This is a genomic window from uncultured Sphingopyxis sp., from assembly GCF_900078365.1.
Classification (GTDB): Bacteria; Pseudomonadota; Alphaproteobacteria; order Sphingomonadales; family Sphingomonadaceae; genus Sphingopyxis.
Genome location: NZ_LT598653.1, coordinates 2,725,133 through 2,782,803, shown reverse-complemented (window position 1 = coordinate 2,782,803; position 57,671 = coordinate 2,725,133). Strand labels below are relative to the sequence as shown.

38 protein-coding genes (2 of these 38 running past the window's edge) are annotated in these 57,671 nt (G+C 66.3%); 17 read left to right on the top strand and 21 right to left on the bottom strand.

The genetic code is table 11. The features are described from left to right. Positions 1-95, top strand: partial view of a haloalkane dehalogenase gene (locus tag QZL87_RS12850; protein ID WP_295319995.1) — the 3' portion only. 799 nt of this gene lie to the left of the window's left edge; 95 of the gene's 894 nt are visible here — the last part of the coding sequence; its start codon lies off the left edge, out of view; its stop codon occupies positions 93-95. On the opposite strand, the gene QZL87_RS12845 is transcribed toward QZL87_RS12850, so the two are convergent. Continuing rightward, on the bottom strand, positions 85-1,374 hold the full coding sequence (locus tag QZL87_RS12845; protein WP_295319993.1) for an adenylosuccinate synthase: 1,290 nt from the start codon (positions 1,372-1,374) through the stop codon (positions 85-87). The two genes, QZL87_RS12850 and QZL87_RS12845, sit on opposite strands and share 11 nt — an antisense overlap. 302 nt (positions 1,375-1,676) lie before the next feature. Here QZL87_RS12845 and QZL87_RS12840 point away from each other — a divergent pair, with 302 nt between their 5' ends. Continuing rightward, complete coding sequence (locus tag QZL87_RS12840; protein ID WP_295319991.1) at positions 1,677-2,054, top strand: DOPA 4,5-dioxygenase family protein; 378 nt, start codon at positions 1,677-1,679, stop codon at positions 2,052-2,054. A 127-nt stretch (positions 2,055-2,181) separates the two neighbouring features. Here the strand turns inward: QZL87_RS12840 and QZL87_RS12835 are convergent, their stop codons facing one another. The 3 genes from QZL87_RS12835 to QZL87_RS12825 form a co-directional block, all read right to left on the bottom strand. After that, positions 2,182-3,294 (bottom strand): ATP phosphoribosyltransferase regulatory subunit, encoded by a 1,113-nt coding sequence (locus tag QZL87_RS12835; protein WP_295319989.1) that lies wholly within the window; start codon positions 3,292-3,294, stop codon positions 2,182-2,184. 173 nt (positions 3,295-3,467) lie between these two features. After that, the gene (gene serA, locus QZL87_RS12830) at positions 3,468-5,054 is read right to left on the bottom strand and encodes a phosphoglycerate dehydrogenase (protein WP_295319987.1); all 1,587 of its coding nucleotides are present in this window, start codon (positions 5,052-5,054) and stop codon (positions 3,468-3,470) included. An 85-nt stretch (positions 5,055-5,139) separates the two neighbouring features. Continuing rightward, positions 5,140-6,267, bottom strand: coding sequence for a phosphoserine transaminase (locus tag QZL87_RS12825; protein ID WP_295326879.1), 1,128 nt, complete (start codon positions 6,265-6,267; stop codon positions 5,140-5,142). A 172-nt stretch (positions 6,268-6,439) separates the two neighbouring features. Here QZL87_RS12825 and QZL87_RS12820 point away from each other — a divergent pair, with 172 nt between their 5' ends. Further along, positions 6,440-7,141: an extensin family protein gene (locus QZL87_RS12820; RefSeq protein WP_295319984.1), complete on the top strand. Its 702-nt coding sequence runs from the start codon at positions 6,440-6,442 to the stop codon at positions 7,139-7,141. A 194-nt stretch (positions 7,142-7,335) separates the two neighbouring features. Continuing rightward, positions 7,336-8,211 carry an LOG family protein gene (locus QZL87_RS12815; protein WP_295319982.1) on the top strand — a complete coding sequence of 292 codons (876 nt, stop codon included), beginning with the start codon at positions 7,336-7,338 and terminating at the stop codon, positions 8,209-8,211. A gap of 226 nt (positions 8,212-8,437) precedes the next feature. Here QZL87_RS12815 and QZL87_RS12810 read toward each other — a convergent pair whose 3' ends face one another. Both QZL87_RS12810 and QZL87_RS12805 read right to left on the bottom strand, forming a co-directional pair. Then, entirely contained in the window at positions 8,438-8,866 is a 429-nt protein-coding gene (locus tag QZL87_RS12810; RefSeq protein WP_295319979.1) for a cytochrome c family protein, read from the bottom strand. Next, positions 8,866-9,519, bottom strand: a complete 654-nt coding sequence (locus QZL87_RS12805) for a cytochrome c family protein (protein ID WP_295319976.1) — start codon at positions 9,517-9,519, stop codon at positions 8,866-8,868. Before QZL87_RS12805 ends, QZL87_RS12810 begins: the two co-directional genes overlap by 1 nt. Positions 9,520-9,705: 186 nt before the next feature. On the opposite strand from QZL87_RS12805, the gene QZL87_RS12800 reads away from it, so the two are divergent. Then, a complete protein-coding gene (locus QZL87_RS12800) occupies positions 9,706-10,599 on the top strand; it encodes a prephenate dehydratase (RefSeq protein ID WP_295319974.1) in 894 nt (297 codons plus the stop codon). Between the two features lie 31 nt (positions 10,600-10,630). On the opposite strand, the gene QZL87_RS12795 is transcribed toward QZL87_RS12800, so the two are convergent. The 3 genes from QZL87_RS12795 to polA all read right to left on the bottom strand — a co-directional run bounded on the left by QZL87_RS12795 (position 10,631) and on the right by polA (position 14,731). Beyond that, a complete protein-coding gene (locus tag QZL87_RS12795; protein ID WP_295319972.1) occupies positions 10,631-11,305 on the bottom strand; it encodes a CDP-alcohol phosphatidyltransferase family protein in 675 nt (224 codons plus the stop codon). Positions 11,306-11,423: 118 nt separating this feature from the next. Beyond that, positions 11,424-11,924 (bottom strand): hypothetical protein, encoded by a 501-nt coding sequence (locus QZL87_RS12790; RefSeq protein ID WP_295319969.1) that lies wholly within the window; start codon positions 11,922-11,924, stop codon positions 11,424-11,426. Then, positions 11,921-14,731, bottom strand: coding sequence for a DNA polymerase I (polA, locus tag QZL87_RS12785; RefSeq protein ID WP_295319967.1), 2,811 nt, complete (start codon positions 14,729-14,731; stop codon positions 11,921-11,923). The genes QZL87_RS12790 and polA overlap by 4 nt, the downstream gene beginning before the upstream one ends. A 340-nt stretch (positions 14,732-15,071) precedes the next feature. Between polA and QZL87_RS12780 the strand changes: the two genes are divergently transcribed. The 5 genes from QZL87_RS12780 to ahpF all read left to right on the top strand — a co-directional run bounded on the left by QZL87_RS12780 (position 15,072) and on the right by ahpF (position 19,174). Continuing rightward, positions 15,072-15,500 carry a nuclear transport factor 2 family protein gene (locus tag QZL87_RS12780; protein WP_295319965.1) on the top strand — a complete coding sequence of 143 codons (429 nt, stop codon included), beginning with the start codon at positions 15,072-15,074 and terminating at the stop codon, positions 15,498-15,500. A 56-nt stretch (positions 15,501-15,556) separates the two neighbouring features. Beyond that, complete coding sequence (locus QZL87_RS12775) at positions 15,557-16,279, top strand: AraC family transcriptional regulator (RefSeq protein ID WP_295319962.1); 723 nt, start codon at positions 15,557-15,559, stop codon at positions 16,277-16,279. Positions 16,280-16,338: 59 nt separating this feature from the next. Further along, positions 16,339-16,614, top strand: coding sequence for a hypothetical protein (locus tag QZL87_RS12770; RefSeq protein ID WP_295319960.1), 276 nt, complete (start codon positions 16,339-16,341; stop codon positions 16,612-16,614). Between the two features lie 144 nt (positions 16,615-16,758). Next, the gene (ahpC, locus tag QZL87_RS12765; protein WP_295319958.1) at positions 16,759-17,322 is read left to right on the top strand and encodes an alkyl hydroperoxide reductase subunit C; all 564 of its coding nucleotides are present in this window, start codon (positions 16,759-16,761) and stop codon (positions 17,320-17,322) included. Positions 17,323-17,518: 196 nt separating this feature from the next. Beyond that, complete coding sequence (gene ahpF / locus QZL87_RS12760) at positions 17,519-19,174, top strand: alkyl hydroperoxide reductase subunit F (protein ID WP_295326877.1); 1,656 nt, start codon at positions 17,519-17,521, stop codon at positions 19,172-19,174. 136 nt (positions 19,175-19,310) lie between these two features. Here the strand turns inward: ahpF and QZL87_RS12755 are convergent, their stop codons facing one another. After that, entirely contained in the window at positions 19,311-19,796 is a 486-nt protein-coding gene (locus QZL87_RS12755; RefSeq protein ID WP_295319955.1) for a GFA family protein, read from the bottom strand. Positions 19,797-19,884: 88 nt separating this feature from the next. Continuing rightward, positions 19,885-20,088 (bottom strand): hypothetical protein, encoded by a 204-nt coding sequence (locus QZL87_RS12750; protein ID WP_295319953.1) that lies wholly within the window; start codon positions 20,086-20,088, stop codon positions 19,885-19,887. Between the two features lie 130 nt (positions 20,089-20,218). Between QZL87_RS12750 and QZL87_RS12745 the strand changes: the two genes are divergently transcribed. Further along, complete coding sequence (locus QZL87_RS12745) at positions 20,219-21,403, top strand: SGNH/GDSL hydrolase family protein (protein WP_295319950.1); 1,185 nt, start codon at positions 20,219-20,221, stop codon at positions 21,401-21,403. Between the two features lie 115 nt (positions 21,404-21,518). Further along, positions 21,519-23,609: a TonB-dependent receptor gene (locus QZL87_RS12740; protein ID WP_295319948.1), complete on the top strand. Its 2,091-nt coding sequence runs from the start codon at positions 21,519-21,521 to the stop codon at positions 23,607-23,609. 60 nt (positions 23,610-23,669) lie between these two features. On the opposite strand, the gene QZL87_RS12735 is transcribed toward QZL87_RS12740, so the two are convergent. Both QZL87_RS12735 and QZL87_RS12730 read right to left on the bottom strand, forming a co-directional pair. After that, entirely contained in the window at positions 23,670-24,452 is a 783-nt protein-coding gene (locus QZL87_RS12735) for a hypothetical protein (protein WP_295319945.1), read from the bottom strand. 42 nt (positions 24,453-24,494) lie between these two features. Beyond that, on the bottom strand, positions 24,495-25,907 hold the full coding sequence (locus QZL87_RS12730; protein WP_295319943.1) for a sulfotransferase: 1,413 nt from the start codon (positions 25,905-25,907) through the stop codon (positions 24,495-24,497). Positions 25,908-26,275: 368 nt separating this feature from the next. Between QZL87_RS12730 and QZL87_RS12725 the strand changes: the two genes are divergently transcribed. Both QZL87_RS12725 and QZL87_RS12720 read left to right on the top strand, forming a co-directional pair. Further along, positions 26,276-26,437, top strand: a complete 162-nt coding sequence (locus QZL87_RS12725) for a hypothetical protein (protein ID WP_295319941.1) — start codon at positions 26,276-26,278, stop codon at positions 26,435-26,437. After that, positions 26,419-42,018, top strand: coding sequence for an autotransporter-associated beta strand repeat-containing protein (locus QZL87_RS12720; RefSeq protein WP_295319939.1), 15,600 nt, complete (start codon positions 26,419-26,421; stop codon positions 42,016-42,018). The genes QZL87_RS12725 and QZL87_RS12720 overlap by 19 nt, the downstream gene beginning before the upstream one ends. A 7-nt stretch (positions 42,019-42,025) precedes the next feature. Here QZL87_RS12720 and guaA read toward each other — a convergent pair whose 3' ends face one another. After that, on the bottom strand, positions 42,026-43,612 hold the full coding sequence (gene guaA / locus QZL87_RS12715) for a glutamine-hydrolyzing GMP synthase (RefSeq protein WP_295319936.1): 1,587 nt from the start codon (positions 43,610-43,612) through the stop codon (positions 42,026-42,028). Between the two features lie 190 nt (positions 43,613-43,802). On the opposite strand from guaA, the gene QZL87_RS12710 reads away from it, so the two are divergent. Beyond that, complete coding sequence (locus QZL87_RS12710) at positions 43,803-46,316, top strand: ABC transporter ATP-binding protein (RefSeq protein WP_295319933.1); 2,514 nt, start codon at positions 43,803-43,805, stop codon at positions 46,314-46,316. A gap of 223 nt (positions 46,317-46,539) precedes the next feature. Here QZL87_RS12710 and QZL87_RS12705 read toward each other — a convergent pair whose 3' ends face one another. The 5 genes from QZL87_RS12705 to cobT form a co-directional block, all read right to left on the bottom strand. Continuing rightward, complete coding sequence (locus tag QZL87_RS12705) at positions 46,540-47,589, bottom strand: glycosyltransferase family 1 protein (protein WP_295319930.1); 1,050 nt, start codon at positions 47,587-47,589, stop codon at positions 46,540-46,542. After that, positions 47,586-48,458: a UDP-2,3-diacylglucosamine diphosphatase gene (locus QZL87_RS12700; protein ID WP_295319928.1), complete on the bottom strand. Its 873-nt coding sequence runs from the start codon at positions 48,456-48,458 to the stop codon at positions 47,586-47,588. The genes QZL87_RS12705 and QZL87_RS12700 overlap by 4 nt, the downstream gene beginning before the upstream one ends. Positions 48,459-48,713: 255 nt before the next feature. Then, positions 48,714-50,147: an aldehyde dehydrogenase family protein gene (locus QZL87_RS12695; RefSeq protein ID WP_295319926.1), complete on the bottom strand. Its 1,434-nt coding sequence runs from the start codon at positions 50,145-50,147 to the stop codon at positions 48,714-48,716. Positions 50,148-50,306: 159 nt separating this feature from the next. Next, positions 50,307-51,953, bottom strand: coding sequence for an acetolactate synthase large subunit (locus QZL87_RS12690; RefSeq protein ID WP_295319923.1), 1,647 nt, complete (start codon positions 51,951-51,953; stop codon positions 50,307-50,309). A gap of 173 nt (positions 51,954-52,126) precedes the next feature. Next, entirely contained in the window at positions 52,127-53,950 is a 1,824-nt protein-coding gene (gene cobT / locus QZL87_RS12685; RefSeq protein WP_295319921.1) for a cobaltochelatase subunit CobT, read from the bottom strand. Between the two features lie 233 nt (positions 53,951-54,183). On the opposite strand from cobT, the gene QZL87_RS12680 reads away from it, so the two are divergent. After that, a complete protein-coding gene (locus QZL87_RS12680; protein ID WP_295319919.1) occupies positions 54,184-55,380 on the top strand; it encodes an MFS transporter in 1,197 nt (398 codons plus the stop codon). After that, a complete protein-coding gene (locus tag QZL87_RS12675; protein ID WP_295319917.1) occupies positions 55,377-55,508 on the top strand; it encodes a hypothetical protein in 132 nt (43 codons plus the stop codon). The genes QZL87_RS12680 and QZL87_RS12675 overlap by 4 nt, the downstream gene beginning before the upstream one ends. 3 nt (positions 55,509-55,511) lie before the next feature. Here QZL87_RS12675 and QZL87_RS12670 read toward each other — a convergent pair whose 3' ends face one another. Both QZL87_RS12670 and cobS read right to left on the bottom strand, forming a co-directional pair. After that, positions 55,512-56,708 carry an alpha/beta hydrolase gene (locus QZL87_RS12670; RefSeq protein WP_295319915.1) on the bottom strand — a complete coding sequence of 399 codons (1,197 nt, stop codon included), beginning with the start codon at positions 56,706-56,708 and terminating at the stop codon, positions 55,512-55,514. Continuing rightward, on the bottom strand, positions 56,708-57,671 hold the 3' portion of the coding sequence (gene cobS / locus QZL87_RS12665) for a cobaltochelatase subunit CobS (RefSeq protein ID WP_295319913.1). It continues 26 nt past the right edge of the window; 964 of the gene's 990 nt are visible here — the last part of the coding sequence; its start codon lies off the right edge, out of view — the gene reads right to left on this strand; the stop codon is at positions 56,708-56,710. Before cobS ends, QZL87_RS12670 begins: the two co-directional genes overlap by 1 nt.

Genomic DNA, 57,671 nt, shown 5'->3' with positions numbered 1-57,671 from the left:
GCACGCTGACGGGCGGACATTTTGTGCAGGAGAATGACCCGGCGGGTTTCGTCGCGGCGATCCGCGACGTTGCGGCGGCGGGCCTTAATCGCTGAACGGATCGCGGATCAGGATCGTGTCCTCGCGCTCGGGGCTGGTCGACACGAGCGCGATCGGGGTTTCGATCAGCTCCTGCACGCGCTGGATATATTTGATCGCCTGCGCGGGCAGGTCGGCATAGCTGCGCGCGCCCGCGGTCGATTCGTGCCAGCCGTCCATTTCCTCGTAGATCGGCTCGACCTCGGCCTGATCGGCGGCGTGGCTCGGGAAATAGTCGAGGATTTTGCCGTTGAGGCGATAGCCGGTGCAGATGCGAACGCGATCGAAGCCGTCGAGCACATCGAGTTTGGTAATGCACAGGCCGGTAATGCCGTTCAGGCGCACCGAACGCTTGAGCGCGGCGCCGTCGAACCAGCCGCAGCGGCGCTTGCGACCGGTGACGGTGCCGAATTCATGCCCGCGCTCGCCGAGCCGCTGGCCGGTCTCATCCTCGAGCTCGGTCGGGAAGGGGCCGCTGCCGACGCGCGTCGTATAGGCCTTGGCGATGCCGAGCACGAAGCCGACCGCCGAGGGGCCGAGACCCGAGCCCGACGCCGCGGTGCCGCTGACCGTGTTCGAGCTGGTGACAAAGGGGTAGGTGCCGTGGTCGATGTCGAGCAGCACGCCCTGCGCGCCTTCGAACAGGATGCGCGCGCCGGCCTTGCGGACCTTCTTGAGCCGCTTCCAGACGGGCTGGGCATATTCGAGCACATAGTCGGCGATTTCGCGGAGGTCGGCGATCAGCCGCTCGCGGTCGATCGGCGGCTCGCCGAAACCGGCGCGCAGCGCGTCGTGATGCGCGGTCAGGCGGTCGAGCTGCGGTTCGAGCTTGTCGAGATGCGCGAGGTCGCAGACGCGGATCGCGCGGCGGCCGACCTTGTCCTCGTAAGCCGGGCCGATGCCGCGGCCGGTGGTGCCGATCTTGCCCGCGCCCGCGGCGGTTTCGCGCAGCGCGTCGAGGTCGCGGTGAAAAGGCAGGATCAGCGCGCAATTGTCAGCGATCGCGAAATTCTCGGGGTTGATGGCAACGCCTTGGCCGCGCAGCTTGGCGATCTCGTCGCGCAGCGCCCACGGGTCGAGCACGACGCCGTTGCCGATGATCGACAGCGTGCCCGTCACGATGCCCGAAGGGAGGAGCGACAGCTTGTAGACCTGCTCGCCGACGACGAGCGTATGGCCGGCATTGTGACCGCCCTGGAAGCGGACCACGGCGTCGGCGCGGCTGGCGAGCCAGTCGACGATCTTGCCCTTGCCCTCGTCGCCCCATTGCGACCCGATGACGGTAACATTTGCCATGATGCTGTCCTGCTGAGCGAGGCCCTTCCGGCCCGGCGCGGCCTTAGCGGATTTGGCTGCAGAGGCAAGGGCGGGCGTGAATTTGCGACATTGCCGTGTGGCACCGGCTATCCGGCAACGGCGTCGGCCGATGGCTGGTTGAAGCGATCGTTCCTGTTGTAAATCAACCCGGTCATCCTACATGAGGCCGGGCGACGCCGCTTGCCCCGGCGTGGCGACCCATTCGACCAGACCGATTAACGCGTTGCACGATTGAATGTCGTGCCGCTCCTTTTTTGCGAGCGAATTTGGAAGGATATTCTGTGACCGAACCCAACGCCCCCTACCACGCCCATATCTATTATGACCCCGCTGAACGCGCTGCGGCGTCCGCGCTGCGCGACGATTTGGGCAAGGATCCGGCAATTTTGTTCGTCAGTCCGATGGCGGATCGCCCGGTCGGCCCGCACTCGATCGCGCAATATGAGGTGCATTTTCTGGCGCGGTCGCAGGACGCCATTATCGCGGCGATCGAACCGACAGGGCTGCGCGCGCTGGTCCACCCGCTGACCGATGACGATCTCGCCGATCATACGACGTTGGCGCACTGGATCGGCGAACCGGTCGAACTCGATCTGACGGTGCTCGATCCGCCGGGGCATAACAAGGGTGTCGCGCGGTTCGGGGGGCGGGGTTTTTGATCCATTTCGAGATCCCGGCGAAGCCTGTCCTGAGCGCTTGCAAGGCAGTCGAAGGGGCCGGGATCTCGCCGGGGGTTCCAAAGGCGATGGTGAGATTCCGGCCTGCGCCGGAATGACGAAGCGAGGGCTAGGCCTCGATCGGCCCGTCGGGGCCGAGGCGCCAGCCGCAGCCGAGTGCCTTGGCGTCGTCGCCGTCGGATAGCGCCGCCACAGTCTGCCAATCGTCGGCGCGCAGGCTTGCGGCGAGCGCGGGGTCGTGGCCGAGCGGCAGGAAGATGCGGCGCTCGGCCTCATTTTCGGCGCCAAGCCCTGCGTCGATCAGCGGATCGGGATAGAGCGAGAAGCCGACCGCCGATTCTTCCTGTTCGCCGACGAGAATTGAATAGCCGCCGCCGCGGCCGACCGCGTCGCCTTGTCCGGGCACGAAAATCTGAAAGCCGAACCAGCTCTGATAGGCGAAACCGTGGCGCTCGGTCGGATCGAGCGTCAGCGTCACGCGGTCGCGGATCGGCGCGGCGATCGCTTCGAGCGCGTCGATGCGGGCGGTGAGGGTGCCGGTGGTGTCGAAGGCGCGGAGGTCGGCAATCGCTTGATCGAACGGTCCCGTGGCGCGCAGCAGTGGCAGATAGGCTTCGGCGCCGATCCGCGTCAGCGCGCCGGCGTCCTTGGCGTCGAGTTCGTCGCGGAGCTGCTGGAGGTCGGTATCGACCGGCAAAGGCCCGCCCGCAAGCAGGTCGACGACGTCGGGCAGGGTGAAATCGATCGTGACGGGGCCGATACCGGCGGCTTCGAGCGCGTCGATCGCGACGGTGACGATCTCGCGCGCCGCGGCGACGCTGTCGCTGCCGATCAGTTCGGCGCCGACCTGCAGCATTTCGCGCGCGGGGCGGAGCTGGCTGGCGCGCAGCTTCACGACCTGCCCGGCGTAGCAGAGGCGCAGCGGGCGTGGCGCCTTGGCGAGCAAGGAGGTCGCGATGCGGCCGACCTGCCGCGTGATGTCCGGGCGCAGCGCGAGCGTGCGCTGCGACACCGGGTCGGTGAAGCGCAGCAGGTCGCGCGCCTGCCGGTCTTCGTCGCCGCCGAGCGTCTCGCGAAACTCGGCGAGCGGCGGTGCGACGCGGCCATAGCCATGCGCGCGCATCGCATCGACGAGCGCGCGGGTGACGCGCGACGCGGCTTCCGCCTGGCGGGGGAGGCGATCGCGGAGGCCTTCGGGCAAAAGGGCAGGGGCCTTGGTCATGGGTGGCTCTCCTACGCGGTGATCGCGTATTGGGAAAGCCCCTCCCCTTCAGGGGAGGGGTTGGGGTGGGGGCCATCGGCCTTGCGCAAGGCCGATGGCCCCCACCCGCTGCGACTAGGCAGCAAGCTGCCAAGTCTCGCTGCCCTCCCCTGAAGGGGAGGGCGTGTTGTGGTTCAGAACTTCAGCCCCTTCACCGTCTTCACGCCGGGAAGCTGGCAGAGCTGCCACAGCAGCGGCTCGGGCATCGGCGAATCGAGCGACAGCAGCAGCACCGCTTCGCCGCCCGCGGCGCGGCGGCCGAGGTGGAAGGTGCCGATGTTCAGCCCCGCCTCGCCGAGCGCGGTGCCGATGCGGCCGATGAAGCCCGGCGCATCCTCGTTGACGATGTAGAGCATGTGGCCGTCGAGGTCGGCCTCGACCTGGATGCCGAACATTTCGACGAGGCGCGGTTCGTTGTTGCCGAACAGCGTGCCCGCGACCGAGCGGTCGCCCGCTTCGGTCGCGACGGTGACGCGGACGAGCGTATGATAATCGCCCTCGCGATCGTGGCGCACCTCGCGCACATCGAGACCGCGTTCGCGCGCGAGGTGCGGGGCGTTGACCATGTTCACGCTGTCCGAATAGCGGCGCATCAGGCCGGTCAGCACCGCGGCGGTGATCGGCTTGAGGTTCAACTCGGCGGCGGCGCCCTCGACCTCGATCGAGATATGCGTGAGATTGTCGTGCGCGAGCTGGCCGACAAGGCTGCCGAGCTTTTCGGCGAGGCTCATATAGGGACGCAGCTTCGGCGCTTCCTCGGCCGACAGGCTGGGGACGTTAAGCGCGTTGGTGATGCCGCCGGTGAGCAGATAGTCGCTGATCTGCTCGGCGACCTGGATCGCGACATTGACCTGCGCCTCGTCGGTCGATGCGCCGAGATGCGGGGTGCAGATGAAGTTCGGGGCGCTGAACAACGGATGATCCGCCGCCGGCGGCTCTTGTTGGAACACATCGAGCGCCGCGCCCGCGACATGACCCGATTCGAGTGCGTCCTTCAGCGCGGCTTCGTCGATCAGCCCGCCGCGCGCGCAGTTGATGATCCGCACGCCCTTCTTCGCCTTGGCGATATTCTCGGCCGACAGGATATTGCGCGTCTGGTCGGTCAGCGGGGTGTGCAGCGTGATGAAATCGGCCTTGGCGAGCAAGGTGTCGAGATCGGCCTTTTCGACGCCGAGCTCGATCGCGCGCTCGGGGGTCAGGAAGGGGTCGAAGGCGACGACCTTCATGCGCAGCCCCAGCGCGCGCTCGGCGACGATGCTGCCGATATTGCCGCACCCGATCAGGCCGAGCGTCTTCGAAGTGAGCTCGACGCCCATGAAGTCGTTCTTCGGCCATTTGCCCGCCTGCGTTCCCGTGTTCGCTTCGGGAATCTGGCGCGCGAGCGCGAACATCATCGCGATCGCATGTTCGGCGGTGGTGATGCTGTTGCCGAAGGGCGTGTTCATCACGATGACGCCCTTCTTCGACGCTTCCGGAATGTCGACATTGTCGACGCCGATCCCGGCGCGGCCGACGACCTTCAGCTTCGTCGCGGCGGCGAGGACGTCGGCGGTGACCCTGGTGGCCGAGCGGATCGCGAGGCCGTCATAATCGCCGATCATCGCGATCAGCTCGTCCTTGGTCTTGCCGGTGATCACGTCGACCTGGATGCCGCGTTCCTTGAAGATCGCTTCGGCTTTGGGGTCCATCTTGTCGGAAATCAGAACTTTGGGTGCGGTCATGTTTTGTCTCCGTCATCCCAGCGAAAGCTGGGATCGTTGGGAATGGGGATGATCGATAGCGGTCCCAGCTTTCGCTGGGACGACGTCAAGCGTTGAGCGAGGCGTAAGCCCAGTCGAGCCACGGGCCGAGGGCTTCGACATCGGCGGTGTCGACGGTCGCGCCGCACCAGATGCGCAGGCCCGGAGGCGCGTCGCGGTAACCCGCGATGTCATAGGCCGCGCCTTCCTTTTCGAGCAGCCCGGCGAATTTCTTGATGAAATCCGCGTCGGCGCCCGCGACCGACAGGCAGACCGAGGTCTTCGAGCGGCTGGCGGGGTCGGCGGCGAGATGGCTCAGCCACTCGCGTTCCGAAACGATCTTGTCGAGCGCCGCGGCGTTCGCATCGCTGCGTGCCTTGAGGCCGTCGAGACCACCAAGCGATTTCGCCCATTCGAGCGCGAAGATCGCATCCTCGACCGCGAGCATCGACGGGGTGTTGATCGTTTCGCCCTTGAACACGCCTTCGGCCAGCGCGCCCTTCGACATGAGGCGGAACACCTTCGGCAGCGGCCAGGCCGGGGTGTGGGTTTCGAGCCGTTCGACCGCGCGCGGGCCGAGGATCAGCACGCCATGGCCGCCTTCGCCACCGAGCACCTTCTGCCAGCTGAAGGTCGCGACGTCGATCTTGTCCCACGGCAGGTCGTAGGCGAACACGGCGCTGGTCGCGTCGGCGAAGCTGAGGCCGGTGCGGTCATCGGCGATCCAGTCGCCGTTCGGCACGCGGACGCCCGACGTGGTGCCGTTCCAGGTGAAGAGGATGTCGTTCGACCAGTCGACCTGCGTCAAGTCGGGAAGTTCACCGTAATCGGCGCGGATGACAGTCGGATCGAGCTTGAGCTGCTTCGCGGCATCGGTGACCCAACCTTCACCGAAGCTTTCCCAAGCCAGCGTGGTGACCGGGCGGGCGCCCAGCATCGTCCACATCGCCATTTCAAAGGCGCCGGTGTCGGAGCCCGGAACGATGCCGATGCGGTGCGTGTCGGGAAGCTGCAGCATCTCGCGCATCAGGTCGATGCAATATTGGAGGCGCGTCTTGCCGATCTTGGCGCGATGCGAGCGGCCCAGCGATTCGGTGTTCAGTTTTTCGGGGGACCAGACCGGCGGCTTGGCGCAGGGTCCGGAAGAAAAATAGGGGCGCGTCGGGCGCACCTGTGGCGTCGTCACTTCACTCATCATAGTCTCTCCTTGCAGAGAGCGCGCGCGGCGTTGGGACCGCGTGGCCCGGCGCCGCGTTTAGGGTCGGGCGCGCAACTGTCAAACAAATTGCACGGACCGCGCGAAATTTTCGACGAGTGGAGAAAATAGTATACAGCTTGTTAACCATTTCGTCGGTAATTTGACGCCCATGCCGATCCCGACTTTCCTGAAGCCCCGGATCCTGATCGCCGCCACCGCGGCGCTCGCGCTTTCCGCCTGTTTCGGAACGCCCGAGGCGATGAAGAACAGCGGCGGGAAACGGACGTCGGCGAGCAAGTCGAGCCGCCCGCAAGCCGTCGGCACCCCCTCCTTCACCAGCGCCGAGGCGCAGCAATGCGCCTTCGACCTCAAGCAGGCCGGTGTGCGGTTCACCCCGCTGCCGAACGAAGATCATGGCGGTGGCTGCACCTCGATCGATTCGGTCAAGCTGCTCGACGTCGGCGTGCCGGTGTCGGGGCTAGGCGCGATGACCTGTCCGCTCGCGAAGAATTTCGCCGCCTGGGCACAATATGCGGTGAAACCCGCGGCGCGGAAATATTTCGGCACCGAAGTCGTGAAGATCGAGACTTTCGGCACCTATAGCTGCCGCAACATCTATGGCGGCCGTTCGGGGCGGCTGTCGCAGCACGCCTATTCGAACGCGGTCGACGTGTCGGGCTTCATCCTCGCCGACGGCCGCCGCATCATGCTTGACGGGGGCTGGGACGGCGACAAGCCGTCGCAGGACTTTCTGCGCGCGCTGCACAAATCGGGCTGCCGCCGCTTCGGCACCGTGCTCGGTCCCGATTACAACGCCGCCCATTACAATCATTTTCACTTCGACATGAGCGGCAACGGCTACTGCCGGTGACCATTGATCCTCCCCGTCGCGCAGCGATGGGGAGGTGGCAGCGCGAAGCGCTGACGGAGGGGCGATAGCGCCGACGTTGCTGGCCCCTCCACCATTCGCTTCGCGAACGGTCCCCCTCCCCATGGCTTCGCCACAGGGAGGATCGGAAGGGCCCAGTCTTGGCAAAGTCACGCGGAGCGGCTAGCCGCTCGTTAATGGCAGAAGATAAACAACCCCATCGTTCGCGTTTCCACAAAGCCAAGGACGACGCGCAGTTCGCCAAACAGGCGACGACCACCCCGCAGACGGCGCACCCCGCATATAAACTCGCATTCCAGGACAAGGATTTCCTGCTGCGCGAGGATCTGCGCCCGGTTCGCTTCCAGCTCGAACTGCTCAAGCCCGAACTGCTGCTCGACGAAGCGGGGATCGAATCGACGCTGGTGATCTATGGTTCGGCGCGCATCCCCGAACCGTCGGAAGCCGACGCGCTCGAGACCGCGGCGACCGATGACGCGCAGCGCAACATCGCCCGCCGGCTGAAGGCGAAGGCGAAATATTATGACGAAGCGCGCGCTCTCGCGCGGCTCGCAAGCCAATATCCGTGCGACGATAAGGGTTGCCGCCATTTCGTCGTCTGTTCGGGTGGCGGGCCGTCGATCATGGAGGCGGCGAACCGCGGCGCCGCCGACGAAGGCCGCGAATCGATCGGGCTCAACATCGTGCTGCCGCACGAACAGGCGCCGAACCGCTTCGTCACCCCGTCGCTGAGCTTCCAGTTTCACTATTTCGCGCTGCGCAAGATGCACTTCCTGCTGCGCGCGCGCGCGGTCTGCGTCTTCCCAGGTGGCTTTGGCACGTTCGACGAGATGTTCGAGCTTTTGACGCTGATCCAGACGGGCAAGATCAAGCCGATCCCGATCGTGCTGTTCGGCAAGGAGTTCTGGCGCCGCGTGGTCAATTTCGAGGCGCTGGTCGAGGAAGGCGTGGTGAGCGCGCGCGACCTCGATCTCTTCCAGTTCGTCGAGACCGCGGACGAGGCGTGGAAGATCATCACCGACTTCTACGCGAACATCGAAGAGCATCATTGAGAGCAACGTCGCCCCCGCGCAGGCGGGGGCCGCTGGAGGTTTGGACTCCGATCATTCTTGTCTGAATCGTCATCCCGGCGAAGGCGGGGATCTCGCCGGTGCGTCAGATTGCAAGGTCGAGATCCCGGCCTTCGCCGGGATGACGAAGAAGAGACGGTGCTGCACGCTCCAATCCGGCGTTGCTGCGCAAGGCCGATAGCGGCCCCCGCCTTCGCGGGGGCGACGGTTATTTCTGTTCTTCCAGATACAGAATCAGCGCCTTGCGATCGGTCGCGTCGATCACCCCGGCAAAGGCCATGCGCGTGCCGGGGACGTCCTTCATCGGCGCTTTCAGATAGGCGTCGAGCGTCGCTTCGTTCCAGACGCCGCCCTTCGCCTTCATCGCGCCCGAATAGGAAAAATCGGGTTTCGACGCGACAGGCGCGCCGACGACGCCGTGCAGATTGGGACCGATGCCGTGGGAGCCGCCTTTTTCGACCGTGTGGCACGCGACACAGCGCCGGAAAACCTGTTCGCCCATCGCCGCGGTCGGTGCGACCGCAGGACCCGCCTCGGCGGCTTCGCTCGCCGCGGGCGCGCTATCGGCCGGGGGCTCGCTCTTGCCGCAACCGGCGAGGGCCAGTGCGCCCGCCAGCAGCACGGGCGCGAGGCGCATTATTTCTTGGCTTCGGCCGGGGCGGGCGCGGCGGCGTCGGAAGCCGGGGCGGCTTCGCCCTCGGCGGCCGGGGCAGCGGCCGCTTCGCCTTCCGCCGGAGCGGCGCCCGCTTCTTCCGCCGCGGGGGCGGCTTCGACGGGCGGCAGCGGCAGGTTCGAACCCTGGCTGTTCAGATAGACGATCAGGTTGGCGCGATCCTCGGGGTTGCTGAGGCCCGCGAACGACATCTTGGTGCCCGGGGCATATTTGCGCGGGCTCTTTACCCATTCGTCCATGCCGGCGAAGTCCCAGTTGCCCGGAACGCCCTTCAGCGCCGCCGAATAATCGAAGCCGGGGACATGGCCGTGCGGCTTGCCGAGCGCGCCCCACAGATTCGGGCCGATGCCGTTGGCGCCGCCCGAATTGATCGTGTGGCACGCGGCGCATTTCGCGAACACCGCTTCGCCCTTCGCCGGGTCGGCGGCGGCGAGCAGGTTGGCGAGCGGCACGGCCGATTCGCCGCCACCGGCGCCGGCCTCGGCATCTTCGATCGGGTAACCGGGCTTTTCGGGGGCGTGGCTGGCGAACAGCATCTGCGACCCGATCGTCAGGCCCAGTGCGCAAATGCCGGCGAACAGCACCCAGCCGGCAATAGTATTGTTGCGATCGTCCATGCTCTAGCAGCCCCGTTAGCTGGCGCCCGCTTGCGGGGCGCATCTTTGATTTGGAGGCTCCCTTACTGGCGCGGCGACGGCGGCGCAAGGGGATGAAATCGCCCGAAGAGCCGAAGGCCGAAGGTCCGGTTGCGTGTGGCGGGCGGGGCGGCTATGCGCCGCGGCTCCACCCTGGGAAGGCAATCGATGGGCAGCTATTCGGCTTCGGCGCAGCATCTGGTCGACGAAATGCGGGCGGTGGCGCTCGCCGAGCCCGCGCGCGGGCTGGCGTTTCAGGGCGCGCCGGGCGCGAACAGCGACCTCGCCGCGCGCGAATATGACCCGAACTCGCTGCCGATGCCCTGCTATGCGTTCGAGGATGCGATCGATGCGGTGCGCGAAGGCCGCGTCGACCGCGCGATCATTCCGATCGAGAACAGCCTGCACGGCCGCGTCGCGGACATTCATTTCCTGCTGCCCGAATCGGGCCTGTCGATCGTCGGCGAGCATTTCCTGCCGATCCGCTACGGCCTGATGAGCCGCGATCTCGGCCCCGTGACGCGCGCGATGAGCCACGAACAGGCGCTCGGGCAATGCCGCCATTGGCTCCGCGCCAACCATATCGCGCCCGTCGCGCACAGCGACACCGCGGGCGCCGCGGCGTGGGTCGCCGACAGCGACGAGGTCGGCCTCGCCGCGCTCGCGCCGCCGCACGCGGCCGCGCTTTACGGCCTGACGCTGCATGGCACCGGGATGGAAGACGCCGACCACAACACGACGCGCTTCGTCGTGCTGGCGCGCGAGCCGCTGACCGATTTCGCGGGGATCGAGGGGCCGCTGATGACGACCTTCATGTTCGAGGTGAAAAATATCCCCGCCGCGCTTTACAAGGCACTTGGCGGCTTCGCGACCAATGGCGTCAACATGACCAAGCTCGAAAGCTATCAGACCGGCGACAGTTTCGCGGCGACGCAATTCTATTGCGACATCGTCGGGGCGCCGGGCGACGAGCGGGTCGACCGCGCGCTCGAGGAACTCGATTTCCAGACCAAGTCGCTGCGCCTGCTCGGCACCTATGCTCAGGCGCGCGAGCGGCGCTGAGCGTTGGCGGCACCGGCCCGCTTCCTCGATCTCAGTTGCCCCGGCGGCGGAGCATTCGGGCGGTCGCCGACGTCTGGACGATGAAGAGCGTGACGAGGACGCTCGCGACGACGAGCGCGAACAGGTCGAAGGGCGAGAAATTGGTGCCGGGGATGTCGCTGGCGCCGACGACCGGCATCAGCGCGGTCATCGCCATCAGCATCAGCCGCAGTTCGGTCGGCCCGCCCGCCATATAGGACAGGCGGAATTCGCCGAGGATCTTCGCCGAAATGAAGGTGTGGATCGACAGCAGGAAATAGCCGATCACCCCCATAAGTGCGACGTCGAGCCGCATATAGGGGCTCATGCCGATCGCGCTGATCATCAGCAAGGTTGCAATCGCATCGACGCTGTGATCGACGAAATAACCGTAATTGGGCCGCTCGATCCCGCGCCAGCGCGCGAGGCTGCCGTCGAGCGAATCGCCGAACCAGTTGACGATATAGCCGGCGAGCGACAGGCCGAGCCATTCGCTGTCGAACCAGCTGAGCAGATAGCCCGCCGCAACAAGCACCGCGCCCGCGAAACCCAGGGTGGTGAGCTGATCAGGCGTGACCCATGCCGGAAGGCGCGCGCACAGCCAGTTGAGCAGACGCCGCTCGCTGCGCGCGAGGATGTTCTGCTGGATGCGGACCGGCGCCTTCGCGACGGGTTCGAACTTGCTCATGTGGACCCTTTGTTCCGGCCGTCACAAAAGTGCCGGCCGCATGTCATCGGTCCGTCATAGAGGCAAAGTCGGGCGGGCGAAAGGGCGAGGCCGTCGATGCGACGTTCGCTCGCGCCGGTCAGTCGCGCCAGGGGCCGATTTCGCCGACCTCGCCGATCGTGCGGAAACGCACCGCGCCATCGACCCACGCCACTTCCCACATCGGGGCGGGGCGGGCCCATTCGCCGATCACGAACAGCGGCAGCCGGTTCGCCTTCACGAAGGCCAGATCGTCGACGGTGGGGCCGGGGACGACGGTTTCGGACCGCTGGTGCAAGCGGACGACGGCGAGCGTGCCGTCGGGCGGTGCGGGAAGCGACTGGCGCACCGGGAAGCCCATGCTCGCCGCTATGACCGGGTAGCCCTTGTCGTCGCGGCGGATCAGCAGGATCTTGTCGGCCGTCGCATAGGGGCCCTCAACCGGCCGCCCGGCGACCTTGCGTCCCGCGATCGCCGCGAATTGGCGCAAGTCGCTGTCGGCGATCGACGATGGGCGCGCGGGCGTCGAGGTGGCGTCCTCGGGAGATACGACGGCGGGCTCGGCGGCGAGCGCCGTGACGAACAGCAGCGCGCCGATCAATGCGCTTCGCCCCAGCTCTTGCCCGTGCCGATCTCGACCTCGAGAGGGACCAAGAGTTCGAGCACCGGCCCGGCGGCGCCCGACATCACCGCGCGGATGACGTCGCTCGCGGCCGCCGCCTTGTCCTCGGGCGCTTCGAACACCAGTTCGTCGTGGACTTGGAGCAGCATCCTGACGTCGGAAAGCCCCGCATCGGCCAAGGCTTTCGGCATGCGCGCCATCGCCCGCTTGATCAGGTCGGCGCTGGTGCCCTGGATCGGCGCGTTGATCGCGGCGCGCTCGCTGCCCGCGCGTTCGTTCTGGTTCGCCGCCTTGATGCGCGGGAACCAGGTCTTCCGGCCGTACAGCGTTTCGGTATAGCCGCGCTCGCGCGCGCGCTCGAGCGTGTCGGTAATATAGTCCGAGATGCCGGGGAAGCGTTCGAAATAGCGCGCGATCAGCGCCTGTGCCTCGTCGGGGGTGATTTCGAGCCGGCCGGCGAGGCCCCAACGCGAAATGCCGTAGAGGATCGCGAAGTTGATCGTCTTCGCCTTGGCGCGGGTGTCGCGGTTGACCTCGCCGAACAATTCGATCGCCGTCGCGGCGTGAATATCCTGTCCCTTCGCGAACGCTTCCTTGAGTTCGGGCACGTCGGCCATGTGCGCCGCAAGCCTGAGCTCGATCTGGCTATAGTCGGCGGCCATCAGCACATGGCCCGGCGCGGCGATGAAGGCGTCGCGGATCTGGCGGCCGACCTCGGTGCGGATCGGGATATTCTGCAAATTCGGGTCGGTCGACGACAACCGGCCGGTCTGCGCGCCGACGAGACTGTAGCTCGTGTGGACGCGGCCGGTCACCGCGTTGATCTGTTGTTGCAGCGCGTCGGTATAGGTCGACTTCAATTTCGCGAGCTGGCGCCATTCCAATATCTTGCGCGCGATCGGCACGCCGTCGCGCTCGAGCCGTTCGAGCTCGTTCTGGTCGGTCGACCAGTCGCCCGACTTGCCCTTGCGCCCGCCTTTCAGCCCCAGCTTGTCGAAAAGAATCTCGCCAAGCTGCTTGGGGCTGCCGATCGCGAAGGGCTGGCCCGCCAGCTCGTGAATCTCGGCCTCGATGCGGAGCATCTCGTTCGCGAACTCGCCCGACAGGCGCGCGAGATAGTCGCGGTTCACCATGATGCCGGCGCGCTCCATCCCCTCGACGACGGCGGCGAGCGGGCGGTCGACCATCTCGTAGATGCGCGTGCCGCCCTCGATGGGGAGGCGCAGCTTGAGCAGCTTCCACAGCCGCCACGCGACCTCGGCATCCTCGGCCGCATATTGGGTCGCGCGGTCGAGCGGCACCTCGGCGAAGCTGATCTGCGACTTGCCCGTACCGCAGACTTCCTTGAACGACAGGCAGACATGGTCGAGGTGCAGTTTCGCCAGTTCGTCGAGCCCGTGCTGATGCTTGCCCGCGTCGAGCGCGAAGCTCATCACCAAAGTATCGTCATAGGGCGCGATGGTCAGCCCATGCTGCGCGAGCACGCCGATGTCATATTTGAGGTTGTGCCCGACCTTGAGCACGGCCTCGTCGGCGAAGAGCGCATGAAGACGGCCGATCGCGTCGGCGAGCGGCACCTGATCGGGCTTTTCGGCGAACATGTCGGTGCCGCCGTGGCCGAGCGGGATGTAGCAAGCGCGCCCCGGCGCGGTCGCCATGCTGACGCCGACGAGGGTGCCGGTGACGCTGTCGAGGCTCGCGGTTTCGGTGTCGATCGCGACGACATGCGCGGCGCGCGCTTCGTCGATCCAGCGGTCGAGCGCCTCGATCGTCGTCACCGTCTCGTACAGCGCGCGGTCGATCGCCGGCATCGATGGGAGAGCAGGGGTCGATGGCCCGGCCGCGGGCGTCGCCGGTGCGGCGCTCGCGCGCGGCAGGGTCGGGGGCCCGCCGGGCGTGCCGCCGAGATCGAGCTTCGCCGACAGCGAGCGGAAACCATGCTCGTCGAGGAAGCTCTTGAGCGGCAGCGGCGGGATCGCGCCGAGCTTGAACGCATCGAGCGGGTCGGGGAGCGGGCAGTCGCGCTTCAGGTCGACCAGGATGCGCGACAGTTCGGCGAGTCCGCGATGCTCGATCAGATTGTCGCGCAGCTTCGACGCCTTCATCGTTGCCGCGCCGTCGAGCGCGGCGGTGAGATTGCCATATTCCTGGATCAGCTTGGTCGCGGTCTTGGGCCCCACGCCGCGCACGCCGGGAACATTGTCGACGCTGTCGCCCATCAGCGCGAGCACGTCGCCGACCAGATCGGGCGTGACGCCGAACTTCTCGTTCACCGCTTCCAAACCCATGCGGACATTCTTCATCGTGTCGAGCATATCGACCTGCGGGCCGCCCTCGGGCTCGCGGATCAGCTGCATCAGGTCCTTGTCGGACGACACGATCGTGACGTCCCAGCCCTCACGCACCGCCGCTTCGGCATAGGAGGCGATCAGATCGTCGGCCTCGAAACCCTCCATCTCGATGCACGGCAGCGAAAAGGCGCGCGTCGCGTCGCGGATCAGCGGGAATTGCGGGACGAGGTCTTCGGGCGGCTCGGGCCGGTTCGCCTTATACTGGTCGTAAATCTCGTTGCGGAACGACTGGCTCGAATGATCGAGGATGACGGCAAGGTGCGTCGGCCCGTCGGCGTCGTGCAGATCCTTCGCGAGCTTCCAGAGCATCGTCGTATAGCCATAGACCGCGCCGACGGGCACACCCTTGGGGTTCGTCAGCGGCGGCAGGCGGTGATAGGCGCGGAAGATGTAGCTGGAGCCATCGACCAGATAGAGATGATTCTTCTCGGACATGGCGGGCGGTGTAGCAGGGGGATGCGGGGCGGCCTAGCTATGTCCGTGCGAGAGGTTGCAGTTGCGGACGGCTGCTTTGGGGTGGTAGCGGACGTTGCCTATAACCGTCGCCCCCGCGAAGGCGGGGGCCGCCAGCGGCCTTAATCAGCGGCGCCCGCGTAAACCGACAGCGGCCCCCGCCTTCGCGGGGGCGACGGCTAGTTTCGGTCGAAACATGGCATTGCTCCGAATCCGAAGCGTCTCCTCAGCCGATTATCGGGCAATTTCGCAATGCACGTTCGTTCAACGCGACCCAGGCGGAGACTACTATTTCCATATGCGGCACAATGGGAGAAAAAGCATGGCTACCGCAGAGATCGCGCCCCCGCCGTCGATCGAGGCGCTGTTCGACCGCTATCATGTCGGCTGGGAAACGAAGGATCCCGACCTGATCGCCGCGCTCCATTCGGAGGACACGATCTTCGCGCTGCGCGACGGCACCGAGCCCGTGACGGGGCGTGAACGTCTGCGCGAGCATTGCCGGCAATTGTTCGCGACCTTCGATTTTTCGATGGAGATGGGGCGTCGCCTCTTTGGCGCGGATCATTGGGTGTTCGAATGGACGATGCTGCTGTCGCTGCGCGAGCCCGGCGGCGCGCCGTTCACCGCGCGCGTCGGGATGCTCGACGTCGTCACGGTGAACGAAGCGGGCGAAGTGATGCGCAAGGACGTCTATCCGAACGGGCGCGAGATGCACGCTGCCTTCGTACGCGCGGGAATCGACCGCTAGTATCGGCATCGGGCCGGCGCTTGCGCCGGGCGCCGGAGCCGCGGATAATCGCCGCGATGCCCGACACGCTTTCGCCTTTCCGCAACTCGCTGCTCCCGGTCGGCGTGCGGTCGCTTGCACCGCACGCCAATCCGGTCACTTGCGTGCTCGCGGGGCGCGGCGGCAGCCTGCGGCTCGAACAGGGCGGCGCGCGCGTCGAGGGCGAGATATTGCTCGTCCGCCCCGGCATCGTCCACGCGGTCACGCTGCCCGAACGCGGCGCCGATGTTCTTTACCTGAGTGGCTTGGTCTTTCCTTTTGAAGCTCCCTTGGCGCGGCCGCTGACAGGCGGTCTCGCCCATCTTGCACAGGACGCGTTTGGCGGTGCGGCGGGCGCGATCGACGCGCTACGGGCGCGTCTTGCGGCGCGCGCCGCCATGCCGCCCACGATCATAGCTGCCGTCGAGGCGATCTACGCCGATCCGATGCGCCGCATGCCGCAGACCGAGCTGGCGCGCCGTTTGAGCCTCGAACGTACGCGGGCGCTGCGCTGTTTCAAAGCGGCGACCGGACAGGCCTTTCGTGAATTCAAGCTCTGGTTCGCGCTGCAATATGCCGCCGAGCAGATGCGCGATGGCGCGCTGGTGCGCACCGCGGCGATGGACGCCGGGTTCGCCGATACCGCGCATCTCTCACGCGCCTTCCGCCGCCTTTTCGGGCTGACGCCGAGCGCGGCGATCGCAGGTCTCGGTCTGACGCCGCCCGCCCGAGGGGCGCTTCGCATCGCGACGCTTATGTGATAGCCTCCGTCCAACGCTGCGTAACAACCATGAGGTTGATAATGGCAGACGATTGGCGAGTGGATGACCTGGCGCTGTGCATCAGCCGGCACGAGCGTTACCCGCCCGAGGTTCGCCCGGGCGCCGTCTTCACCGTGCGCACCGTGTGGACCGACATGCCCGACCTTGTCGGCGGGCAAACGGGAACCGCGCTGAAGTTTCGCGATGTCCCCGACCTCGGCCCGCGCGCCGCCTATTGCGCGCGCCGTTTTCGCAAGATCACGCCGGACGCCCCCGACGATTTCGATGCCGAGGTGATCGAACTGCTTGCCGCTGCGAAGCAGGTCTGCCGCTGATCGCAGTTTTTCGTCAAATTCGGCTTTTGATCGACTGAGTCGATAAGTGTGCCCGGAAAATTGGGGTTGAGTGCGCGCGCCACACGGCATAGCTGCGCCCTGCAAGTCATTTTGCAGTGCAGCAACAAAGGAAACACTTCTCCCATGGGTATCATCGGAAGCTCGATCAAGCCGTTCAACGCCACCTCGTACCATCAGGGCAAGTTCGTCCCCGTGACGGACGCCGATACCAAGGGCAAGTGGGCGGTTTTCTTCTTTTATCCGGCCGACTTCACCTTCGTCTGCCCGACCGAGCTCGAAGACCTCGCCGACCAGTATGAAACGCTGAAGGGCCTCGGCGTCGAAGTCTATTCGGTCTCGACCGACACGCATTTCAGCCACAAGGCGTGGCACGACAGCTCGCCGGCGATCGGCAAGATCAACTATCACATGCTGGGCGACCAGAATCACGTCCTCGCCAATAATTTCGGCGTGCTGCGTGAAGATTCGGGCCTCGCCGACCGCGCGACCTTCGTCGTCGATCCCGATGGCGTGATCCAGGTGATGGAAATCACCAGCGAAGGCGTCGGCCGCAACGCCGAGGAACTGGTCCGCAAGATCAAGGCCGCGGTCTATGTCCGCGCCAACCCCGGCCAGGTCTGCCCGGCGAAGTGGGAAGAGGGCGCCGAAACGCTCGCGCCCTCGATCGAACTCGTCGGCAAGATCTAAGCCGGCTACTTGGATAAGCCCGTGCTCCCGCAAAGGCGGGAGCCCATCACCGGTCGGCTCCATTTTGAACCGGCAGGAGATGGGTCTCCGCCTTCGCGGGAGCACGGCATCCTATTTGATCTCCCGTCTGGAATCCGCTGGTCGCGCCGCGACACGGCGAACCCTTGCTCCTGTTCGAAAGGCTCTCCCCATGCCGATGCTCGACGCCAACACGACCGCCCAGCTCAAATCCTATCTCGGCAATCTGCGCCGTCCGATCGAACTGGTCGCGAGCCTCGACGCCTCGCCCAAGTCGGCCGAGATGCGCGCGCTGGTCGAGGAAGTCGCGGCGCAGTCGGACCTCGTCACCGCACGCTTCGACGGCGACGACGCGCGGCGGCCCTCCTTCGCGATCCGCACCGATGACGGCCGCGCCGAAGCCGTGTTCGCGGGCCTGCCGATGGGGCATGAATTCACCTCGCTGATCCTCGCACTGCTCCACGTCGGCGGGCAGGCCCGCGGCGCGCGCGCCGGCGATGAACTGGCCCGAGGCAACCGCGCCGCTGGCGGTCACCTTGGGCCAGTTCATCGCCTGCTCCACGTCGGCGGGCACCCGCCGAAGGAAGACGCCGAACTGCTCGACGCCGTGCGTGCGCTGGAAGGCGACTTCACCTTTGAAACCTTTTTCTCGCTGTCGTGCCAGAATTGCCCCGATGTCGTGCAGGCGCTCAACATCATGGCGGCGCTCAATCCGAATATCCGCCACACCGCGATCGACGGCGCGCTGTTCCAGGACGAGGTCGAGCGGCGCAAGGTGATGGCGGTGCCCGCCGTCTTCCTGAACGGCGAACCCTTCGGGCAGGGCCGCATGGACCTCGCGCAGATCGTCGCCAAGCTCGACACCGGCGCGGTGGCGCGCGCCGCCGAGAAGATCGCCGCGAAGGATCCGTTCGACGTGCTCGTCGTCGGTGGTGGCCCGGGTGGCGCGGCGGCGGCGATTTATGCCGCGCGCAAGGGCATCCGCACCGGCATCGTCGCCGAACGCTTCGGCGGACAGGTGCTCGACACGCTGGGGATCGAGAATTTCGTCTCGGTCCAGCACACCGAGGGGCCGAAGCTCGCGGCGCAGCTCGAGGCGCATGTGAAGGATTATGACGTCGACGTCATGAATGTGCAGGAAGCTGCCGAGCTGATCCCCGGCGGCGCGACGGGCTTGCACGAAGTGAAGCTGAAGAGCGGCGCGAGCGTCAAGGGCAAGACGGTGATCCTGTCGACCGGCGCGCGCTGGCGCCAGATGGGCGTCCCCGGCGAGGCCGAATATCGCAACAAGGGCGTCGCTTACTGTCCGCACTGCGACGGCCCGCTGTTCAAGGGCAAGCGCGTCGCGGTGATCGGCGGCGGCAATTCGGGCGTCGAAGCGGCGATCGATCTTGCCGGGCTCGTGGCGCATGTGACGCTGATCGAGTTCGACAACCAGCTTCGCGCCGACGCGGTCCTGCAGACGAAGCTGCGCAGCCTGCCGAACGTCACGGTCATCACCTCGGCGCTCACCACCGAAGTGCTCGGCAATGGCGAGAAGGTCGTCGGCCTGCGCTACCGCGACCGCAACAAGGAGGAGGAGCATCTCGTCGAGCTCGAAGGCATCTTCGTCCAGATCGGCCTCATCCCGAACACCGAATGGCTCGGCGATGCGGTTGCCCTCAGCGATCGCGGCGAGATTGAGGTCGATGCGCGCGGCGCGACGAGCCAGCCCGGCATCTTCGCCGCGGGCGATGTGACGACGGTGCCCTACAAGCAGATCGTCATCGCAATGGGCGAAGGTTCAAAGGCGTCGCTGTCGGCCTTCGACCACCTGATCCGCGCGGGCGTGTAGCGTCGTAAAGGGCGAAGCACCTACCTCGCTATCTCGTCATCCCGGCCAAGGAAGGCCGGGATCTCGACCTCACCACGCCAAGCGACGGTGAAATCCCGGCCTTCGCCGGGATGACGGTTCAGTGTTGGAACCGGCTTTACCTGTCCGGCCATGTCTCCGTATCATGGTCGGGATGCTGATGGTTGCTCGCCTTGATCGCGCCGACAAGGTCGCTCATCGTCTCTTCGGTCGTCCCCTCGCCCTTGATCGGCAGGCTTTCGAACAGCGGCAACTGGCCTTCGATGCCGAACTGCACGCGCGGCGGGAATTGCGACGGGTCGTCGAACGAGCCGGTGGTCAGGTTGATGTGCTTGCTCTCGAAATAATCATAGGCGAGCGGCGTACCGCAGTCGCGGCAGAAGCCGCGCGCCGCCTTGTCCGAACTGTTGAACCAGGCGGGCGTGCCGCGCGTCCAGCTGATCGCGTCGCGCGGCACGCCGATCAGCGCGATGAAGAAATTGCCTGCTGCCTTCTGGCACATGCGGCAATGGCAGATATGCGACGTGTCGAGCACCGCGGTGACATGATAGCGCACCGCGCCGCACTGGCAGCCGCCCGAGGCCTGGGTTTCGATCCTGTCCATCGCCGCAAGCTATCAAAGCCGATGCGCGCCCACAATGGCGCGCGCGGGGAAGCGGTGCGCGGCGGCGATACGCCGCGCACCCGCTCCGTCAGGCACCGTAACGCGCGATGACCTCGGCGAGCGGCACATGGCCGAGGCACGCGGGCCCTCCCGCCGCGCTTCCACCGTTTTCGAGCGCGGCGGCATAAGCGACCGCGGGATCGGCATCGAGCCGCGCGCGCAGCGCCGCCAGCTTCGGCCGGCGCACGGGTTCGGCGACTTCATGAAAGTCCAGCCAGCGCGCGACTCCCACGAACAGCGCGTCGGCCAGCGTCGGCGATGCGGACTATATCTGCGTCGGGAGGGGTTGGGGCTTGTCGCGGACATTTGTCATATATATCATCTCGCTTTAACGGGGGAATCCCGCAGCATGGGAGTGCAGAATGCGCCGTCCTTGGAAACCGATTGTCGTTGCCGGCGCCTTGTTGCTGGTCGCCGCCGCCCCGGCGAAGGGGGAATGGACGCCCGCCAGGTCCGCCAGCATGTGGGAAGCGGCGAATGAAAAGCAGGAAGTGGCGATCGAGAATGCGACGGTGCGTTTCGCGGTTCGTGTGGGCGCCGAGGGCGGCAGCATCCGACTTCGCTTGTCCAATGAATATGGCGAGCCTCTGACCCTCGGCGCGGTCAGCGTTCGGCGGCCGGGTGGAAAGGCCGTTCCCGTCCGCTTCGGGGGGCGGCCTTCGACGCACGTGCCGGCCGGGGCGACTATGGTGAGCGATGCGGCCGAGCTTCGGGTCGATGCGTTCGATGTGATCGAAGTTTCGGTCTATCTTCCAGGCGCCGTGAAGTTGAACACGATCCATGGCGCCTCCGGCGACAAAACCTCCATATCGGCGCCCGGCGATTTCACGCAGATCCCTTTTACCGCCATACGCGCGTCCAACCACCGGCCCCTGCTTGCAGGTGTCGATGTGCTGGGCAAGGCGGCGCGGCCCGTGATCGTCGCATTCGGCGATTCCATCACCGACAATACGGGATGCGCGATCGATGCCGTGCCGATATGCCGGTGGGGCGATGTTCTCGGCCGCCGGCTGGCACGGGCCGGCAAACCCCATGTGGTCGTGACGCAGGCGATTTCGGGCAATCGGGTCATTTCGCGCGGCACGGGACCGAGTGCCGTGGAGCGATTCGATCGCGACGTCCTGACATTGTCGGGCGTGACCCATGTCGTGATCCTCGAGGGGGTCAACGATATAGGCGGTTCGGGCCGGCGGCGACCCGACGGCACGGCGGCGCCCACCATAACCTATGAGCAGCTGATCGACGGCTATCGAAAACTTGTCGCCAGCGCGCATCGGCGCGGTATCAAGGCGATCGGCATGACGATCTTGCCCTTCGAGGGGGCCAATTATCACACCGACGCGGGCGAGGCGATGCGCATGCGCGTCAACGACTGGATCCGGACCTCGGGCGCGTTCGACGCCGTCATCGACATGGAGAAGGTCGTCGCCGACCCCGCCAATCCCAAGCGATTGGACCCGGCGCTGCAGCGGGGAGACAATCTTCACCCCGACGGGCGCGGCCAAACGCGGATAGGCGAAGCGATCCCGCTGGATATTTTCGAATGACGTAAAGAAGGCCGCGCGCCAGCAAAGGCGCATATGGAAGAAAAGCCCCTGGCGGGGTTGTGATATGAGATAACGTCTCATATACGGCTCGCGTCCAGATAAGAAAGGGGTTTTTGTGAAGTTTCGAGCTCTCCTCCTGTCCGCCGCGATTCCGGCGGCGGTTCCGCATATCGCCTTTGCGGCCGAATCGACGCCGCCCGCCAGACCGGCCGTCGCCCCCGATGCGGGCTTCATGCAGGCCGGCAGCACCGCCGATCCCGAGATTGTCGTATCGGCCAATGTCCTCGGCCTTCGGGCCGACGAGACGGCAACGCCGGTGATCACGCTGACCGGCGAGGAACTGGTCCATCGCCGGCAGGCGACGCTGGGCGATACGCTGGCCGGCCAGCCGGGCATAAATTTCGATAATTTTGGCGGCGGCGCCAGCCGGCCGGTGATCCGGGGCCAGACCGCGCCGCGCGTCCAGGCGCTCTCCGACGGCGCCAGCGTCCATGACGCATCGGCTATTTCGCCCGATCATGCGGTCACGACCGAGCCGCTGCTGCTACGCGGGATCGAGGTGCTGCGCGGCCCGTCGGCGCTGCTCTATGGCGGCAGCGCGATCGGCGGCGCGATCAACCTTCTCGACGAGAAGGTGCCGACATCGATCCCCGACGGCGGCATCGCCGGAACGGTCGAGGGGCGCTTCGGCACCGCGGATGACGAGCGATCATTGGTCGGCGGGATCACGATCGGCGGGCAGGGGCTCGCGCTGCGCGTCGAGGGCCTCCACCGTTCGTCGAACGACTACCGCGTGCCCAAGGGTTTTGGCGAACGGCATGTCGACGGGTCGTACAATGACACTTCGACCTTCACCGTCGGCGGCTCATGGGTCGGTAGCGGCGGCTATCTGGGCGTCGCCTATACGCGCCAGCGCAGCGAATATGGTCTGCCGGGGCACAGCCATGACTATGAAAGCTGCCATCCGCACGGCAGCAGCCTGCACTGCGGCGGGCATGGACACGACGATGAGGATCATGACCACGACCATGATCACGACCACGAGCATGAGGAGGTGCCGTTCGTGAAGCTGCGCAGCGAGCGGTTCGACATTCGCAGCGAATATGAAGATCCGCTTCCGGGGTTCGAGAAGGTGCGCTTCCGCCTGTCGTTCACCGATTACGAGCATGACGAGATCGAGCATGACGAGGTTGCGACGACCTTCAGCAACAAGGCGCACGAACTCCGCTTCGAACTGGCGCACAAGCCGATCGGCCCCCTGCGCGGGGCATTCGGGGTCCAGCATTCGGAAAGCAAGTTCAGCGCGGTCGGCGAGGAGGCCTTCCTGCCCGAAAGCGAGACGCGCAACACCGCGCTCTTCCTGATGGAAACGCTGGGTGCCGGTCCGGTCCGCTTCGAACTCGCGGCGCGGCAGGAATGGCAGAGGATCGAGACGACGCTGAACCGCGAAGTCAGCCACAGGCCCTTCTCGATCTCGGGCGCGGCGATCTGGGACATCGGGGGCGATTATTCGCTCGCGCTGTCGCTCGCCCGCTCGCAGCGCGCGCCGAATGTGCAGGAGCTTTACGCGCGCGGTATCCATCTCGCCACCAACACTTATGAACTCGGCTCGCCGGAACTCGGCAAGGAGACCGGCAAGTCGATCGACCTGACTTTCCGTAAGACGAAAGGCGCGACGACCTTTACGATCGGCGCCTATCATCAGGATTTCGACGACTATATTTTCGCGAACACGCTCGACCGGTTCGAGGATTTTCGCCTGATCCGCTATACTGCGGCGGATGCGACCTTCACCGGCGTCGATGGCGAGGTGCGGCATGATTTCGGCGCCGTCGGCGTGTCGCTGTTCGGCGATTATGTGCGGGCCAAGTTCAAGGGCGATCTCGGCAATCTTCCGCGCATTCCCGCCGGGCGCCTTGGCGCGCGCGCCGACGGGCGATGGGGGTCTTTGTCGGGCGACGTCGAATATTATCACGTTTTCGAACAGGACCGGATCGCGGCGTTCGAAACGCGGACGGCGGGCTATGACATGCTCAACGCGACGCTCGCCTACAGGCTCGCTCTCGGGCCGAAGGCCGATACCGAATTGTTCGTGCGCGCGACCAATCTGACGAACGAACTCGCGTACAATCACGCGTCCTTCATCAAAAATGCCTCGCCGCTGCGCGGACGGAATTTCGTCTTCGGGCTGCGGACGAGCTTCTAGGGCCAAAGGGGGCGGCCGGAAGGAGGGGCGGGTCCCGCGCCCCTCCTTCCGCCGATTTTGTCAGACGGGTTCGGCGGCCAACACATAGTCGAAGCCGTGGCGAAGCCCGCCCTCGCGCGCGACATGCGCGAGAGCTTCGGCCCGCAGTGCTTCGCCGCGCATCCCGAGGGCCGCCGACAGGTCGCGATCGGCGATCCGCGCGAGCCGCGGCGCGCACATGTCGATCTGGCTGTTGACGAAGCGGTCCTTGTAACGGTTGGCGAACCGCTTTGCGGCGATGACGCGATAGCCCGAAGCCTCCAGATGATCGACCGCCCATTGCGCCGGATATTCGCGATAAGGCTGTTCGCCGGCGAGCAGCAGGCAGGCGTCGCGGAAGCGCCCGATCTCCCGGACGAGGCGCCCCGCTTCCGTTTCGGGATCGCCCGTCACATAGGGTTCCAGCCCAACGACATAGAGCCGCCGGCAAACGAGCGGGCGTAGCCGCGCGAACAGCCGGTGCTGGAAATAGGGCGCGAAGCCGTCGATCGCGCCGAGCAGATAGTCGGCCAGCACCGTATCATATCGCTCTCCCGCCAGCAGCGCGGGGTCGGCCCAGTTGCCGACGACGATGCGGTCGGTCGACCGGCGCTTCGTGGCGATCGCATCGGCCGTCTGCGCGGCATGTGCCTCGACGCCGCTCACCGCCGTCCATCGCTCGGTCGCGAGCGACCCGACCCAGCCGATCGAATGCGTGCCGGTGCCGGCGTCGAGGAAGGCGCCCCAAGGCAGGTCGCCGTGGAGCTTTTCGATTTCGCGGAAGAGGCCGGAAACGGCTGGTCGACTTTGGGAACTCGCCTGCATCGATATGATATAGGGTATCATTGCTTCCGATCAAGCGATGACTCATTCCCGAGCGTCGAGCGAAGCCTGTAGCGGCCCGAGCCAGCGCCGATAGTCGTGAAACCGGTCTTGGGCGCGATGAATGGGCGCGCGAACCTGTTGGGCGCTCGGCGTATAAATGGCGCGTTGGTTCTGGTCCGGCGTGAGGCAGGATTCCGCGAAGGGAAGCCCCAGCCAGGCAAGCAGCGCCGGTATCTCGCCGCCCGGATTCGAGACCAGCCGCTCATAGTCGAGGCTGCACATGCTGTCGCGCGCGGAGCCTTGGGTCATGTCCATCAGCCGGCGATAGGATCGGTAATATCGGCCGAGATCTTCCAGACTGTTCGGAAAATCGGTGTTGCGGTTGAAATAGGTTGTGTAGGCCGAAAAGCCGCAGGCCATCGGATCGCGCCGAATGTCGATGATGCGCGCGCCCGGCATGATCCGGCGAATGAGCGCGACGAAACGCCAGTTGGCGGGCATCTTGTCCGTGAAGAGAGGCCGGCGCGTTCGGCGATAACGGCCGGCCCTTGTCAGATAGCCGGCGGCGAGTTGCTCCGCTTCGGCCTGCGTCAAGGTCCGCAGGCGTTCGACAAAGGCGTCGGGAGCATCGAAAGCGCCCATCGATGCCGCGACCTCCTCGAGCGCGGACAATTCGCCCATGCCCTCGATTTCCGGGTGGCTGGCAAGAATTTGTTCCACGAGCGTCGAGCCCGAGCGCGGCATGCCGACGATGAAAATCGCGCCAAGCCCTTGAGCGGGAGCGCCCTTCGACGCGCCGAAAAACGAAGGTGGCAAAATCTTGTGCGCCTCGACGAAGGCCGCAAGCCGGGCTCCGCCGTGGGGGACGAGGGTTTCGCGCAAGGCGTTGGCGCTTGCGAAACTTTCGAACGACCGGTGGAGGTCCCGCTGGTCGCCCAGCGCCCGGCCGAGTGCGAAAAGCAACTGTATGCGCTGATAGGGATCCTGTGCCAGCGGCAGCGCGCTTTCCATCGCAGCGGCATCGCTGGCGGAAAGGCGCGCGCCGCGCAGATTGGCGATCCCGAGCCAGGCCGCGCCCAGTCCCGGCGCGCGCGCGACGGCGCTGCGGTAGGCGGCCGCGGCGTCGGACGCCATGCCGAGCGCCGCAAGATCATTGCCGAAATTGGCCCAGAGCAGCGGGACATCGGGCGCCATGGTCACGAGCTTGCGGTGGAGAGTGATCGCTTCGCCGGCGCGCCGCTCGGCGGAGAGGACGCCGGCCTTCAACGACAGCGGCCAGATGCTCGACGGCCGGCGGCGCGCTTCGCGATCAAGGTGAAGCAGAGCCTCTTCGACGCGCGCCGCGCTGCACATATAGGATATGAAGGCGGCATGCGCCCGAGCGGAATCGGGTTCCGCCGCAACCGCGTCGCGCAGCTTTCGCTCCTCGCCGAGCCGGGCAGGGTCCGTCGTCATCGATCGGGCTTTGGAGGGTAACATCATGCGAGGCATGATCGGTTCGCGCGCGCCGCGCAAGCGATCCGTGCCGCACGGGCGGAGCGGGGCGAAGGAGAGCCCATGTTACCCGATCTCAGCCTCTCGGATCGATACGGTAACACACCCCAATTCACTGTCATTCGGTAACCTTTTGATAATAATTTGATTTATATCAGGTTTTCGCGTCGGCTTCGAGGCCCCGGAAATTTGGTCGCATGGGCTGTTCCACAGCTCGAACCGCGGCGAACACGGGCGGGCGGAATCATGCCGCTCCATGGGGTCGTTAAAGATGACGGGCGTTCGCGTGGAAGCGCAAGTCCCGACCGGGTCGCAAAAGGAGGGGGTGAATGATCAACGATCGCACGACTCTGCCCGCCATCCTCGACCCCCTGACCGCCGCGCATCGCGCCATCTCGTCGCCGGACCAGAATATTAGCCCTCCCCCTCGGCCCGCCCGCCCGGCGGGCCATTTTGCGTTCAAGGAAAGCCCATGGCCGATAACAGCATGACCCGCCGAAACGACCGCAGCGCGCGGGCCCGCTCGCGGCGGCTTCTTTGCGGCGCGTCGCTTGCGGCGGTCCTCGCCTGCGCGCCCCTGAGCGCGCAGGCCGAGGATCGCTATTGGGACGCCAACGGCACGGGCGTCGGCTCGGGCGGCACCGGCACCTGGAATCTCGGCAATCTCAACTGGAGCCCCAATGGCGATGGCGTCAGCGGGCCGTTCGTCGAACCGTGGGTCAATGGCGACCTCGACGATGCGATCTTCGGCGGCACCGCGGGAACGGTGACGGTCGGCGTGCCTGTCACGGTCGGCAACATTACCTTCAGTTCGGCGGGCTATGTGCTGAGCGGCGGCACGATCACCCTGGGCGGCGCGGATTCGACGATCACGGCGGCGGCGGGAAACAGCCAGATCGATTCGATCCTTGCGGGGGCGAATGGTCTGGTAAAGGCCGGAAACGGCGGGCTGATCCTGAACGGCGTCAATAGTTTTACCGGCGATATCAACATTGCCGCCGGCAGCATTTATGCGGCGAGCGATGCCGCGCTCGGCGCCGCGGGCAACAATATCTTCACCGCCGGCGGCATCAGCACTCGCCTGTCGATCGGCGGCGCCGGCACCGCGCGCACCGTTACGATCGGCGATGGCGGCAACCTGATTCTAGAGGGTTCGGGAGCCGGATCGGCGCTGATCACCGGCAACGGGTCGGTTTCGGTCGCCGCCAGCGGCGTCACGATGAGCAACGACGCCAGCACCTATACGGGGCGCACGGTCTTTTCGGGCTGCAACGGCGTCTGCTCGGTGCGCTTCACCTCGATCGGCGACCTGAACGAGGCCAGTTCACTCGGCGCGCCGGTGACGGTCGAGGACGGGACGATCGTCTTCAACCAGTCCAGCCAGTATAGCGACAGCGTTATCTATCTCGGCAATGGCGACAGCTCGAACCGCAATTGGGACATCAACGGCGGGGGCGCCCAGATCCGGAATCAGGGAACGGGCACGCTTGAGATCACCGGGAATGTCGATATTTCGGTCGGCGGATCGTTCAATGCCGAGACCGCCGACATTCATCTGCTCGGCGTGCTCAGCGGCGGAGCCTATGGCTTCAACGCTCTGGCGGGGCGCACCATCGAACTCGGCGACGCGAACAGCTTCACTGGACAGGCGACGCTCGCGGGTGACATTCGTCTCGGCAAGCTTGCCGACATCGGCAGCGAAAGCTCGCTCGGCGCGGGCACGACGATCGCGCTCGGCAACGGGACGCTTGGCTATACGGGCGCGGGCGATGCCAGCAATCGCGAGTGGCTGATCAACGGCGCCGCCAATATCATCCGCAACGACGGCACGGGCGCGCTCGATCTGTCGGGCGCGCTTGCCTTCAATGCCGCCAATCCCAATCCCGATACGCTGACACTCGGCGGCAGCTTTGCCGGCGAGAATAATTTCTCGGGCACCATTTCCGGCGCGGGTAATCTCATTGGCGATGGCGTCGGCACGTGGGTTTTGGGCGGCAACAACAATTTCGTCGGCACCATCACAGCCAATGCGGGAACGTTGAAGGCGGGCAGTGCCTCGGCCTTTGGAGCCGCGACCCGCTTCATTGTGAATGGCGGCACGCTGGATCTCGGCGGATATGATCTTGTCGCGCCTTCGCTCACCGGCACCGGCGGAACGGTCGCGCTGGGCTCGGCCAACCTCACCGTGGACACCGCCACGGACGATATTTTTTCCGGGATCATCACGGGTACGGGTGGTTTGACCAAGGCCGGCAAGGGTTTTCTGACCCTCCGCGGGGCGAACAGCTACACCGGCGCAACGACGGTCAATGGCGGCCTGCTTGTCCTTGATTTCCTTGGCGGGCCTGCCGCTAACATCATTTCCAGCGCATCGACGCTGAATATGGCCGGCGGCCGCCTGACGGTATTTGGCGACGCGGGCGAGAGCAATATCCAGACCTTCAACGGCCTCAACATCCTTGCCGGCAACAACAGGATCGGTGCGCAGGCGAGTGCTACCGGCAGCGTCACGATCAATTTCGGCGCGATCAACCGCTCGGGCGGCCTGATCGACTTCGCCCTTCCGGTCACGGGCAACTTCACGACCAGCAACACGAGCCTCGGCGGCTGGGCCACGGTCAACGGCACGGATTATGCCAAGGTCGTCGGCGGCAACATCGTCGCCTTCACCGATGCCGATTATACCGATCAGGATGACGCCTCGCTTTGGGCGGACGGTCAGTATATTTCCGACAGCGACGGCGATGCCGAGAGCTTTTTCGAAACCGTGGCAAATGACGTGCAGCTGGCGGGACTGCAATTCACGACCTTTGATCCGACCACAACCGTTACCATCGATCCGGCGGCCACTTTGGGAATCGATGGCACGATTATCGTCGCCACGTCGGTTGGAGGCAACAGCCAGACCATAACGGGAGGCAGCCTGACCGGGGGCTCGGGCGGCAGCACGCTGGGCGTGCAGCAGAACAGTTCCGGGACATTCACCATCGAATCGACGATTGTCGACAATGGGGGAGCCACCAGCTTTGCCAAGGCGGGTAGCGGTACCGTCCGCCTGACCGGCGCAAACAGCTATTCGGGCGGCACGACGCTGAGCGGCGGCCGGCTGGAAGTGACGAGCATTGCGGATGGCGGGGTGAACAGCAGCATCGGGGCGTCGAGCGCCGATGCGGCTAACCTTGTCCTCGAAAGCGGCACGCTTGCCTATATTGGCGGCGCCGATGCGGTGTCGAACCGCGGCCTGACGCTCGTCGATGGCGGCGCCGAACGCACGATCGAGATCGCGACAGGCCGGACGGTCGAATTTTCGGGGCTGGTGACCAGCCCCGACGAGGCGGGCTTCACCAAGGCCGGCGCGGGCATGCTGACGCTCGCCAATGCCGCGAACGACTATGTCGGGGTGACGACCGTCGCGGGCGGAACGCTATCGGTGAACACGCTGGCCGACGGTGGCGTCGCGAGCGGGATCGGCGCGGCGAGCAACGCATCGGAAAATCTCGTGCTGACGACCGGCGGCCAGCTTCGCTATACCGGCGGCACCGTCGCGACCGACCGCGGCTTCACGCTTGCGGGCGGCAATGGCCGGATCGACGTCGCGCAGGCGGGCACGACGCTGACCATCAGCGGCGTCGCGACTGGCGGCGGCTATTTCCTCAAGGACGGCGCCGGTACGCTGGTCCTCAGCGGAACCAACACCATGACCGCCGATACGGTCGTCACCGCCGGCACCTTGCGGGCGGGTTCCGAACGCGCCTTCGGCTTCGGCGGCCGCTATATGACGGTCAACACCGGCGCCACGCTCGACCTCGGCGGCCACGACATCTACGTCGCCGCGATCATCGGCAACGGGCTTGTCGATCTCGGCGGGCAAACGCTGACGACGGCCGGCGGTCCCGGCGTCTTTACCGGGCGCATCACCGGCACCGGCGGCTTCACGCGCGGCGGCGGCAGCTATACGCAGACGATCAGCGGCTGCAACAACGACTATACCGGGGTCACGACGATCAGCAGCGGCCTCGCGATCGATTGCATCGCCAACGGCGGGCAGGCGAGCGCGATCGGTGCATCGTCCTCGGCGTCGTCGAACCTGGTTTTTGCTGGCGGCACGCTGGCTTATACCGGCGCCAGCGCATCGACTGATCGCGGCTTCGCATTGACCGGCAATGGCGCGATCAACGTCGTCGAAACCGACACCGTGCTGGAATTTTCCGGGATTGTCACCGGCGGGGGGCAACTCGCCAAAACCGGCGCCGGGACGTTGCTCCTGTCGGGAACGAACAGTTCGACCGGCACTCTGCGTATCATCAATGGCACGGTTCGCGCCGGATCAGGCACCGCGCTGGGCACCGGCCCCATCAGGCTCGACGACACCGCCGGCGTCCTCCTCGATTTGGGCGGTTACGACAATGACGTCCGCTACCTGATCGGCGGCGGCACGCTGGGCGGCGACATCTCGCTCGGCGGAGCGACACTGGCGATCAGCACGGGCGGCAGCGCTTCTGCAATATATGGCGGCGCGATCTCGGGAAGCGGCGGCCTGGTCATGAACGGCGGCAGCTATCAGGAGCTGTCGGGTTGCGCGAGCAGCTATAGCGGGACGACCGTCATCAACGCTGGCACGCTCGCGGTCGCCTGCCTCGAAGATGGCGGCGCGAACAGCTCGATCGGTGCCTCCTCCTCGGCCGCCGAAAATCTCGTAATCAACGGCGGCCGACTGCGGTATGTCGGCACCGGCGGAAGCACTAACCGGCAGTTCACGCTCGGAGCCTCGACCGCGAGCAGGCTCGAGTCGTGGGGCACCGGCGCGATCGAATTCACCCATGCCGGCCCGCTGACCTTTGCCAGCGCGAATACGGCGCAGACGCTGACGCTGGGCGGCATCAACACCGGGGACAATATCCTCGCGGCGCAGATCACCAACAATGGCACCGGCGTCACCCGCCTGACCAAGACCGATGCCGGCACCTGGATTCTGACCAATCCGGACAGCAACTATACCGGGGTCACGACGATCAGCGGCGGCGTCCTCGGCGTCGACAAGCTGGCCGACGGCGGCCTTGCGAGCAGCATCGGCGCCTCGTCGGCGGCGGCGTCGAACCTGATCATCGGCAACGGCTCGACGCTGCGCTACACGGGCGCGGGCGATACGACCAACCGCCTGTTTACTCTTTCCCTTGGCGTCACCTTCATCGAATCGTCGGGGACGGGCGCGATCGTTTTCACCGATACAGGACCGGTGACGCTGGCGAACAACAACCAGGCGCGCACGATCGCGCTCGGCGGCACCAACACGGGCGACAATACGCTGGCGGGCTCGATCGGCAACGCGGGCACTGGCGTCACGACGCTCGCGAAGAATGACAGCGGCACCTGGGTGCTCACCGGCAACCATAGCTATACCGGGTCGACCAACGTCAACGGCGGCACATTGTTCATCGGCGGCGGCGGCACGACGGGCTCGATCACGAGCGCGCTCGTCAACAATTTCGGCACGCTCGGTTTCAACCGCAGCGACCTGCTTTCCTTCGACGGTCAGATCGTCGGCACCGGATCGGTGCGTCAGGCGGGGACGGGCACGACGGTGCTGACCGGGACCAACCTTTATACCGGCGGCACAGCGATCGAGAACGGCACGCTCCAATTGGGCGACGGCGGTGCGAGCGGCAGCATCGTCGGCGATGTCGCCAACGATGGCGCGTTCGTCTTCAACCGCTCGGATCTCGTCACCTTTGGCGGCCTGATCTCGGGCAGCGGCGCGGTCGAGCAGGTCGGAAGCGGCACCACGGTGCTGACTGGCGTCAACAGCTATGCGGGCGGGACGTCGATTCTCGGCGGCACGTTGCAGGTCTCCGCCGATGCCAATCTCGGCGCCGCCGCGGGCGGCCTGACCTTCTCCGGCGGCACGCTGCGCACGACCGCTTCCTTCGCGAGCGCCCGCGACGCCAGCCTGACGGGCGCGGGCACGATCCTGACCGATGCGGGAACCATCTTCTCGCTCGGCGGCGTCATCTCGGGCGCGGGCGGCCTGACCAAGACCGGCGCGGGCATTCTGACGCTGAGCGGCGACAACAGCTATGCGGGCGCGACCAATGTCAACGCCGGCACGTTGCGCGTCAACGGCGACCAGTCGGCGGCGACGGGTCTTGTCACCGTTGCATCGGGCGCGACGCTGGCGGGCAGCGGGACGATCGGCGGCAGCGTCAATGTGCTGAACGGCGGCATCCTCGCGCCCGGCAACAGTCCCGGCACGCTCAACATCGACGGCGACCTGGCACTCGCGGGCGGATCGGTGCTGAACTTCGAGTTCGGCGAGGCGGGCGTCGCGGGCGGCGCGCTCAACGATCTCGTCAATGTCGGCGGCGACCTGACGCTCGACGGCACGATCAACGTCACCAGCGCCAGCGGCGGTTATTTCGGCGGCGGCATCTACCGCGTGTTCAACTATGCCGGCGCGCTCACCGACAATGGGCTCGAACTGGGCTCGATGCCGGTCGGCAGCGATGTCACGGTCCAGACGTCGGTTGCGGGCCAGGTGAATCTGATCAACAGCGACGGCCTGTCGCTCAGCTTCTGGGACGGCGGAACCGGGCCGAAGTTCAACGATCTGGTCGATGGCGGCGACGGCAACTGGCATCTGGGCGGCGCCGACAACAATTGGACGGGCGCCGACGGCGCGATCAACGCGGCCTATGCCGATGGCACCTTCGCGGTGTTCGCTGGCGCGCCGGGCACGGTCGCGGTCGACAACAGCGACGGCGCGGTCACCGCGACGGGGATGCAGTTCGCGGCGGACGCCTATCGCATCACCGGCGACGACCTGACTCTCATCGGGCCGCAGGCGGTCATCCGCGTCGGGGACGGGACGGGTGCCGGCTATACGGCGACGATCGACGCCAATCTCACCGGCGCTGCGCAACTTGTGAAGACCGACGCGGGCAAGCTGGTGCTGAACGGGTTCAACACCTACTCGGGCGGCACCGCGATCAACGGCGGGACGCTCGAAATCGCCAGCGATCTCAATCTAGGTGATGCCGCGGGCGGCCTCAGCTTCAACGGCGGGACGCTCGCTATCACCGCCACCATGACCACCAATCGCGACATCACGATGGAGGGCGCGGGGCTGATCGCGAACGTCGCGGGGGCGACGGTGACGCTGGGCGGCGATATTACGGGCGCCGGATCGCTTTCCATCGTAACCCCGACCAGCGTGACGCTGACGGGAGACGCGACACATAGCGGCGGCACCACCGTCGGCGGCGCCGGCTCGCTCGTGATCGGCAATGGCGGTACGACCGGCAGCATCGCCGGCGACATCGTCAACAACGCTGCGCTGATCTTCAACCGCAGCGATGCGCTGACCTATGCTGGCGCGGTTTCCGGCACCGGCGCGCTGACCAAGCAGGGTGCGGGCGTGCTGACGCTGACCGGCGACAGCAGCTATACCGGCGCGACCACGATCAGCGCCGGAACCATGCAGTTGCAGGCGGGCGGCGAAATCGTCGGCACCTCGGGGCTGAACGTCAATGGCGGCGGCCGGATGATCGTCGATGGCGCGGGATCGCGGATCGTCACCGGGGCGGGAACGTCCTCGATTGGCACTAGCAGCAACAACACCGGGACACTGATTGTCAGGAACGGCGGCACCGCGGCTTTCGGCCAACTGAATGCAGGGACCGGTCTCAACGCCCAGGGCTTCATCACGGTGACAGGGGCCGGTTCGCTACTGACGCACAGCGGAGCGGGAAGCTTCGGGCAGTTCGGAACGGCAAATATCGCCATCGCCGATGGTGGCCGGATGGAATCGAACGGCACCTCGACGCTGGTGGGCGGACAACCCGCAAGCGGCGTCGCTACGGTCATGGTTACGGGGGCCGGATCCGAATGGGCGGTCGCTAATGCGCTCAACGCGCGACTGGGGACGATCACCGTCGCGGATGGCGGCGTCATCACCGCCGGTTCGTCGACCATCGGTTTCAACGGGCTGATCGGCCCGCGCACTCCGAGTGCGGATCTGATCGTTACTGGCGCGGGATCGCGTTTTGAAACGACCGGCGATCTCGCCATCACCAACGCCGACACCAACAGCGACCGCGGCTCGATCACCATTGCCGACGGCGGTCTGGTCCGGGTCGGCGGCGGCACTCTGGCGATGGGACCGGGCGACGCGACGCTCAACATTGGTGGCGCCAGCGCCGTGCCCGATACCGCGGGCATACTGGATGCCGCGAATATTAGCTTCGCGGCGGCGGCCAACCGGGTCAACTTCAACCATGTCGATACCGATTATGTGTTCGGCACGGCGATGTCGGGCGCGGGCAGCATTTCGCATAATGGCACCGGCATCACGATCCTCACGGCCGACAACGCCTATACCGGCGCTACGAGCATCAACAACGGCACGCTCCTCGTCAACGGCGACCAGTCGGCGGCGACCGGGGCGACGATCGTCGCAGTGGGCGGCACGCTGGGCGGCCGCGGCACGATCGGCGGCAACGTGTTCGTCAGCGGGCGTGTCGGACCCGGCGATCTTGGCGCGGCACCGGGAACGCTGACCATCAATGGCAATCTCGTTCTGGGGTTCGGCAGCAATCTCGACTACAGCTTCGGACAGGCGAATGTCGTTGGCGGCGCGTTCAACGACCTGATCGAGGTCGGTGGCAACCTGACGATCGAAGGTACGCTCAATGTCGCGGAGACGCCAGGCGGCAGCTTCGACCCCGGCGTCTATCGCGTCATCAACTATGGCGGAACGCTGACCGACAACGGGCTGAGTGTCGATCCGGCCTATTTCCTCCAGACCTCGGTCGCGAACCAGGTCAATCTGGTCAACACGACCGGGCTCACCATGCGCTTCTGGGACGGCGCGGCGGGCGGCAAGAACGACGGGGTGATCACCGGCGGTGACGGCCTGTGGCAGAACAGCGGCGGCAACGACAATTGGACCGAATATGACGGTTCGGCCAACGCGCCCTTTACCGACGACGCATTCGCGGTCTTCTCCGGCCTTGGCGGCACGGTGAGCGTCGATGGCTCGCTCGGTGCGATCACCGCATCGGGAATGCAGTTCGCGAGCGACGGCTATCTGATCAGCGGCGATGACGTCGCGCTCGTCGCGCCGGAATCGATCATCCGCGTCGGCGACGGAACCGCGGCGGGCGCGGCCCATACGGCGACGATTGCGACGAACCTGACGGGTGTGGGCGACTTCCTGAAAACCGACCTCGGCACGCTGGTGCTCACCGGCGCGAGCGGCATAGTCGGCGACGTCTATGTGCGCGACGGCGAACTGCGGCTTGCCGATGGTGGCACGCTGACCAGCGCGAACGGATTCGTCGGACCCGATGCCGGCAACGCGGGCGTCGTTACGGTCACCGGCAGCGACGGCGGCGGCAATGCGTCGACCTGGACGGTCGGCGACCTGACCGTCGGTTACGGCGGCACCGGCACGCTGAACATCACCGATGGCGGCCATGTCGTCAGCACCGGCGGTGTCATCGGCCTCGATAGCGGCGGCGTCGGCGAGGTTCTGGTAACCGGCCCGGGCTCGTCATGGGAAAATAGCGGGCGGATCAGCGTCGGCCTGTTCGGCAGCGGAACTCTGCGCATCGAGGATGGCGCCACCGTCTCCAGCAACGACGGGGTCGTCGGCGGCTCGGGGCAGGGCGATATTATCGTCTCGGGCCCGGGCAGCGCGTGGACCAACGCCGCGCAGCTCAATATCGGCAGCTTCGGCGCCGGCACGATGCGCATCGAGGACGGCGCCAGCGTCACCAGTAACCAGGGCTATATCGGCGCCAACGCCGACGGCAGCGTCACCGTGACCGGTGCGGGTTCGAACTGGCTGGTCACCGACTTCAACATGACCGTCGGCAATGTGGGCGCGGGCGCGCTGACGATCGAGGATGGCGGGCGTGTGCGCGCCGAGGGCGGATTCGCGCTCGGCGTCGCGGGCGGGTCGAACGGGACCGTCATCTTGCTCGGCACGCCGGGCAATCGCGGCACGCTCGAAACCGGTCAGATCGGCGCCGGGCTCGGCACGGTGGCTTTCACGATGGACGGCGGCGTGCTGCGCGCGACGCAGGATGCGGCCGACTTCTTCACCGGCTTCGGCGCGCGCGACATCACGCTCGGCGCAAACGGCGGCTTCATCGACACGGACGGCCATGACATCGGCATCTCGCCGTCTTTCGCCGGCGCGGGCGGCCTGACCAAGGAGGGCGCGGGCATCCTGACGCTGACGGGCGCGAGCAGCTATGCCGGCGCGACGCTGGTCAATGCGGGCACCTTGCTGGTCAGCGGCGACCAGTCGGCGGCGACCGGCCTGACAACGGTCTTTTCGGGCGCGACGCTCGGCGGCAACGGGATCATCGGCGGCAATGTCGATGTGCGGGACGGCGCGATCCTCGCGCCCGGCGAAAGCGCCGGCGCGTTGACGATAAACGGCAATCTGTCGCTCGCCGGCGGTTCGATCCTTGCCTATGAATTCGGCCAGGCCAATGTTGTCGGCGGCGCGCTCAACGACCTCGTCGAAGTCGGCGGCGACCTGACCCTCGACGGGACGATCGATGTTTCGACAGCGGCGGGCGGAACATTCGGCCCCGGCATCTACCGCGTGTTCAACTATGGCGGCGCGCTGACCGACAACGGGCTCGATCTCGGCACGATACCCGGCGGCACGACCGGCATTCTGGTCCAGACGGCGGTCGCGGGCCAGGTCAATCTCGTGAACACGCAGGGCCTGACGCTCAGCTTCTGGGACGGCCTGGCCGGGCCCAAGAATAACGACCTGCTCGACGGCGGCGACGGCGTTTGGCGCGTCGGCGGCGGTGCGAACAACTGGACCGATGCGAATGGCGCGATCAACGCCGATTATGCGCAGGACAGCTTCGCGGTCTTCGCCGGTACGGCGGGCACCGTCACGATCGACAATAGCGGCGGCGACGTCCTCGCATCGGGCATGCAGTTCGCGAGCGACGGCTATGTCCTCACGGGCGACGCACTGACGCTTACCGGAGCGCAGGCGACCATTCAGGTCGGCGACAGCAGCACCGCGGGCGCGGACTATACGGCGACGATCGGCGCCGACCTGACCGGGACGGCCATGCTGGTCAAAACCGACGCGGGCACCCTCGTGCTGACCGGGACGAACAGCTATAGCGGCGGAACGACGATCAGCGACGGCACGCTGCAGATCGGCGACCGCGGCTTTACCGGCAGCCTTGTCGGCGACATCGTCAATGACGGAGTGCTGATCGTCGATCGCCTCGATCCCTACACGCTCGACGGCAGGATCTCGGGCAGCGGATCGCTCGTCAGCAACGCCCCCGTCCTGACGCTGACCGGGACGAACAGCTATGCCGGCGGCACCACCGTCAACGACGGCACCATCGCCATTTCGAGCGACGCCAATCTGGGCGATGCGGACGGGACGCTTGCGCTCCGGGGCGGCGTGCTGCGCGCCGATGCGGGCTTCGTCTCCGACCGGACGATCCTGCTCGGCGGCACCAATTCGAACGGCATCGACGTCCAGGGATCCGACGTCACCCTGTCGGGCGTCATCGCCGACGGCGCGGGCAATCTCGCCGGCAATTTCCTCGACAAGCGGGGAAGCGGGACGCTGACGCTGACCGGCACCAACAGCTATTCCAACCGCACCACCATCGTCGGCGGCACGCTGGCGCTGGCGGGTGCGGGTACGATCGGCGCAGGCAATCTGATCGTCGGAGCGGGAACGGTCTTCGACATTTCGCAGACCGACGCGGGCGCGCGCATCATCCAGCTCGGCGGCGCGGCGAGCGGGACGATCGCGCTGGGGTCGAAGACACTGACGCTCGGCTTGTCGAACAGCTTCACCGACTGGGCCGGCGCGATCACCGACGGCGGTATCGGTGGCGGCACCGGCGGCAGCGTGGTCATCGCCGCCGCCAATGGCGCGGTCCGCTATTTCGGCGCGACGAGCTACACTGGCGGCACCACGGTCGCCGCGGGCAGCTTCGAACTCGTCGGCGACGGTGCGCTCTATTCCGGGGGCGCGGTGACGGTGAATGGCGGCGCGCTGTTCAACATCGCGGGCATCACCGCGGCGGGGACGACGATCGGCGATCTGTCGGGCGCGGGCTCGGCCCTGCTCGGCGGCAAGGCGCTGACCTTCGGCACGGCGAACGACACGGTCTTCGCGGGGCCGATCACCGGCAGCGGCGGTGCGTTGGTCAAGCAGGGAACGGGCACCGTCACGCTCGGCGGCGCGAACGGCTATACCGGCACGACCGACGTTCTGGCGGGCACCTTGCTCGTCAACGGCGATCAGTCGGCGGCGACCGGGCTCACCAGCGTCGCTTCGGGCGCGACGCTCGGCGGTTTCGGCACCATCGGCGGTGATGTGACGATCGCCGACGGCGCGACGCTCGCACCGGGCGCGGGCGGACCGGGTGCGCTCACGATCAATGGCGATCTCGCGCTCGCATCGGGCGCGACGCTGGACTTCGAATTCGGGCAGGCAAACAATCCGGGCGGCCCGCTGAACGACGTCGTGAACGTCGGCGGCAATCTCACGCTCGACGGCACGCTCGACGTGACGGTGCCCGCGGGCGGCGCGTTCGACATCGGCCTTTATCGCATCACCAACTATGCGGGATCGCTGACCGACAACGGGCTCGCGCTCGGCACATTGCCGGCGGGCGCCGATGTCGAGGTGCAGACGTCGATCGCGGGCGAAGTCAATCTCGTCAACACGGGATCGGCGACGCTCAACTTCTGGGACGGCGCGGCCGGGCCCAAGTTCGACAATGCGGTGAACGGCGGCGATGGCGTCTGGCAGGCCAGCGTCGGCAATGACAATTGGGCCGACGTGACCGGCGCGGTCAACGCGGGCTATGACGATGGCGCCTTCGCCATCTTCTCGGGCACGGCGGGAAGCGTGACGATCGACAACAGCCTTGGCGCGGTCTCGGCGTCGGGCATGCAGTTCGCGGCGGATGGCTATGCGATCGCCGGCGGCGCGCTGACGCTGGACGGCGCGCAAGCAGTGATCCGCGTCGGCGACGGCACGGCGCCGGGCGCGGCCTATGTCGCGACGATCGAGGCCGAGCTGATCGGCGCGACCGAACTGGTAAAGACCGATGCAGGAACGCTCGTCCTGTCGGGCGCGAACAGCTACGCGGGCGGCACGTCGATCAACGGCGGTACGCTGCAGGTCGGCGGCGACGCCAATCTTGGCGCGGCGGCGGGCGGGCTCCGTTTGGGCGGCGGCACGCTGCAAACGACGGCAAGCTTCACCTCGTCGCGCGGCGTCGAATTGCTCGGTACGGGCGGTTTCCGCACCGATGCGGCAACGACGCTGACGCTGGCGGGCGCGCTTTCGGGGACGGGCAGCTTCACCAAGAGCGGCGCGGGCACGCTGGTCCTGGGCGGTGGCGGCACCTTCGGCGGCGCGACGGTCGCCGCCGGCACGTTGTTCGTGAACGGCACCTATGCCGCGACGACCGGTTCGACGAATGTCCTTGCCGGCGCCACGCTGGGCGGCACCGGAACCATCGGCGGCGACGTCGCGCTCGGCAACGGCGCGATCCTTGCGCCAGGCGCGGGCGCGCCGGGCACGCTGACGATCGGCGGCAATCTGTCGCTGTCGGCGACGTCGCAGCTCGATTTCGAATTCGGCGAGGCGAACGTCGCGGGCGGTGCGCTCAACGACCTCGTCAACGTCGGCGGCGATCTCGTCCTCGACGGCGTGCTCAACGTCGGCGTTCCGGCGGGCGGCGCGTTCGACGTCGGCGTCTATCGCATGTTCAACTATGGCGGCGCGCTCACCGACAATGGCGTGACGCTCGGCACCATGCCTGCCGGCTCCAACGCCCAGGTGCAAACCTCGATCGCCGGGCAGGTCAATCTGGTCAATGCGGAGGGACTGGCGCTCAACTTCTGGGACGGCGCGGCCGGGCCGAAGAATAATGGCGCGATCAACGGCGGCGACGGCGTGTGGCAGAATGGTCTCGGCAACGACAATTGGACGGGCGAAGACGGCGCGGTCAACGCGGCCTATGCGGACGGCGCCTTCGCCATCTTCGGCGGCACCGGCGGAACAGTCACCGTCGACGACAGCCTCGGCACGGTGGCGGTTACGGGCATGCAGTTCGCGGCGGACGGCTATGAGATCGGCGGTGACGGCATAACCCTGGACGACGCGACCGCGACGGTCCGCGTCGGCGATGGCAGCACCGCGGGTGCGGGCTTTACCGCGACGATCAATTCGGTGCTGAGCGGCGCGGCGCAGCTTGTGAAATCGGATGCGGGCACGCTCGTCCTCGGCGGCACGAACAGCTACACCGGCGGCACGCTGATCGCCGGCGGCACGCTCCGTATCGCCAGCGACGCCAATCTCGGCGCGGCGGGCGGCGACGTGACGCTCGACGGCGGCGCGCTCGAGATCAGCGCCGACGTCGCCAGCGCGCGCGACATCATCGTCGCGAGCGAAGGCACGATCGCGACGGCGGCCGATACGCTCTTCACCTATGACGGTCTGTTCTCGGGCGGCGGAGTGCTGACCAAGGCGGGGGCGGGTATCTTGCTCGTGACCGCCGACAACAGCGGCTTTGCGGGCAGCACGGCCGTGACGGCCGGGACGCTGACGGTGCAGGGCAGTCTCGGCGGCGCGGTCGATGTTGCGGCGTCGGGCCGTCTCGATGGGACGGGCCGCGTCGGATCGATCGCGAATGCGGGTATCGTGGCGCCGGGGCGCGACGCGATCGGCTCGCTGACCGTCACCGGCGACTATACCGGCCGCGGCGGCACGCTCGAGATCGAGGCCGCCCTCGGCGGCGATGCGTCGCAGGCCGACCGCCTGATCGTGGGCGGCGCGACGTCGGGCAGCACGCGCGTCACCGTGGTCAATCGCGGCGGGCTCGGTGCCCAGACGATCGAGGGCATCAAGATCATTGATGTCGCCGGCGCTTCGAATGGCAGCTTCACGCTCGATGGCGATTATCTGTTCGACGGCGAGCAAGCGGTGATCGCCGGCGCCTATGGCTACCGGCTCTACAAGAACGGCATCGCGACGCCGCAGGATGGCGACTGGTATCTCCGCTCGGCGCTGCTCGACGGGCCGAACGAGCCGCAGGGGCCCCTCTATCAGCCGGGCGTGCCGCTCTATGAAAATTATGGGCAGGTGCTGCAATCGCTGAACAATCTTCCGACGCTGCAGGAACGCGTCGGCAACCGGCAATGGGCTAGCGCGGCCGACGGCGCGAGCACCGGTATCTGGGGGCGCATGGAAAGCACGCGCGCCCGGCCGCAAGCGCGCGTCTCGACCGCGGACACCGACGCCAATATCGACAGCTGGAAACTGCAGGTCGGCGCCGACCGGACGCTGAGCGCGAGCGGGAACGGAATGCTCGTCGCAGGCATCACCGGCCATTATGGCGAATCCAACGCCTCGGTCCGCTCGATCTTCGGCGACGGCGGCATCGAGGCGAAGGCCTATGGCGCCGGCGCGACGCTGACCTGGTATCACCGCGATGGCTTTTATGCCGACGCGCAGGCCCAGTTCACCTGGTTCGACGGCCGGCTCCGGTCTTCGGTGCTAGGAACGCTAGTCGACGGCAATGACGGCACGGGCAAGGCGTTCAGCCTCGAACTTGGCAAGCGCGCGGTCGTCGGCAACGGCCTCACCGTCACGCCGCAGATCCAGATGAGCTATCAGGACGCCGGTTTCGACAGCTTCACCGATCCGTCGGGCGCGCGGGTCGCATCGAGCAAGGGTGACAGCCTCAAGTCACGCTGGGGCATCTCGCTCGACCATCAAAAGACGTGGCAGACCGACGGCACGACACGGCGCAGCCACCTCTACGGGCTGGTCAACCTGAGCTATGAATGGCTCGACGGAACCGTGGCCGACGTGTCGGGCACCGCGATCCGCAACGCCAGCGACCGGCTGCGGGGCGAGATCGCGCTCGGGGGCAGCCTCAGCCTCAACGACCGGGTGACCATCTACACCCAGGTTTCGGGCAGCTCGCCCTTCCGCGATTTCGGCGACGATTACAGCATCAAGGGGACGGCCGGTGTGAGGGTCGCCTTCTAGGGCCGAATCATTCCCACTCGATCGTCCCCGGCGGCTTCGACGTATAGTCGTAGACGACGCGGTTGATGCCCTGAACTTCGTTGATGATCCGCGTCGCGCAGCGGCTGAGGAAACTCGCGTCGAAGGGATAGATGTCGGCGGTCATCCCGTCGGTCGAGGTGACGGCGCGCAGCGCGCAGACATGGTCGTAGGTGCGCCCGTCGCCCATCACGCCGACGGTCTTGACGGGAAGCAGCACCGCGAACGCCTGCCAGATCGCGTCATAGAGCCCGGCATTGCGGATTTCTTCCAGATACACGGCGTCCGCCTTGCGGAGGATGTCGCAGCGGTCCTTCGACACTTCGCCCGGGATGCGGATCGCGAGGCCGGGGCCGGGGAAGGGGTGGCGGCCGACGAAGATGTCGGGGAGGCCGAGTTCCTTGCCGAGCAGCCGCACCTCGTCCTTGAACAGCTCGCGCAAGGGCTCGACGAGCTTCATGTTCATCCGCTCGGGCAGGCCGCCGACATTGTGGTGGCTCTTGATCGTGACGCTCGGTCCGCCTGTGAACGAAACCGATTCAATCACGTCAGGGTAAAGCGTGCCTTGCGCCAGGAAATCGGCGCCGCCGATCTTCTTCGCTTCCTCCTCGAAGACATTGATGAATTCGGCGCCGATGAACTTGCGCTTCTTCTCGGGGTCGGTGACGCCCTTAAGGCCCGCCATGAAACGCTCCTCGGCGTCCACCACGACGAGCGGGATGTTATAATGGTCGCGGAACAGCCGCTCGACCTGCTCGCGCTCGTTCATGCGCAAGAGGCCATGGTCGACGAAGACGCATGTGAGCTGCTCGCCGATCGCCTCGTGGATCAGCACCGCGGCGACCGCGCTGTCGACCCCGCCCGACAGGCCGCAGAGCACGCGCTGATCGCCGACCTGCGCACGGATTTCGGCGATCTTGGTGGCGCGGAACTCGGCCATCGTCCAGTCGCCCGAGCAGCCGCAGACGTGGCGCACGAAATTGGCGATCAGCTTGGCGCCGTCGGGCGTGTGAACGACCTCGGGATGGAACTGGGTACCGTAATAGCGGCGTTCGTCGTCGGCGATCAGCGCGAAGGGCGCGCCATCGCTGATCGCGACGATGCGGAAACCGGGCGCGAAAGCGGTGACGCGGTCGCCGTGGCTCATCCACACCTGATGCCGCTCGCCGGCTTCCCACAAGCCATCGAACAGCACGCAAGGCTCGGTAACGGTCAGGAAGGCGCGGCCGAACTCGCCGTCGCGTTCGCCATCGGCCCCGCCGGGTTCGACCTGCCCGCCGAGCTGCTGGGTCATCACCTGCTGGCCGTAACAGATGCCGAGGATGGGAAGGCCGCTGTCGAAGATCGATTGCGGCGCGCGCGGGCTGCCGCTCGCGGGGACCGAGGCGGGTGAGCCTGAAAGGATCACGCCCTTGGGCTTCATCCGTTCGAGTGCGGCCTCGGCGGCGCTGAACGGGACGATCTCGCTATAGACGCCGGCTTCGCGGACGCGGCGGGCGATGAGCTGGGTCACCTGGCTGCCGAAATCGACGATCAGGATGGATTCGGGAGCGGCGGAAGAGTCTGGAGTCGGCATGGCAGGCCGATAAGGGCAGCGCGTCATGCTGTCCAGCGGTCGATATCGGCCGTTCGTGGAATGCGCATCGCCCCGACACATTGTTGCGACAATTGCGACATAGGTGAACGCCCGACAAATTATGGTGTCAGGAGGCGTTAAGCCCCGTCATGCCAAGAAAAAACGAAGACAAAAACAAAGGTTCTCCCCCATGAACAATATTCGCCTGTCCATTTCCGTACGCGCTGTCCTGCTTGCGGCCGGGGCCTCGCTCGCGCTGCCGGCGATGGCGGAGGCCCCGATCGGTCCCGTCGCCGTGTCCGCGGTGGCCGAGCAGCCCGCCGAGGCCGCTCCTCCAGCCTCCGCCGACGATGAAGAGGCGTATGACGACTATGACGAGGACGAAATCATCGTCACCGCGCCGCGCCTTGCGGGGCAACTCGCCACCGACATCAGGGCCGAAGCCGAACTCGATGAGGCGGCGATCGCAAGCTATGGCGCCTCGTCGATCGAAGAATTGCTCGAGGCGCTCGAACCCCAGACGCGTTCGGGCCGCGGACGCGGCGGGCGGCCGGTTCTCCTCGTCAACGGGCGGCGCATCTCGGGCTTCGGCGCCGTGCGCAACATTCCGCCCGAAGCGATCGCCAAGGTCGAGATTTTCCCCGAGGAAGTCGCGCTCGAATATGGCTATGCCGCGACCGAGCGCGTCGTCAATTTCGTGCTCAAGCCCGATTTCCGTCAGGTTTCGGTCGAGGCCGAAGCGGGCATTCCGACGCAGGGCGGGCAGTTCAAGAACGAACTCGAACCCGCCTTCATCGCGATCGGCGACAACGGCCGCCTCAATCTCAACGCGAGCTGGGAGCATCAGACGATGCTGCTCGAAAGCGAGCGCGATCTCGTTTACGATGACCCCGTCCTCGCCGCCGGTGCGCCCGCGCGCAGCCTAGCCCCCGCGAGCGACGAATATGTGGTCGACGGCACATTGGTGCGCAACATCGACAAGGTAACCGAGGCGTCGGTCAGCCTGCGTTTCGACCAGACCGACAGCCTGTCGCTGCTCGGCCCGCGCAGCGGCAACCCGGACGATCCGCGCCGCCGCGACAGCCGCGCGCAGAACTGGACCAGTTCGGCGAGCGTCAACGGCATGCTCGGCGACTGGCGCTGGTCGGTCACGGGCAATTATGCCGATGCCGATCAACGCACCTTCACCGAACAGGAAAGCGGCGCGCGCGACCGGTTCGACAGCAGCCAGCAAAGCTTCGGCGCCAACGCCAATATTTCGGGCAGCGTCACCGAAGGCTGGGCGGGCCCGATCCGTGCCTCGATCACCGGCGGCTATAGCGGGCAGCGCTTCGACAGCCGCACCGAACGCGGCATCGACATCACGACGACCGAACTCGCGCGCGACACGCCGAGCGTCTTCGGCTCGCTCACCGTTCCGCTGCTGGATCCCGACTATGAGGTCGGCAACATCGGCCGCCTGTCGCTGACCCTCAACGCCCAGGCCGAGCGGCCGAGCGATTTTTCGGCGCTGACGAGCTGGGGCGCGACGCTGAACTGGGGCCTCACCGACAATCTGTCGCTGCTCGCGAGCTTCGCGAGCGACGAAGCGGCGCCCAGCATGACCCAGCTCGGCGCGGCGCCGCTCGAAACCGAAGGCGTGACCTATTACGACTTCCGGACCGGCCAGACGGTGCTGATCAACACGATCACCGGCGGCAACCCGTTCCTGCTCGCCGAACAGCGGCGCGACCTCAAGGTCGGGTTGAACTGGGAGGTGCCGATGGTCGAGGGGCTGCGCGTCTCGATCGACTACAACCGTAATCAGAGCAATGACACGGCGAACAGCTTCCCGCTGCTGACGCCCGAGATCGAGGCGGCCTTTCCCGACCGCGTGATCCGCGACGACGACGGCACTTTGCTCGCGATCGATCAGCGTCCGGTCAATTTCGAGCGCGCGACCAATTCGCAGATTCGCTGGGGCCTCAATTTCGGCAAGAGCTTCGGCCAGAGCGAAGCGGGCGCGGGTGGCGGCCGCGGGCGCTTCGGCGGCCGCTCCGGCGCCGGCAGCCCGCCCCCGGGCGGCGCGGACGCGCCGCCGCCGCGCGAAGGCGGCGAGGCCGCACCGCCGCCCGCCGAAGGGCGGCGTCCCCCTGCGGAAGCCGGAGAGCGCCGCCGCGGCGGAGGCGGCGGTTTCCGTGGCCGCGGCGGCGGGCGTGGCGGGATGTTCGGCGGCCGGCAGCAGCAGGGCGGGCGCTGGCAGGTATCGCTCTACCACACCATCAAGCTCACCGACAAAGTGCTGATCGGCCCCGGCGTCCCCGAACTCGACCTGTTGAACGGATCGGCGACGGGGAGCGGCGGCGGCGCCAACCGCCATCTCGTCGAACTCGATGGCGGCCTTTTCTACAAGGGCTTCGGCACTCGGGTCAGCGCGAAATATGATAGCGGCAGCAGCATCGTGGGCGGCGCCAACGGCGATCTGAAGTTCCACGATCTCGCGACCTTTAACCTGCGTTTCTTCGCCGATTTCAACCAGATGCCGAAACTGACCGACGATCTGCCCTTCCTGAAGGGATCGCGCCTGCGCCTGTCGGTCAACAATCTGTTCGATGCGCAGCGCAAGGTGACCGATGCGAGCGGCGTCGTGCCGCTGAACTATCAGCCGGGCTATACCGACCCGCTCGGCCGCTATGTCGAACTGGAGTGGCGCAAGGCCTTTTAAGCCTTGGCGGCATGGGTGAGGATGTCGGCCTTGGGGTGGGGAACTGCCGTTGAGCTGTTGAACTGGTTTCCCCTCCCGCAGGCGGGAGGGGCAGCGAAACTTGCGAACTTGTTCGCTAGTTGCAGCGGGGTGGGCAAGCGCAACGTCGCTGCCCACCCCCGGCCCCTCCCGCCTGCGGGAGGGGAGATCAACGGCCGCAATCGGCCGCTTCCTGCCGGCGAGCCTACACCAGTCGTGGCATCGCGGCCGCAGTGTCCCTCACGGGCTCATCCGGAACGAACGTCAGCGCCTTCACGAACTGCGCGGTGCAGTGGGACCAGCTGTAGCGCGCGCCGAGCGCCGCGGCATCATCCCGGTCGCACGTCAGCGCGGCGTCGATCGCGCAGCCCAAATCCTCGTCGAGCGCGCCGGCCCCTTCGCGCACGATGTCGCCGGGCCCCGGCACCGGATAGGCTGCGACGGGCGTGCCGCAGCTCAGCGCCTCGATGATCACAAGCCCGAAAGTGTCGGTACGGCTGGGAAAGACGAAGACGTCGGCGCCGGCATAGGCGGCCGCGAGCGTTTCACCGCCCAGCTTGCCGAGGAAGAGTGCATCGGGATGCCGCGCCTTGAGTTCGTCGAGCGCGGGGCCTTCGCCGACGACGACCTTGGTGCCCGGCCGGTCGCAATCGAGGAAGGCGCCGATATTCTTTTCGACCGCGATGCGTCCGACATAGAGCTGGATCGGCCGCGCCAGCCCCTCATAGGCCGGATGCGACGTGCGGTCGGGGCGGAACAGCTCGTGATCGACCCCCCGTTCCCACATCATCGTCTGATCGAGGCGCTGCTCGGCGAGTTCGCGCGCCAGGCTGCGCGTCGCGACCATGATATGCCGCGCGGGGCGGTGGAACCAGCGGATGAAGCGCCACACGAACGCCGGTGACACTGGAATACGCGCCGCGACATATTCGGGAAAACGCGTGTGATACGCCGTGGTGAACGGAAAGCCGTTCCGCAGGCACCAGCGCCGCGCCGCGAGCCCGAGCGGCCCTTCGGTCGAAATATGGATCGCCTGGGGGGCGAAGGCGCGGATGCGGCGCCCGACCGCGCGCCGGCCGGCGAAGGCGAGGCGGATCTCGGGATAGGAGGGGCAGGGAACCGAGCGGAAGAGGTCGGGCGAGATGACGTGGACCTTATGCCCCGCGGCGCGCAGTTCGGCGATCGTCGCCTGCAGCGTGCGGACGACTCCGTTGACCTGCGGCTCCCACGCGTCGGTGACGATCAATATCCTCATGCGGCGGCGGGTAGCGCCAGCGGCGTCGGCGCGTTGCGGGCGGCGACTTCCTTGGCCCAGTGGAGAATTTCCATGCGTCCGTCATGATGCTCGACGAGCGCGGTGCAGCCCTCGACCCAGTCGCCGTCGTTATAATATTCGGTGCCCTCGATCTCGCGCATCTCGGCGCTGTGGATATGGCCGCACACGACGCCGTCGACCCCGCGCGAGCGCGCGGCATGGGCGACGACTTCCTCGTAGCGGCCGATGAACTGGACCGCGTTCTTGACCTTGTGCTTGGCAACCATCGACAGCGACCAATAGGGCAGGCCAAGGCGGCTGCGGATGGCGTTCACCACCACATTGCACTTCATCAGCGCGGTGTAGGCGGCGTCGCCGACGAAGGCGAGCCAGCGGTGCGCGAGCATCACGGCGTCGAATTCGTCGCCATGGACGACCAGCAGCTTGCGGCCATCGGCGGTCTCGTGGATCGCCTCGCGGCGGATTTCGACGCCGCCGAAATCGAAGCCGTCGAACGGGCGGACCATTTCGTCATGGTTGCCGGGGACATAGACGACGCGCGTGCCGCGCTTCGCGCGCTTGAGCACGCGCCACACCACGTCGTTGTGCTCAGGCGGCCAGAAATGCCGCTTCTTGAGCCGCCAGCCGTCGATGATGTCGCCGACGAGGTAGAGCGTCTCGCAATCGACATGGTCGAAGAAGTCGATCAGCAGCGGCGCGTTGCAGCCGCGCGTGCCGAGGTGGATGTCGCTGACCCACACGGTGCGATAGCTGCGCCGTTCGCCGATCACGCGTTCGGGAATATGCGGGTCGGTCGTGAAGGGATCGGGAAAGCGGGCGGGGATCGGCAGGGTGGAAATCGATGCCATGTCGCACTCCGTAAGCAGCCTTGGCTGCCCACGGCGTAGACAGGAGATTTGTTACAGCGTGCGAATCAAAGCCGCGACAGTTCGGAGAAAGTTCGGGGACGCTTTTGTGACGGCGATCGATCCTCCCTGCCGCGAAGCGGTGGGGAGGTGGCAGCACGAAGCGCTGACGGAGGGGCGAAGACGCTGCCGTCGCTGGCCCCTCCACCACTTGCTTCGCAAGCGGTCCCCCTCCCCATGGCTTCGCCACAGGGAGGATCAAACGCGCCGTATCACCAAATTCCTGATTTCGCTCATATCCTCCATCGCGAAGCGCACGCCCTCGCGCCCGAGGCCGCTGTCCTTGACCCCGCCATAGGGCATATTGTCGACGCGGTAGGAGGAGACGTCGTTGACGACGATGCCGCCGACGTCGAGATGATCCCACGCCTCCAGCACCTTGTGCAGGTCGCGGGTGAAGAGGCCCGCCTGCAGCCCGAACTTGCTGTCGTTGACCTCGGCGAGCGCGGCTTCCCAGTCGGTGAATTTCGACAGGATAACCACCGGGCCGAAGGCTTCCTCGCGCACGACGTCGGTGCCGCCGGGGACGTTTTCGAGCAAGGTCGCCTCGAGCATGTTGCCCGCGCAGCCGCCGCCCGCGAGCAGCGTCGCGCCCGCGGCGACGGCGTCGTCGATCCAGCCCTTGAGGCGCTGGGCCTCCTTCTCCGAAATCATCGGGCCGATGAAGGTGTCGCGATGCTTGGGATCGCCCGATTTCAGCGTCTTGACCTTCGCGGCCAGCATGTCGCGGAACCGGTCGTAAATGTCTTCATGGACGATCGCGCGCTGCACATGGATGCAGCTTTGCCCTGACTGGTAGTAGCCGCCGAAGATGATACGCGCGAGCGCATGGTCGAGATCGGCGTCCCTGTCGACGATCACCGCGGCGTTGCCGCCGAGTTCGAGCACGACCTTCTTCTTGCCCGCCTTCGCCTTCAAATCCCAGCCGACGCCGGGCGAGCCGGTGAAGCTCAGCAGTTTCAGCCGTTCGTCGGTGGTGAAGAGGTCGGCGCCGTCGCGGCTCGCGGGCAATATGCTGAACGCGCCCTCGGGCAATATGTCGCATTCGGCCAGCACCTCGCCCATGATGATTGCACCGAGCGGCGTCATCGAGGCGGGCTTCATCACGAAGGAACAGCCCATCGCGATCGCCGGCGCGATCTTGTGCGCGGCAAGGTTGAGCGGGAAGTTGAACGGCGAGATGAAGCTGCACGGCCCGATCGGCACGCGCTTCCACATCCCCATATAGCCCTTGGCGCGCGCCGAAATGTCGAGCGGCTGCACCTCGCCATAATTGCGCACCGCTTCCTCGGCGGCGATGCGGAAGGTGTCGATCAGGCGGCTGACCTCGCCCTCCGAATCCGCAATCGGCTTGCCCGCCTCGACGCAGAGCGCATAGGCGAGTTCGTCGAACCGCTCCTGAAACCGCGTCACGCAATGCGTCAGAACGTCGCGCTTCTCGAAGCTCGCGAGCCGCGCCATCGGCTCGGCGGCGCGCACGGCGCCCGCGATCGCTTCGTCGATCACGTCGGGGGTGGCGAGCGCGGTGCGGAAGGCGACCTCGCCGGTATATTTGTCGGTGACGACGAGGTCGGTGTTCGGCTGCGCCGCCTTGTTGTTGAGGTAGAGCGGGTAGACGTCCTTGAGTTTCATTCGCTTACTCCGTCCTCCCGCTGGCGGGAGGGGGCGTTCAGAGACACGTGACTCTGAACGCGGGTGGGCCAGCAGCGGTGCGGATGCCCACCCCGCTGCGACTAGCGAGCAGGCTCGCAAGTCTCGCTGCCCCTCCCGCCTGCGGGAGGGGATGAAAGCTTATAATTCCTTCGACAGCTTCTTGATGTCGTTGTTCAAAATCTGGTCATTCTCCGAATAATCGACCGGGCAATCGATCAGATGCACGCCCGGCGTATCGAGACAATGCGCGAGCAGTTCCTTGAGATGCGCCGCGCTCTCCACACGGTGCCCCTTCGCGCCATAGCTTTCGGCATATTTGACGAAATCGGGGTTGCCATAGGTCAGGCCCCAATCCTTGAAGCCCATGTTCGCCTGCTTCCAGCGGATCATGCCATAGCTGTTGTCGTTCAAGATCAGCACGGTGATGTTGAGGCCGAGGCGCACCGCGGTCTCCATCTCCTGGCTGTTCATCATAAAGCCGCCGTCGCCGCAGATCGCCATGACCTTGCGCCCCGGATAGACCATCGCCGACATCATCGCGCTGGGCAGCCCGGCGCCCATCGTCGCGAGCGCATTGTCGAGCAGCACGGTATTGGGCTTGCACGCGGTATAGCCGCGCGCGAACCAGATTTTGTAGACGCCATTGTCGAGGCAGATGATCCCGTCGTCGGGCATCGCGCCGCGGACCGACTGCACCAGATGCGGCGGAAAGATCGGGAAGCGTTCATCCTTCGCCAGCGATGCGGTATGCTCGACCTCGGCCTTGCGATAGGCGAGCAGATGGTCGAATTTCCAGCCGCCGTTGGGGACGATATCCTCCTTCATCTGCCACACCGCATTGGCGATGTCGCCGATCACCTCGATGTCGGGGAAATAGACCGGATCGACCTCGGCGGTCTTTGTCGAGACGTGGATCACGGTCGGCCCGCCGCGCTGCATGAAGAAGGGCGGCTTTTCGATCACGTCGTGGCCGAGGTTGACGATGCAGTCCGACGCCTCGACCGCGCGGTGGACGAAATCGCCCGCCGATAGCGCCGCGCAGCCGAGGAATTTCGGATGGCGCTCGTCGATCACCCCCTTGCCGAGCTGCGTCGTCAGGAACGGAATGCCCGTCTTTTCGATGAACTGCAGCAGCATGCGGCTGGTCATCGTGCGGTTCGCGCCCGCGCCGATCACCAGCACCGGCGAAGTCGCATTCTCGAGCGCCTTCACCGCCTCGCGGATCGATTTCACGTCCGCTGTAGGACGGCGCGAGTGGCTGCGCTTGAGCGGCGTCGAATCGGTATGCTCGTCGGCGATATCCTCGGGCAGTTCGATATGCACCGCGCCGGGCTTTTCCTCTTCGGCGAGGCGGAAGGCCTCGCGCACGCGGCTCGGGATATTGTCGCTGCTCGCCATCTGGTGCGTATATTTGGTGATCGGCCCCATCATCGCGACGACGTCGAGGATCTGGAAACGCCCCTGCTTCGACTTCTTGATCGGCTTTTGCCCGGTGATCATCATCATCGGCATCCCGCCCAATTGCGCATAGGCCGCGGCGGTGACGAAGTTGGTCGCGCCGGGACCCAATGTCGCGAGGCAGACGCCCGTCTTGCCGGTGTGGCGGCCATAGGTCGCGGCCATGAAGCCCGCGCCCTGCTCGTGCCGCGTCAGGATCAGCTTGATCTTGGTCGAGCGCGACAGGCTGTCGAGGAAATCGAGATTTTCTTCGCCCGGAACGCCGAAAATATATTCGACGCCTTCTTCCTCAAGGCATTCGATGAACAGATCGGATGCTTTTTTCATGTGTCAGTCGCCCCTTTAGCCACGCATCACCCGCGATGCGGCCCCAAGTCATGCCGGCGACCCCTCAGCACTATGTCGCTGCAACGGGGCTCGTCTCAGGCCGCGAGTCCCTGCTGCATCGGGAAGGGTTTGTAACGAGGGGGAAAGACGTTGTCACCCCGACCCCGCAGAGCTCAGTCGATGTCGAACAGCCCCGCCAGCTGCTCGACCATCGTCCCGCCCAATTGTTCGGCGTCCATGATCGTCACCGCGCGGCTGTAATAGCGCGTCACGTCGTGGCCGATACCGATCGCGCAGAGTTCGACCGGCGAGCGGTTTTCGATCCATTCGATCACCTGGCGCAGATGCTGGTCGAGATAGGCGCCGTGGTTCACCGACAGCGTGCTGTCGTCGACCGGCGCGCCGTCGCTGATCACCATCAGGATGCGGCGCTCCTCGGGCCGGTTGATGATGCGCTGGTGCGCCCACATCAGCGCCTCGCCGTCGATATTCTCCTTGAGCAGCCCCTCGCGCATCATCAGCCCCAGCGACTTGCGCGCGCGGCGATAGGGCTCGTCGGCGGGCTTGTAGATGATATGGCGGAGATCGTTGAGGCGGCCGGGGTGCGGCGGGCGCCCCGCGGCGAGCCAGTCCTCGCGGCTCTGTCCGCCCTTCCACGTCCGCGTCGTGAAGCCGAGGATTTCGGTCTTCACGCCGCAGCGTTCGAGCGTGCGCGCGAGGATGTCGGCGCTGATCGCGGCGATACTGATCGGACGCCCGCGCATCGAGCCCGAATTGTCGATCAGCAAGGTGACGACGGTGTCGCGGAAGTCGGTGTCGCGCTCGATCTTGTAGGAAAGCGACTGGCCGGGCGAGACGATGACGCGCGCGAGCCGCGCGGCGTCGAGCTGGCCTTCCTCCTGATCGAAATCCCATGCGCGGTTCTGCTGCGCCATCAAGCGGCGTTGGAGGCGGTTCGCGAGCTTGGTCACCGCGCCCTGCAGATGCGTCATCTGCTGGTCGAGATAGGCGCGCAGCCGCGTCAGTTCGTCGGCATCGCACAGCTCGGTCGCGGCGACGATCTCGTCATGTTTTTCGGTGAAGCGCAGATAGTTGAAATCGGGAATGTCGCTCGGCAGGCGGTTGGGACGCACGGGTAGCATGCCCTCGTCGCCTTCGCCGCCCATTTCGGGCTCCCCGTCGGCTTCCATTTCCTGCGCGTCGGGGTCGCTGTCGCCATCGTCGGCCTGATCGCCCGCCATTTCGGCGCGCGCGTCGACCTGGCTTTCGCCGGCGCCGCCGTCTTCGCTTTCCTGCTCTTCCTGACTCTCTTCGGCTTCGGTCTCGTCCTGCTCGCCGCCGTCCTCGCTGCCTTCTTCGAGCGGCTCGTCGCTGTGGATGAGGTCGAGGTGGCGGAGCGCGAGCTTCGCGGTTTCGGCAAAGGCGGCCTGATCGTCGAGCAGCATCGACAGCGCGGTGAGGTCGCCGCCGGCTTCCTTGGCGATCCATTCGCGCACCAGCGACAGGCCGGTTTCGGTCCCTTGCGGCGCCTGTTCGCCGGTCAACGCCTCGCGCAGCATCAGCTCGAGCGCGCTCGAGATCGGCACGTCCTCGCGGCTTTGCGCGCGGCTGATCGGATCGCTGCGCATCCGCATCTGGAGGCTGGCGGCCAGGTTGCTGCGCATCCCGTCCATGTGGCGCGCGCCCAATGCCTCGATCCGCGCGCGCTCCATCGCATCGAACGCGGCGGCTGCGAGCGGCTCGGCGGGGCGCGCGGCATTGTGGATCTTGTCGCTGTGATGCTTCATGCGCAGGGCATAGGAATCGGCAAAGCCGCGTGCTTCGGCGACCTGGTCGGCGGGCAGGGTGCGCGACGGCGTCGGCACCTTGATCGCCTTGCCGATCTGCGCGGGCGCGTCGGCGGTAAAGCCCACCTCGACCTCGGCATCGCGCGTCACCGCGCGCGCGACACTCGACAGCGCGGCCTTGAAATCGTCGAGGGGGGAGGAAGCGGTCATCGAGTCGGCTCTAACCAGCTTTGGGTGCCGAAGGAAGAGGATGCCGTCACGCATGCCATAATCGTCACCCCGGACTTGATCCGGGGTCCCGCTTCTTTACGGTGCTGAGCGGGACCCCGGATCAAGTCCGGGGTGACGAAAGAGGGAATGGGCGCGACCATAGCTAAGCTCGCTTGACGGAAACGGAAGGCAGGCGCATCGGCAAAGGTATGAGCTCCCCCGCACTCTCCCCCATGAAGCGCCCGTGGATCGTCATCGCCTGCGCGGCTTTCATCGTCACGCTGGCGATGGGCGTGCGCCAGTCCTTCGGCCTGTTCCTGCCGCAGATGAGCGTCGATATCGGGATCAGCCGTTCCGATTTCGGGCTCGCGATGGCGCTCCAGAATCTGCTGTTCGGGCTCGTGCAGCCGTTCGTCGGCGCGCTCGCGGACAAGCATGGCGCGGGGCGCGTCGTCTTTTTCGGGGCGCTCCTCTACGCGCTCGGGCTGATCGGCGCCGCCTTCGCGACCGACGCGATCGGGCTCCATATCAGCTTCGGCATCTTCATCGGCATGGCGCAGTCGGCGACGACCTTCGTCGTCGTATTGGGCGCGGTCGGGCGCGTCGTCAGCCCCGAAAAGCGCAGCGGCGCCTTCGGCATCGTCACCGCGGGCGGGTCGCTCGGCCAGTTCCTCGTCGTGCCCTTCGCGTCGATGCTGCTCGGCGACGTCGGCTATCACCAGACCTTGTGGATCATGGCGGGGCTCGTCGCGCTGTGCGGACTGCTCGCGATCGGCGTCGCGGGGCGCACCGACGCACCGGGCACGCTGCTGCTCGATGAACAGCAGACCGCGAGCGAGGCGCTTCGCGAAGCCGCGGTCCATCGCGGCTATTGGCTGCTCAACGCGGGCTTCTTCGTCTGCGGCTTCCATATCGCCTTCATCGCGACGCATCTGCCCGCCTATCTCGACGACAAGGGGCTGGGGATCGAGATCGGCGCGCAGGTGCTCGCGCTGGTCGGCTTGTTCAATATCCTCGGCTCCTATGTCTTCGGCCGCGCGGGCGACCTGCTGCGCCAGAAATATGTGCTGTCGGCGCTCTATACCGCGCGCTCGGCGGTGATCGCGCTGTTCCTCTTCCTGCCGCTCAGTCATGCCAGCGCGCTCGCCTTTGCGGGGGCGATGGGCTTTCTGTGGCTCGGCACGGTGCCGCTCACCAGCGGTATCGTCGGGCGCGTCTTCGGCGTCCGCTATCTCTCGATGCTCTATGGCATCGTCTTTTTGAGCCATCAGCTCGGCAGCTTTTTCGGCGCGTGGATGGCGGGGCTGATCTTCGATGCGACCGGCAGCTACAATATCGCCTGGGGCTTCTCGATCGCGCTCGGGCTGTTCGCCGGCCTCGTTCACCTGCCGATCGCCGATGCACCCGTCAAACGGCTGGAGCCGGCGTGAGGCTCCAGCGGCAGGACTGGATCGCGCTCGCGCTGTTCGTCGCCGTCGCGCTCGGCGGACTGTGGCTCTGGACCGGCGCGGGGCCGGTCGTCTGGCTCACCAACTTCGCGATCATGTGCGGCTTTTAGAGGCTATTCGGGCGCTTCGGTTTCGGGCGTCCGGTGGCAGATCGCGTCGTCGCCGTTCTCCGGCAGGGCGGGGTCTGGCAACAGCCGGAACACATGCGCCAGATGCGTCGCAACGCGCTCGGGCCGGGTGCGCTTGTTCGCGACGACGTCGATAAAATCACGGCAGACGGCGGCGCTGCGCAGGAAATTGCTGTGTCCTGTCGATCCGCGCGATACGTCGGTCGTGTCGATCACGGTCAGCCCGGCGCGTGCGGCGGGATAGCAACGTTCGGGGAGCCCCTTGGCTTTCAGTTCGGTGGCCTCGAACGGATCGAAGCAATAGGGCGAACCGAGCCGCGGATAGCCATGGATCGCGCGCGACGCGGCGAGCGCCTTGTCGGCGCGTGAGACATAGGCGGTGATCCGGCGATCGTTGGCGACGCGCCGCGCCGACAGCACTTCCGCCTCGATGTCGCGCTCGAACGTCTCGCGGTCGATGTCGGGCGAGGCGAGGATGATGTTCGAGATATTGCTGCTGTCGGCGCTGCTCGACGTGCGGTCGACATAGGCGACCGCGGGGATGACCAGCCGCGCGCCGAGCGAGTGCGAGACGAGGACAATCTCCTTGACCCAGCTCTGTTCGGCGAGCGATTTCAGGAAATCGCGGAAATTGCGGACGTCGTGATACATGTTCGTCTCGTCGACGACATAGCTCAGGATCTTGCCCTGCGACGGCCAGCTATATTCGATGATCGGCCCGTCGAAGCCCGTCATCCGCGCGATCTGCGCCGCGTCCTTCGAGGTCGTGTTGAAATTCTCGCGATAGCCGTGGACATAGAGCAGCACGCGGCCCTGCTTGCGGTCGGTCTCGGCCTGCAATGCTCGCCACCAGTCGGCCGGGGCCTGAAAGGCGAGGGGGGTGAGGAATTTCTCCTTCTTGCCGACCGTGACGTCGCGCGGCGCGTTGAAGCGGCCATAGCGCACCCGGTCGCCGCGGTGGCGCAGCAGTTCGATCTCGCTCGTGCGGCAATCGGGCAGGCGGCTCGTCGCGAAGAAAAAGGGCAGCGCCTCGCCATCGACCACCGCGCCCGGCTGCGCGGTGCAGCGCGGGTCGGCGACATAATCGGCGTGGCGGATTTTGCCGTAATCGACCGCCGCGATGCTGCATCCCGATAGCGTCAGCGCGGCGCAGGACGCCACCGCGAGGTGGCGCGCGCGCATCACTTGCCGATCGCGCTCTCAGGCAAATCCTCGCCGAACACGCGCTGATAATACTCGGCGACGATCATCCGCTCGGCCTCGTCGCACTTGTTGAGGAAGCTGAGGCGGAAGGCGAAGCCGATATTATTGAAGATCGCGGTGTTCTGCGCCCAGCTGATCACCGTGCGCGGCGACATCACGGTCGAGATGTCGCCATTGATGAAGCCCTGGCGCGTGAGGTCCGCGACCTTCACCATATTGGCGACGGTCGTCTCGTCGGTGTCGGGCACCTTGGCGAGGATGATTGCGCTCTCGGTCGCGGCGGGCAGATAGTTCAGCGTGACGACGATGTTCCAGCGGTCCATCTGGCCCTGGTTGATCTGCTGCGTCCCGTGATAGAGCCCGCTCGTGTCGCCGAGCCCGACGGTGTTCGCGGTCGAGAAGAGGCGGAAATGCGGGTTCGGGCGGATCACGCGGTTCTGGTCGAGCAGGGTGAGCTTGCCCTCGGTCTCGAGCACGCGCTGGATCACGAACATCACGTCGGGACGGCCCGCGTCATATTCGTCGAAGACGAGCGCGGTCGGCGTCTGCAGCGCCCAGGGGAGCAGGCCTTCGCGGAATTCGGTGACCTGCTGGCCGTCGCGCAGCACGATCGCGTCGCGGCCGACGAGGTCGATGCGGCTGATATGCGCGTCGAGGTTGACGCGGATGCACGGCCATTTGAGGCGGGCGGCGACCTGTTCGATATGCGTCGACTTACCGGTGCCGTGATAGCCCTGCACCATCACGCGGCGGTTGTATTTGAAGCCCGCGAGGATCGCGAGCGTCGTGTCGCCGTCGAAGACGTAAGCCGGATCGAGGTCGGGGACGCGCTCGTCAGCCTCGCTGAATGCGGGGACCTTCATGTCGATGTCGACCCCGAAGACCTCGCGCGCGTCGACCTCGACATCGGGCGCCGCGAGCAGCGTCGAGCCGTGGTGATCG

What these genes read in the sequence shown, in the direction of transcription:
- QZL87_RS12800 (WP_295319974.1), top strand. Translation starts at nt 9,706, where the DNA reads ATGGGCAGCTATTCGGCTTCGGCGCAGCATCTGGTCGACGAAATGCGG.
- QZL87_RS12710 (WP_295319933.1), top strand. Translation starts at nt 43,803, where the DNA reads ATGAACAATATTCGCCTGTCCATTTCCGTACGCGCTGTCCTGCTTGCG.
- QZL87_RS12820 (WP_295319984.1), top strand. Translation starts at nt 6,440, where the DNA reads ATGCCGATCCCGACTTTCCTGAAGCCCCGGATCCTGATCGCCGCCACC.
- QZL87_RS12815 (WP_295319982.1), top strand. Translation starts at nt 7,336, where the DNA reads ATGGCAGAAGATAAACAACCCCATCGTTCGCGTTTCCACAAAGCCAAG.
- QZL87_RS12845 (WP_295319993.1), bottom strand. Translation starts at nt 1,374, where the DNA reads ATGGCAAATGTTACCGTCATCGGGTCGCAATGGGGCGACGAGGGCAAG.
- QZL87_RS12690 (WP_295319923.1), bottom strand. Translation starts at nt 51,953, where the DNA reads ATGAAAAAAGCATCCGATCTGTTCATCGAATGCCTTGAGGAAGAAGGC.
- polA (WP_295319967.1), bottom strand. Translation starts at nt 14,731, where the DNA reads ATGTCCGAGAAGAATCATCTCTATCTGGTCGATGGCTCCAGCTACATC.
- QZL87_RS12680 (WP_295319919.1), top strand. Translation starts at nt 54,184, where the DNA reads ATGAAGCGCCCGTGGATCGTCATCGCCTGCGCGGCTTTCATCGTCACG.
- QZL87_RS12700 (WP_295319928.1), bottom strand. Translation starts at nt 48,458, where the DNA reads ATGGCATCGATTTCCACCCTGCCGATCCCCGCCCGCTTTCCCGATCCC.
- QZL87_RS12735 (WP_295319945.1), bottom strand. Translation starts at nt 24,452, where the DNA reads ATGCAGGCGAGTTCCCAAAGTCGACCAGCCGTTTCCGGCCTCTTCCGC.
- QZL87_RS12795 (WP_295319972.1), bottom strand. Translation starts at nt 11,305, where the DNA reads ATGAGCAAGTTCGAACCCGTCGCGAAGGCGCCGGTCCGCATCCAGCAG.
- cobT (WP_295319921.1), bottom strand. Translation starts at nt 53,950, where the DNA reads ATGACCGCTTCCTCCCCCCTCGACGATTTCAAGGCCGCGCTGTCGAGT.
- QZL87_RS12745 (WP_295319950.1), top strand. Translation starts at nt 20,219, where the DNA reads ATGCGCCGTCCTTGGAAACCGATTGTCGTTGCCGGCGCCTTGTTGCTG.
- QZL87_RS12755 (WP_295319955.1), bottom strand. Translation starts at nt 19,796, where the DNA reads ATGGACAGGATCGAAACCCAGGCCTCGGGCGGCTGCCAGTGCGGCGCG.
- QZL87_RS12835 (WP_295319989.1), bottom strand. Translation starts at nt 3,294, where the DNA reads ATGACCAAGGCCCCTGCCCTTTTGCCCGAAGGCCTCCGCGATCGCCTC.
- ahpF (WP_295326877.1), top strand. Translation starts at nt 17,519, where the DNA reads ATGCTCGACGCCAACACGACCGCCCAGCTCAAATCCTATCTCGGCAAT.
- QZL87_RS12695 (WP_295319926.1), bottom strand. Translation starts at nt 50,147, where the DNA reads ATGAAACTCAAGGACGTCTACCCGCTCTACCTCAACAACAAGGCGGCG.
- QZL87_RS12705 (WP_295319930.1), bottom strand. Translation starts at nt 47,589, where the DNA reads ATGAGGATATTGATCGTCACCGACGCGTGGGAGCCGCAGGTCAACGGA.
- QZL87_RS12805 (WP_295319976.1), bottom strand. Translation starts at nt 9,519, where the DNA reads ATGGACGATCGCAACAATACTATTGCCGGCTGGGTGCTGTTCGCCGGC.
- QZL87_RS12730 (WP_295319943.1), bottom strand. Translation starts at nt 25,907, where the DNA reads ATGACGACGGACCCTGCCCGGCTCGGCGAGGAGCGAAAGCTGCGCGAC.
- QZL87_RS12825 (WP_295326879.1), bottom strand. Translation starts at nt 6,267, where the DNA reads ATGAGTGAAGTGACGACGCCACAGGTGCGCCCGACGCGCCCCTATTTT.
- serA (WP_295319987.1), bottom strand. Translation starts at nt 5,054, where the DNA reads ATGACCGCACCCAAAGTTCTGATTTCCGACAAGATGGACCCCAAAGCC.
- QZL87_RS12725 (WP_295319941.1), top strand. Translation starts at nt 26,276, where the DNA reads ATGATCAACGATCGCACGACTCTGCCCGCCATCCTCGACCCCCTGACC.
- guaA (WP_295319936.1), bottom strand. Translation starts at nt 43,612, where the DNA reads ATGCCGACTCCAGACTCTTCCGCCGCTCCCGAATCCATCCTGATCGTC.
- ahpC (WP_295319958.1), top strand. Translation starts at nt 16,759, where the DNA reads ATGGGTATCATCGGAAGCTCGATCAAGCCGTTCAACGCCACCTCGTAC.
- QZL87_RS12775 (WP_295319962.1), top strand. Translation starts at nt 15,557, where the DNA reads ATGCCCGACACGCTTTCGCCTTTCCGCAACTCGCTGCTCCCGGTCGGC.
- QZL87_RS12810 (WP_295319979.1), bottom strand. Translation starts at nt 8,866, where the DNA reads ATGCGCCTCGCGCCCGTGCTGCTGGCGGGCGCACTGGCCCTCGCCGGT.
- QZL87_RS12670 (WP_295319915.1), bottom strand. Translation starts at nt 56,708, where the DNA reads ATGCGCGCGCGCCACCTCGCGGTGGCGTCCTGCGCCGCGCTGACGCTA.
- QZL87_RS12780 (WP_295319965.1), top strand. Translation starts at nt 15,072, where the DNA reads ATGGCTACCGCAGAGATCGCGCCCCCGCCGTCGATCGAGGCGCTGTTC.
- QZL87_RS12720 (WP_295319939.1), top strand. Translation starts at nt 26,419, where the DNA reads ATGGCCGATAACAGCATGACCCGCCGAAACGACCGCAGCGCGCGGGCC.